Here is a 55292-nt window from a genome sequence, read left to right on the forward strand (position 1 = left end):
ATCGGCGGTGACGAGTTTGTCGTGCTGCTGAGTGACCTTGGGGCCCATGCCGAGGAAACGCTGAGCAGCGTCGCGACACATTGCATCGAGGCCTTGAGCGCGCCATTTTTCATTTCCGGTACGGTGTGCATCGTCGGTGTTTCGATTGGTATAGCGTTGGGTAACGGGCAGAGTTCCGCCGATACGCTGCTGCTGGCCGCCGACCGCGTCATGTACCAAGCCAAGAAAACCGGGCGTGGGCGGTATGTGACGTACAAGCTTTAGGCTGTAGTGTTCAGATTCTCATGTGTTCTTGCGATTATTGTGGCGAGGGGGCTTGCCCCCGTTGGACTGCGCAGCAGTCCCCTGTTTTTGGGGCCGCTTCGCAGCCCAACGGGGGCAAGCCCCCTCGCCACAAAAGTGGTCCCCAAGACCAGGACTGGACCGGCCGCTACGGCGTTTAACCCAGGAGAACCTAAATGAGCCAGACACTGGAACGTGCCATCGCAATCGCCGCTGCCGCCCACGAAGGGCAGGTCGACAAGGGCGGCGCGCCTTACATCCTGCATCCTTTGAAAGTCATGCTGCGGGTGACGACCCTGGAAGAACGGATCGTCGCCGTGCTGCATGACGTGGTCGAAGACACCGGCATCAGCCTCGAAGCCCTGCGTCAGGAAGGCTTCAGCGAAGCGGTATTGGAAGCCATTGAATCAGTGACCAAAGTGCCGGGGGAATCCTATGAAGCGTTCGTCGAGCGTGCGGCGCTGAACCCGATTGGGCGGGTGGTCAAGCTGGCGGATCTGGAAGAGAACAGCGACTTGTCGAGGATTGCGCAGCCGTCGTGGGATGACCTGGAGCGGGTTGAGAAGTATCGGCGGGCGATGGGTGTGTTGCGCTCGTAATATCCCGCACAAGTAGGGTGAGCCGCGACACAGATGGCTACCGCCGCCCCTTGGCTGCACTCAGTGCATCCCACACCGCCATCAGCTGAGTCACCGACGCATCCATCACCGCGTGGGGAATCGCGTCTCTGGCCAACGCCGTCAGACCTAACAGAAAGCCGTCAAACATGGCGGCCAGCGCAGGCGTGTCGGTCTCGGTCGGCAATTCGCCTTGCACAATTGCGCGCTCGATGCAGGCGATGATGCCTGCCCTGTTGCGGGCCCTGGCTTCGGCCAGCGGCGCAGAAACGGCTGTAGGTTGCACCGAGCAGGTGTGCATGACGCCCAGCGTCACCAGGCAGCCCGGTGGATGGCCGGCTTCACTCTGCATTTTGGCGGAGCGGCGCAAGGTCAACTCGATGGCTTCGCGCGGGGGCAGGAGGGAGTCGAACAGACTCTCGGTCACGCGGCCGTGGGAATTTTGATAGCGCTCGACGACCTCTTGGAACAACGCCTCTTTTGAGCCGAACGCGGCATAGAAGCTGGGCGCGGAGATACCGCCGCCGATTGCTGCCTTGAGCTGACTCAATGAAGTGGATTCATAGCCGTGCTCCCAGAACAGGTGCATTGCCTGTGTGATTGCCACGTCACGGTCGAATGTGCGCGGGCGGCCCATTGTTGCCATTTTCACCTCCGGTAATCGTGACTTAGATACTAGTCGATACAAAAGTCATTGACCATGACCTGTTTGCTCTTTAGATTTATACCACTCGATACATAAGTGTGTGATCAGGAGCAAAGCCATGCAGGACAATCAGCTTGAAAATGAACGGTTACCCTTCGGCGCGCTCCTTGCGCTGGCCATGACAGGTTTTATTTGCATTGTCACCGAGACCTTGCCAGCCGGGTTATTGCCCGAGATAGGCAGTGGTCTGAATGTTTCGCCATCACTGGCCGGGCAAATGGTCACCGTCTACGCGTTGGGTTCGTTGCTGGCGGCTATCCCGTTGACCATCGCCACCCAAGGCTGGCGGCGACGCAATGTGTTGCTGCTGACGATTGTTGGTTTCCTCTTGTTCAATTCCGGCACCGCCTGGTCGTCGAGCTACGGGTTGACGCTCATCGCCCGATTCTTCGCCGGGGTATCTGCCGGGTTGGCGTGGAGCCTATTGGCCGGTTATGCGCGGCGCATGGTGGCGGTGCACCTTCAAGGGCGCGCCATGGCCGTAGCGATGGTGGGCGCGCCGATTGCGCTGTCGCTGGGCGTGCCGTTGGGCACCTGGTTGGGAAGCCTGGTGGGTTGGCGCACGGCGTTTGGGTTGATGTCAGTTCTGACGGTGGGGCTGATTGTCTGGGTACTGGCGAAAGTCCCGGATTATCCCGGCCAGGCCGGTTCCGAACGCATGCCGTTGGGCCAGGTGTTCTTCACCCCGGGCGTTCGGCCGGTCCTCGGGGTCGTGATGACCTGGATGCTGGCGCACAACATTCTCTACACCTACGTCGCGCCTTTCGTGACGCCTGCCGGACTGGCCAGCGATATTGATCTGGTGCTGCTGGTGTTCGGTATCGCGGCACTGCTGAGTATCTGGATCGCCGGTCGCTTGGTGGACCGGTATCTGCGCAACGCCGTGTTGATCAGCCTCGCCACGTTCGCTGCGACGGCCTTCGTTTTCGGGTTCTTTTCCCAGTCTGTGATCGTCATCTACCTGGGCACCTTTGTTTGGGGCCTGACCTTCGGCGGCGCCGCCACACTGCTGCAAACCGCGCTGGCAGATACGGCCGGCGAGGGTGCGGATGTCGCCTTGTCCATGAACGTTGTGGCCTGGAACGGTGCGATCGCCATTGCCGGCCTGTTTGGTGGTGTCTTGCTGGATCAGGTCGGTGTCGTCTCGTTTCCATGGGTGTTGCTGGTGCTGTTACTGGTGGGATTATGGATTGCGGTGGGCGCGCGGGTGCATGGTTTTCCGCAGGGGCAACGGCAAGGAGGCGCTGTAGTGACCGGTCATTGATAGGCGAGAGACGCAGCGCAAAACCCTCTGGCTTTGCTGGTGGTAAAGGGTAAACTCGCGAAGTTGTATCATTTTGTTTCACAAAATCATGCAACCCCTTCTGAAACAGGCAGCCGGTGTAAATCCGGCGCGGTCGCGCCACTGTATTCGGCTATTTGCCGTCAGCCAGACCCTGTTTCCCCCTACCGCAATCCATACCGGGACGCGTCATCCCTGGAGGTTCACATGGCTTATAGCGCTGCTACGCAGACTGATGTTTCGCTGCCCACGATTCCGTTGGGCGAAATACTTCCCTGGGCCATTTTTGGCGGCCTGCTGCTGATGTTGGCGATCTATTTCGTCGGCGCAGAGCAGGGTGCCACGGCGTTGGTCAAGGGCATGTATGTTCACGAATTCGTGCACGACGGCCGCCACTTGCTTGGCTTCCCTTGCCACTAATTCAAGGAACACACCATGACCGGTCGTTTATTGGTACGCGGCATGCTGGTGGGGTTGCTCGCCGGCATCCTGGCCTTTGGTTTTGCAAAAGTATTCGGTGAGCCGCAGATCGACAAGGCGATTGCCTTCGAAGAGCAAATGGCCGAGATGCACGGCGATGCACCGGAAGAAGAACTGGTGAGCCGCGACGTGCAAAGCACCTTCGGTTTGTTCACCGGCGTCGTGACCTACAGCGTTTCGCTGGGCGGGATCTTCGCCCTGGTATTTGCCTACTCGCTGGGACGCGTTGGCAAGATCGGCCCACGTGGTTTGGCCGCGCTACTAGCTCTGGCGGCTTTCGTGACCATCATTCTGGTGCCTGGACTGAAATACCCGGCCAACCCTCCGTCGATTGGCGACCCAGAAACCATCAAGCAGCGCACCAAGCTGTTCTTCCTGATGTTGCTGGTGTCGGTGATCGCCGCAGTCATCGCGATCAACGCCGCGCGCAAACTGATTCCTGCCTTGGGTGTTTGGAGCGGTGCGACGTTGGCGGTGCTGCTGTATGTGGTGATCATGTCGGTGGCGGGCGGTTTGTTCCCGACCATCAATGAAGTGCCGGAAACCTTCTCCGCCGTGCTGCTGTGGAAGTTTCGCGTGGCCTCTCTCGGCATTCAACTGGTGCTGTGGACCACGGTTGGACTGGCCTTTGGCTGGACCGCCGAGCGCGTGTTGAACCTGCCAAAGTTCTCCACCCGCGCTTGAGTTGAAGGCAGTGCCGTTTCGGCGGCACTGCTATCAATACACATCCCGCAAATACCGCTTCTGCTCACCCATCTGCCGCCAATAATCCGCAGCGTTTTCCTGACTCAACCCGCCATGCCGCTGCGCAACCTGGCGCAACGCCTGGTCGACGTCCTTGGCCATGCGTCCGGCATCCCCGCAGATGTACACCTGCGCACCTTCCTGTAGCCAGCGCCACAGCTCGGCACCTTGTTCGCGGATGCGGTCCTGCACATAGATCTTCTCTGGCTGGTCCCGGGAAAACGCCAGGCTGAGTTGCGTCAGCAGGCCATCGTGCTGCATGCCTTGCAGCTCCTCGCGATAGTAGAAATCGGTGGCGGCGTGTTGCTCACCGAAGAACAACCAATTGCGGCCCTGGTCGCCTCGCGCGCGACGTTCTTGCAGGAACGCGCGGAACGGCGCCACGCCGGTGCCGGGGCCGATCATGATCATCGGTAGATTGCCATCGGCTGGCGCGCGGAAGTGTTTCGATGGCTGGACGAACACCGGGACTTCGCCGCTTTCCAAACGGTCGGCAAGGAAGGTCGAGGACACACCTTTGCGTTTACCGTAACGAACGGCGGCCACGGTGAGATGGACTTCTTGCGGATGTGCCTTGGAACTTGAAGAAATGGAATACAGACGCGGTTGCAGGCGTTTGAGCGTGCCCAGCAGCTCATGCGCCGAACAGTCGATCGGGAATTCCTGCAGCACATCCGCCAATTGCCGACCCCACAGCCAGTCTTTCAAGTCAGCTTTGCGTTCACTGGCCAGCAGGTGTTTCAACGCCGGGTTGGCACTGCGTTCGGCGATGAAAGCCAGGGTGTCGATGTTGGGCCGGGCGATTTCCAGGTGCTCGGCCAGCGCCTGGTGCAGCGGGACTTCGCCGAGCTTGTCGAGGTTCACGGGAGTGTCGGCACCGAGCCGGGTCAGGTCGAGCAATTCACCCACCAGTTCCGGGCAGTTGCGTGGCATGACGCTCAACGCATCGCCCGCTTCGTAGCTCAACCCGGAGTTCGCCAGGTCCAGGGAAAACATTCGGGTTTCCTTGTGGCGGCTCTGTTGGTTCAGGTGACGGTTGATCAGCAGGCGTGAGGCGTGTGGCTTGGCTTTGCCGGGCGTTTCGGTGGGGCTGACGGCAATGCTCGGCGCCGCCGGTTTCAGCGTTTGCTGGAATTGGCTCAGCCACGCCTCCGCACGCTCTTCGAATTCCGTATCGCAATCGACCCGTTCCAGCAGCCGGGTCGCACCCAATTCCTGAAGGCGTTGATCGAGTTGCTTGCCGTGCTTGCAGAACTGGTCGTAATTGGGATCACCCAGCGCCAGCACCGCAAACCGCAACGACTCCAGCCGCGTTTCGGCGGTCTTCAAGGTGTGCCAGAAACCTTCGCCATTGTCCGGCGGGTCGCCGTCGCCAAAGGTGCTACTGATCAGGGCCAGTGTGTGGGTGCTCGCCAGTTTGCTTGCCGGGAAATCCGCCATCGCGCTCAGTTCCACGGCGATCCCGTCGCCACGCAACCGCGCGGCAAAACGCTCGGCCAGGGCTTCGGCGTTGCCGGTTTGCGAGGCCCATAACAAGGTCACGCAGGGAGCGCTGTCACTGTTCAGTTGTGGAGCGCCAGACTCGACGCGGCTGAACAACCCACCGAGCAATCCATCCAGCCATAACCGCGAATCAGCGGCCAGCGGCGCATTGACGGGCAGGGTAGGGACACCAACCGCCTGGCGCCCGGCCGGGGACTGCAAGCCGCTGAGAAAACCGGCGAGGTAGGTGCGTTCACTGTCGCTCAGTGGCGGAGAAGGCAGGCGACTGATGCCGGCGAGATCGGCGAAGGCCTCGATACGCGACATGGGCAATTCCTCGGACAAGGGGGGAATGTCGATAGCAGCCGGCACGTTGAGAAACTGATGCTCGATCAATTCCACCCGTTGCAGGGTGACCGCACAAAACTTGAATTCAGGCTGCAGCGAAATCGGGTCGACGGCATCGTTAGTCACCGCGTTGATCGCCAGGTTTTCACCGAACACATCGTTCCAGTGAAAAGGCGCAAAACAGTTGCCCTGACGTACCCGGTCGGTGACCACCGCCGGCAGCACGGCGCGGCCACGCACTGAGCGCACTTCGACGTGATCCTTGTCCTTGATGCCAAGGCTGTCGGCGTCTTCCGGGTGAATCTCCACGAACGGCCCCGGATTCAGCTTGTTCAAGGTCGCGACCTTGCCGGTCTTGGTCAGGGTGTGCCATTGGTGCTGCAGGCGACCGGTGTTGAGCACAAAAGGGAAGTCCTCGCCCGGCATCTCCGCCGGAGGCATGTGCGGACGCGGAAGGAAGACGCCTTTGCCATGCTCGGTCGCGAACACGATGGCGGGTTGGCGGCCATCGTTGTCGACCTTGAGCGTCTGGCTCACGCCGTTGTTCAGGTAGCGAATCGGATTGCGATTCGCCCCGTCATCTGCCGCGCAGGGCCATTGCAGCGGTTTGTCCCGCAGCCGCGCGTAACTGGCGCCGCGAATGTCATAGCCGGTCTTCGGGTTCCAGGCCTGTTTGATCTCTTCGAACACTTCCGAAGCGCTGGTATAGGTGAATGCCTCGGCGAAGCCCATTTCGCAGGCGACCCGGGCGATGATTTGCCAGTCGGGCAGCGTCTCGCCGGGTGGCTCCACGGCTTTTTGCATCAGCGTCAGGTTACGTTCGGAGTTGATCATCACGCCCTCGGCCTCGGCCCACAGCGCGCCGGGCAAGAGGATGTCGGCGTAGCGGTTGGTTTCGGTGTCGAGGAAGGCATCCTGGGTGATGACCAGTTCGGCGGCTTGCAAGCCTTCGATGACTTTCTGCCGGTTGGGGCCCGAGGCGACCGGGTTGGTGCAGATGATCCAGCAGGCTTTGATCTGGCCGGCGCTCATCTGCTCGAACATGTCCACGGTGCCACCGCCGACCTTGCGCGGCAGGCTGTCGTGGGGGATGCGCCACAGGTCTTCAATGAACTGCCGATCTGCCTCGACCAGCACCGAGCGCTGCCCCGGCAGGCCTGGGCCCATGTAACCCATTTCGCGACCGCCCATGGCGTTCGGTTGCCCAGTCAGGGAAAACGGCCCGCTGCCCGGCCGGCAGATCGCGCCAGTGGCCAGGTGCAGGTTGCACAGGGCATTGGTGTTCCAGGTGCCGTGGGTGCTTTGGTTGAGGCCCATGGTCCAGCAACTCATCCACTCGGCGGCCTGACCGATCCATTCGGCGGCTTGGCGAATGTCAGCCTCGGGAATCCCAGTGATCTCGGCGACGGTGGCCGGCGGGTAGTCTTCGAGGAACGCCGGCATGGCATCCCAGCCTTCGGTAAACGAAGCGATGAAGTCCGGGTCGGTGTGGCCGTTTTTCACCAACAGATGCAGCAAACCATTGAGCAGCGCCAGGTCGGTGCCGGGTTTGATTTGCAGGAACAGACCGGCCTTGTCCGCCGTCGCACTGCGCCGTGGATCGACGACAATCAGCTTCGCCCCGGCCTTGACCCGATCCATCATGCGCAGGAACAGAATCGGGTGACAGTCGGCCATGTTGGCGCCGATCACGAAGAACAGCTCGGCGTGATCGAAGTCTTCATAGGAACCCGGAGGCCCGTCAGAACCGAGGGAAAGTTTGTAGCCGCTGCCCGCACTGGCCATGCACAGGCGCGAGTTGGATTCGATGTTATTGGTGTGGACAAAGCCTTTGGCCAACTTGTTGATCAGATACTGGGCTTCCAGCGACATCTGCCCGGACACATAGAACGCCAACGCATCCGGGCCGTCGCGATCAAGAATGGCGCGCAGTCGGCTGGCGGTTTCGCTGATCGCCTGGTCCATGGCGATCCGCACTGGATCACGATCGCGCTCGTGACGCAGATAAGCGTTTTCCATCCGCCCCGACTCGGCAATCGCCTGGCCGCAGGTGGTGCCCTTGGTGCACAGCCGGCCGAAATTAGTCGGGTGCGTCTTGTCGCCGGTGACCTTGATAACCCGGTTGTCTGCGACCTGCATGACGATGCCGCAACCCACGCCACAATAAGGACAGACGCTGCGTACGCTGGTGTTTGTCATCCTCGCCCCTTGACCTCTTGCCTGCATTTGCCTGACCCGGAAACAAAAAAAAGCGCCATGTGACCCTCCGTTAAAAAAACGGGAGTTACACGGCGCCTTTGTCGTAGGTGGGCAATCTGCGTTGACTGCTTTGCTGGTGTTATTGCAAGTCACGCGCCAGAAGTATTTTTCGGGCTTGAGCGGCCGATAATCAGCGGGATCCGCGCCCATGTCCGGCAAGTCGCCATGCGCATTCGGTGCACTTTTATATGGCGCCGTGCACCAGTCGGAGGCGCGATATTCGCGTTTCCCATCGTTGTGAGAGCCTCCGAGCGCCGTAGCCGCTGGCTTGCATCGGTTGGCACAAACGCTGCAAGTCCTTGTTCAAACCCACCGTCGATACACACGGTGGGTCGCCCCCTCGGTCAACGACGATCGAATGGCCAACAGGTCGTGGGCTACATCGGTGGATCAGGCATAGACGTCTGGTTTCAACACCGCAAAAGAACAGGCAAAGACGCCTGGAACCGCAAGGTTTCAGGCGTTTTTTTTTGCTTTTTGAACCGTGATTGGCCGTGCGAAGGGTGCTTCTTATGAATTCCAATGTTGCCGCGTTGAACAAACTGCAAACGCTGATCGTGATCGGCAATGGCATGGTCGGACATCATTGTGTCGAACAGCTGATTGAGCGCGGGGCGCTGGATCAATACCGTCTGCATGTCTTCAGCGAAGAGCCGATGCGTGCCTATGACCGCGTGCATCTGTCCGAGTACTTCACCGGCCGCGATGCCGAGTCGCTGGCGCTGTCGGACGCGTCGCTGTATCAGACGCCCGGCGTCACTTTGCATCTGGGTGTGCCGGTGCTGGAAATCGACCGTGCTCGTTGCGAGGTGATTACCGCCCAGGGCTGCGTCCCTTACGACAAGCTGATCCTGGCCACTGGCTCCTATCCGTTTGTGCCGCCGATTGACGGCGCCGAGGGCGATTCGCGGCTGGTGTATCGCACCCTGGAAGACCTCGACGCGATCCGCGCAGCAGCGGCCAACGCCCGGCGCGGTGTGGTGGTCGGCGGTGGCTTGCTCGGTCTTGAAGCCGCCAATGCGCTGAAAAGTCTGGGCCTGGAAGCGCATGTCGTCGAGTTCGCCCCACGCCTGATGCCGGTGCAATTGGATGATTTCGGTGGCCTGGCGCTCAAGGCGCAGATCGAACGGTTGGGTGTCGGTGTGCATTTATCCCGCGCCACCCAGTCGATCAGCGCGGGCGTGGATTACCGCTACCGGATGAATTTTGCCAACGACGAATTCCTCGAAACCGACCTGATCGTGTTCTCCGCCGGTATTCGTGCGCAAGACGCGTTGGCTCGCCAATGCGCGCTGGAAATCGGCCCGCGCGGTGGCGTGGTGATCAACGACGAATGCCTGAGCAGCGACCCGAACATCTACGCCATCGGCGAATGCGCGGCGTGGAATGGCAGCCTGTTCGGCTTGGTCGCACCGGGTTACCAAATGGCCCGTGGGGTGGCTGCACAGGTGTGCAACCAGACTGCCGAGCCGTTCCTGGGCGCGGACATGTCGACCAAGCTCAAACTGCTTGGCGTTGACGTCGGTTCCATCGGCGATGCCCATGCCCATACACCCGGCGCACGCAGCTATCAGTTCATCGACGAAGCCACCGCCAGCTACCGGCGTCTGGTGGTGGACCCAACCGGCAAGTACGTGTTGGGTGCGGTGCTGGTCGGCGACAACAGCTACTACGACACGCTGCTGCAATACATGCAGAACGCCATCGCGTTGCCAGCGGAACCGGCCAGCCTGATCCTGCCGTCGTCCGAAGGCGCGCCGACCCTCGGCCCCGGCGCATTGCCCGAGTCGGCCACGGTGTGCTCGTGCCACAACGTCACCAAAGGCGCGATCTGCTCGGCCATCGACGGCGGCTGTACCGACCTCGGCCTGCTCAAGTCACAGACCAAGGCCTGCACCGGTTGCGGTGGGTGCGCCGGGTTGCTCAAGCAAGTCTTCGAGCATGAATTGATCGCCCGTGGCGTCAGTGTCGACAAGAGCCTGTGCGAACACTTCGCCTACACCCGTCAGGAACTCTACGCGCTGGTGCGGGTGGAAGGGGTGATCACCTTCGAAGAACTGCTGGCCAAACATGGCCGTGGCCACACCGGTTGCGACGTGTGCAAACCGGCGGTGGGTTCGATCCTCGCCTCGTGCTGGAACCAGCCGATCATGGACCCGTCGCTGGTGCCGTTGCAGGACACCAACGACACCTTCATGGCCAACATGCAGAAAAACGGTACCTACTCCGTGGTGCCGCGCATCCCCGGTGGCGAAATCACTGCCGACAAGCTGATCGCGATTGGCGTGGTAGCGAAAAAATACGACCTCTACACCAAAATCACCGGCGGCCAGCGCATCGACCTGTTCGGCGCGCAGTTGCATGAGTTGCCGGACATCTGGGGCGAGCTGATTGAAGCCGGTTTCGAAACCGGCCACGCCTATGGCAAGTCGACGCGCACGGTGAAGTCCTGCGTCGGCAGCACCTGGTGCCGCTACGGCGTGCAGGACAGCGTGAAAATGGCCTTGCTCATCGAGGATCGCTACAAAGGCCTGCGCTCGCCGCACAAACTCAAGTTCGCGGTTTCCGGTTGCACCCGCGAATGCGCCGAAGCGCAGAGCAAGGACGTGGGCGTGATCGCCACCGAGAAGGGCTGGAACCTCTACATCGCCGGCAACGGCGGCATGCGCCCGCGTCACGCCGAGCTGTTCGCCACCGATCTCGACGATGAAACCCTGATCCGCTACATCGACCGCTTCCTGATGTTCTACATCCGCACCGCCGACAAATTGCAGCGCACCTCGGTCTGGCGCGAGAGCTTGGAGGGAGGCCTCGACTTCCTGAAAGACGTGATCATCAGCGACAGCCTCGGGCTCGGTGCAGAACTCGAAGCGCAGATGCAACTGGTGGTCGATCGCTACGAATGCGAATGGGCCAACGCCCTCAAGGACCCGGAAAAACTCAAGCGCTTCCGCACCTTCGTCAACGATAAACGCCCGGACCCGGACATCCACTTTGTCCAGGAACGCGGCCAACGGCGCCCGATCATGGCCGCCGAACTCAACCTGATTCCGGTCACCGAGGAGATTGCCTGATGAGCCCGTCCAATACCCAACGCATAGCCGCCCTGGAAAACACCGGGGCCTGGCAAACCGTGTGCGCGCAACAGGATCTGGTCGATAACTCCGGCGTGGTCGTGTGGCTCGACGGCGCGCAAGTGGCGCTGTTCTACCTGCCGGATGCCGAGGGCCAGACCCTGTTTGCCATCGACAACCACGACCCGCAATCCGGGGCGAATGTGATCGGTCGCGGGTTGGTGGGGAACATCAAGGGCGATCTGGTGGTGGCGTCACCGATCTACAAACAGCATTTCCGGTTGGAGGACGGTAGTTGCCTGGAATATCCGCAACAGCGGTTGCGGGTGTGGCCGGTGCGGTTGAATGGCGGGGCGGTGGAAGTGGGAACGCTGACAACTCGCTAGCACGCCAAACCTGTGGGAGCGGGCTTGCTCGCGAAGGCGGTGGGTCAGTCAATATTGATGCTGGATGTGCCGGCCTCTTCGCGAGCAAGCCCGCTCCCACAGGGATCACCGCCGAACATAAATCCCGAGCCCACCGAAGATCCTCTGTAGGAGCAAAGCTTGCTCGCGAAGGCTGCGCGTCAGGCGAAATAGATGCCGGATGTGCCGGCCTCTTCGGGAGCAGGCTCGCTCCCACAGGGACTTTTGTCGGCCACATAGCTTGCGACCAACACCGAACACATGTGGGAGCGAGCTTGCTCGCGATAGTGGTCTGACATTCAACATATTTGCTGCCTGCCAGTCCGCTATCGCGAGCAAGCTCGCTCCCACAAGGTGTGTGATTGCCAAGGCCAAGTGTGCTATCAAATCGCTCGCTGATTGACGCGCAGTGTCAGCGCTTCAGCAGACTCCTTGCGCTCCGAATAGCGATCAACCAGATCCGGGCGGTCGCGAAGCAGCAGGGTGAATTTCACCAACTCCTCCATCACGTCCACCACCCGGTCATACAGCGCCGAGGGTTTCATGCGGTTGCCCTCGTCAAACTCCAGGAAGGCCTTCGGTACGGAGGATTGATTGGGGATGGTGAACATCCGCATCCAGCGTCCCAGCACGCGCAGTTGATTCACCACGTTGAAGGATTGCGAGCCGCCGCACACCTGCATCACCGCCAAGGTCTTGCCCTGGGTCGGGCGCACGGCGCCGATGGCCAGCGGCACCCAGTCGATCTGCGCCTTGAACACCGCCGACATCGAACCGTGGCGTTCCGGCGAGCACCAGACCTGGCCTTCCGACCATTGCATCAGTTCCAGCAGTTCCTGCACTTTCGGATGATCGCTCGGCGCGTCGTCCGGCAGCGGCAAACCTGAGGGATTGAAAATCCGCGTCTCGGCGCCGAAGTGTTCGAGCAAACGGGCCGCTTCTTCCACCAGCAATCGACTGAAGGAGCGGGCGCGGGTCGAGCCATACAACAGCAGGATTCGTGGTTTGTGCTGATCGTCATTTTCACGGTGTGCAATCAATGAAGGGTCGAGGTTGGGCAGTGGATGAGTCATGGGCGGCTCCAGTTACAGCGTGCTGATGCGGTCGAGTTCACGCTTCAAGGCATCGCGATCAAGTTCGGCGAAGGGCAGGGCTAGGAAGGCCCGGCAGCGGGTTTCGATACGCGCCAGGGTCGCGTGGAAAGCGGCGGATATCGCGGCTTCGTCACCCGTCACGTCCGACGGATCTTCCAGTCCCCAATGGGCCTTCAACGCCGGACCGAAGTACACGGGGCAGGTTTCCCCGGCGGCCTTGTCGCAAACGGTGATGACGATGTCTGGCGGGTTGGCTTCGAAGGCGTCGTTGCCTTTGCTGCTCAAGCCATGTGTGGCGATGCTGGCTGCTTGCAACGTGGTCAGGCTGCGCGGCAACACCTGGCCCTTGGGAAAACTGCCGGCACTGACTGCTTCGAAACCCGTCGGCGCCAGGTGATTGAACATCGCTTCGGAAAGGATGCTGCGGCAACTGTTGGCCGTGCACATGAATAGAACTCGCATGGAAACTCCGTTGGGTCAGGTCAGCAGCACGCTGCGGTATTAAGTGGGCGGTCGTGCATCTGTCTGAGCCGGGCGCTGTTTTCCTCCAGCCAGTCGGTGTTGGCGTGCAGGGTGGTTTGCAGCACGGCGCGCACCCAGGCAGGCAGTTCGGGGTTTAGCCGGTAATACACCCATTGGCCCTGGCGACGATCAAGCAACAAACCACAAGACCGGAGTTGGGCCAGATGGCGGGAGATCTTCGGCTGACTGTCATCCAGCGCGCAGACCAATTCGCAGACGCATAACTCGCCCTCACGGGTGATCAGCAGCGTGGCTCGGGCGCGGGTTTCGTCGGAGAGGCATTTGTAGATGGCGGGAGGACTGAGCATGGGGTGGCTGCCGATATGTGAAGGTCCGAATATACGGATATCCATATGTATTGAGCAAGCCCCAATCCCTTGTAGAAGCGAGCGGTGCGGCGATCGGACTTGCCCGCGAAGAACGATGACGCGGTGTGCCAGGCCCGACGCCTTACCCGTAGGAGCGAGGCTTGCCCGCGAAGAACGATGACGCGGTATGTCAGGCCCGACGCTTTCGCGAGCAAGCCCGCTCCTACAGGGGATTGGGCTTGGTTTTTGTGTAGGAGCGAAGAACGATAACGCGGTGTGTCAGGCCTGACGCCTTCGCGAGCAAGCCCGCTCCCACAGGGATCTGTGTCGGCCACGCATCTTGCGACCAACACCGAGCAAATGTGGGAGCGAGCCTGCTCGCGAAAGCGGTATTTCAGGCCCGAAGATGCATCGGCCGTACCGTCGCTTTTGCGAGCAAGCTTCGCTCCTACATGGGCCTGAGTTGGCCACGAATTTTGCGACCAGCGCCGAGCAAATGTGGGAGCGGGCTTGCTCGCGAAGGCAGTTTCACATTCAGCATTAATGCTGGCTGTCACACCGCTTTCGCGAGCAAGCCCGCTCCCACAAGGATTGCGGCGTTCAAATCCTTAACCGATCAGCATCAATGCATATTGAGCACCCTGATGTAGGCACAAAACATATCCGCCATCCCGTCCGAGTAAACCGCGATTTCATCATGGCTACGCGGGCTTCCCGAGAAAGATTTCCCCACCGAACTCAGCGTCGTGGAGACCAAATCGCAAACCAGCGCGCGAGTTTCTTCGCCGGCCTCAGGCAACGCTTCAAGCATGAAATCCTGAAAAATCTGCTGCCCCGCCGCGCGAACTTCATGGGCTTCGGGCGCGTCACGATAGAGCGGCGCGGCGTCGCTGAGCGCCACCCGCATCTGCGCTTCTTCGCACTCTGAACAAATGAAGGCATGCACCAGCGTGCGCAGCCGTTCAAGTGGTGGCTTGCCCGCATCCTCCAGAATCCCGCGCAGCATTTGCGTGGTCTGTTGCCATTCATCGCTCTGCAACCGGAACAGGATGGCGGCCTTGTTGGGGAAGTATTGGTACACCGAGCCGATGCTGACGCCGGCTTTTTCCGCCACGCGGGCGGTGGTGAAACGCGCAGCGCCTTCCTTGGCCAAAACCTGAGTAGCCGCTTGCAGAATGGCCGCCACCAACTCGGTCGAGCGGGCCTGCTGGGGCTGTTTGCGTGAGGAAATCTGCGAGGTCTGGCGGGTTGTCATAGGGGCTGCGGGCCTCGGGGCTAATGCGAATAGCGAATGTGACGAATGGCTCGCATAATTTTAATGCGACGAATTAGTCGCATCTTAGCCCCGGCGCCGACAGGCGCTCAACCTGCAAACGGGAAGCACCCATGACCACCATCACCTCGGCCCCTATGGCGCCACTGATTGAACGCCTGTACGCACAAGCCAATGCCGCCACCAGCCCGGTTTTCAGCAACTTTTCCAGTGAGGAGCGCGAACGCCTCATGCACAGCAAGACCGACTACCTTGAACTCTACGGGCTGCTCAAAGACGCGTGGCTTCCGGTCTCGCGGGACACTGGCAAACTGCTGTACACACTGGCGCGCAGTACAAAGGCGCGGGCCATCGTCGAATTCGGCACGTCGTTCGGCCTTTCAACGTTGCACCTGGCCGCCGCACTGCGGGACAACGGCGGCGGAATCCTGATAGGCAGTGAATTCGAATCATCCAAGATCGCCCTGGCGCGCCAACACCTGATCGAAGGCGGGGTCAGTGACCTGGTAGAAATCCGCGAGGGCGATGCACTCGTCACACTCGCAACCGATCTGCCCGAGGCCATCGACCTGCTGCTGCTCGATGGCGCCAAAGCGCTTTATGGCGACGTCTTGAGTCTGGTGGAAAGTCGTCTCAAGCCCGGTGCCTTGGTGGTAGCTGACAACTCCGATTACTGCCCGGAATACCTGGCTTACGTGCGTTCGCCAGCAAATGGCTACCTGTCTGTGCCGTTCGGTGAAGATGTCGAGCTGTCGGTGCGTCTAGGCTGACGTCCATCAATCTAGGATCGCCGAAGTCATTGGTCGCCGTCTCTGAGCGGCCCTTTACCCTTTATCGCCTCCCCACCGGCCACGCCTATTAGGGTCTCTACTTGTAACTAGACTCAGTAGCTATGAGTGGAGCGCGCGATGAGCATCGAGCAGGCGGCACCTGAAACGAAAGGCGTTACGGTCAAGTTGCTGGCAACGATTGACCTCGGTCCCGAGATCGAAGGCATGGCAGGTCGCCAACTCAGAATGCGCAAGGTGACCATCGAGCCCGGAGGCGTCTTCGGGCCGGTGCACAACCACATCGACAGGCCGGGTACCGTCTACATCCTGCAAGGGACAATCACGGACCATCGCAATGGCATTGCCACGGATTACGGACCGGGAGTCGGCTGGCCCGAGGATCGGAACACCACCCACTGGCTCGAAAACAGAGGCTCGGAAGTGGCGGTGGAGATCTCGGTGGATATCGTCAGGCAAGCCTGAACGCCGGGCTTTCCTGACCATTCGTTCAATCGATAGTCATCATCAAAAAATGCGAGTTCTGTTTTTTCCTCATCGGAGGAGGATAGCGACATACCGATCTCGCTTCTGAAGGAACCTGCGCGATGAGAATCTCAACTGTTTTGGCCCTTGTCGCTGTACTCACCGGCGGTTTCGCTGCCACCGCACCGGCCTACGCCGCCGACCCTCAGGCTTGCCATTTCCTGCCGATGGGGGACAGCAGCGCCGAGCTGAAGCATTCCCAATCGGTGGGCGTGCTCTACAGCGAAAACACCGTCAACACTCTCCAATACCTTGAGAATTACCACGCTGTCGCCGTGAACGGCGGCAAGAACGCCGCCCTCGATTCGCGCATCAGCAACGCCTTTATCAAAAGCTCCGACCCGACACTGGCGATCAACTGGCTGATGGGTTCGCTGCAGAAAGAATTTGCTTCGGTCACTGTCTACGACAACCTCGATGCCTTGGTGCAAGCGAAGCCAGACGTGGTGGTGATGCTGGACACTTACAGCCGCCTGGTGAGCAAGCGCAACAACCAGGTTGAAGCGCGGTTTCTCGCCAAGTTCTACGACTCAAACCTGCAATACATCGGCCAGGCCGAAGGCGCCCGTGAGCAGCAAATGACTTCGGTGTGGGTGCACGGTAAAGCGGCGCCGGAGATTGCCGCGCAAATCGACCAGCAGACCGAGTTGCAAGTGAACGCGTTGAAGCAGTTTGATGCGTCGCTCAAAGCGTTGGTGAAATCGGGGAATGCAGCACGGATGGCGACCAACTGAGGCAATTCCCGCCTCAGTCTCTTTGCCTGTTTCCCAAGGCCGCTGATAGATGTTCCACGGCCCGCGCTTCGACAGCGCCTTCGTCGCTACCTTCACTGAAAACAGCGCACGTTACTGAGTGACCGTTCTCAGTACTGCGGTAGACCGCCACGACACTTCCTGGTCCGCTTCCGGTATGTCCACTCAGTATCCGGCCGCTTTGCACTGCACCTTGCATCAGGCCGAGGCCATAACCCGGGGAAGTCCAGGGACGTCCGGGAATAGATTCGCCGAGAGGATGCACCGTTTGCATGTCCTGTCTTAGGGGGCGGGGCAGGAGGTGGTCACTCAGCAGGCGATCCAGGCAAAGTGCCGCTTCCCCAAGTGATCCGACGAGCAAGCCGTGATACACCCAGCCTGGGTCGTACGCCCTGATCCGCACGTCGTTCAGATCGGCGGCGGTCGTTGCAAGGCGAACCTGCGATAAACCGAGGGGAGAAAACACCTGTCGAGTCAGCGCCTCTGCAAGTTTGAGATCGGTTACCCGTTCAATGAGCCGCGCTACAAACAAATAGCCGACGTTCGAATAGCGCCAACCAGTGCCAGGTGCATAGCGCAACCTGCCGGCATCGAGACGTTGCAGCATTTCATCCGCCGACCAAGGTGAATCATTGCGTGCAACGGCGGCGTGGTAATCAGCCAGCTCACCATAATCCGCCAGCCCCGCCTCATGCCGTAGCAGTTGACGCAGGGTGAAGGGGCCTTCGGGGATCACATCGTCAAGTTTGATCCGTCCATCGCGAACCAGTGACAGGGCCGCCGCCGAGAGCACGGTTTTGGTGAAGCTCCACCAAGGGACCCTTGCGTCGGGCTGTTCGGGCGAGGCGGGGGATCCGTTCGACACAAGGGAAAAAAGCATGGGGTGATAGCTCTGGAGAAAAAGGCGACGACCTTATGAGGGGCAGGAGTTTGCCAGAAAAGAAATCGAACACCGCCTCGATTGTGTTTAAGCGGCGCATTGGCTAATCTCGCACAAACCCGCAAGAACAGGCATTACCATGCAAGACCAGCATTCCATCGCCGAGCTGCCTTCCCTGCGTCGACAAAAAATCCTGCTGATACTCGAACGTGACGGCAAGGTCATGGCGTCCGAGTTGAGCCAGCATTTCGCGGTGTCCGAAGACACCATTCGCCGCGATCTCGCAGAACTGGACAGTGCCGGCCTGGTGCAGCGGGTGCATGGCGGGGCGTTGCCGCGGCCCAAGGACACAGGCAAGGATTTTTTCACCCGGGTCAGCGAAACCGACGAGGTGAAAACACTCTTGGCGCAACTCGCGGCACGGTACGTGAAGGATGGCCAGATTGTGATTTTCGATTCTGGTTCTACGACGCTTCAGATCGCCCGTTCCCTGCCAGCGGACATCGTCATCACTGCGGTCACGGCCTCGCCGATCATCGCAATCGCTTTGGCCGAGTTCAAAGGCATCAAGGTGATCTTGGCGGGTGGTCAACTCAATCCGGCGACGATGTCGGCGAGCGGGCATGAGACGTTGCGCCTGTTCCAGGGGATCAAGGCTGATCTGTTGTTCACCGGGGTTTGTGCGATTCACCCCGAGGTTGGCATCAGCTCGCTGCATTTCGATGAGGTGCCGGTGAAACAGGCGATGCTCGACAGCGCCGCGCATGTGGTGGCCGTGAGCATGGCGGACAAGCTGGGCGCGGTGGAACCCTTTGTGGTCGCGCCTTGCCGGCGCATCCAGACGCTGATCACCGAGCGTCATCTGGCCTCGGGCAATGTCGAGGATTACCAGCGGCTGGGCATCGAAGTGGTGCAAGCCGACACGGCGCTTTGATCATCCACTAGCGCAACAGATGCACCGCCAGGCCAATCAGCGCACAGCCGATCAACACCTCGATCACGCCGCGCTTGAAGCGAAACAAAGCTATCGCCGCTGCAATGGCAATCAGCGCCGAAGGCCAGTCGAGGTGAGCGCTGAAGCCGTTGGGCCAGAGCACGTGGTAGCCGAAGAAACACGCCAGATTGAGAATCACCCCGACTACCGCAGCGGTGATGGCGGTCAGCGGTGCGGTGAATTTCAGTTCGTTGTGCGTCGATTCCACCAGCGGCCCGCCAGCGAGGATGAACAGGAACGAAGGCAGGAAGGTGAACCAGGTCACCAGCGTGGCGGCGAGGGCTCCGGCGAGGAACACGTGGTCGGCGCCAAACACCTGCTGCACATAGCCGCCGACAAACGCGACGAAGGCCACCACCATGATCAGCGGTCCGGGAGTGGTTTCACCCAGCGCCAAGCCGTCGATCATTTGCGTCGGCGTCAGCCAGCCATAGTGACCGACCGCGCCCTGATACACATAGGGCAGCACGGCGTAGGCGCCGCCGAAGGTCAGCAGCGCGGCTTTGGTGAAGAACCAGCCCATCTGCGTCAGCGTGCCGTTCCAGCCGAACAGCAGCGTGAGCAGTCCCATCGGCACCACCCACAACACGGCGCCGATCAGCGCCAGGCGCAGCAGTTTTACGGCGCTGAAACGCGCATGTTCAGGCGTCGGGGTGTCGTCATCGATCAGCGCCGGGCCGTAGGATTTGTTCGTCCCGCTGTGGCCGCCGTTGTTAAATTTCTCCGGAGCCAGACGTCCGCAGAAATAACCGATCACGGCAGCGCCCAGCACAATCAGCGGAAACGGCACATTGAACGCGAAGATCGCAATGAACGACGCCGCCGCGATCCCCCACAGCCAACTGTTCTTCAGCGCCCGGCCGCCGATGCGATGGGCGGCCTGCAGCACAATCGCGGTGACCGCAGGCTTGATCCCGTAAAACAATCCGGCCACCACTGGCACGTCGCCGAACGCGATGTACATCCACGACAACCCGATCAGGATGAACAGCGACGGCAACACAAACAGCCCGCCGGCAATCACGCCGCCCCAGGTCCGGTGCATCAGCCAGCCGATGTAGGTCGCCAATTGCTGCGCCTCCGGCCCGGGCAGCAACATGCAGTAGTTGAGTGCGTGCAGAAAACGCCGCTCCGAGATCCAGCGCCGACGCTCGACCAACTCTTGATGCATGATCGAAATCTGCCCGGCCGGACCGCCGAAACTGATGAAGCCAAGCTTGAGCCAGAACAGGAAAGCTTCGCGCAGGGGGATGGCCTGGGGTTTGGCGAGTGGGTTACTCAAGAGCTGAGCCTTTTTCAGAGACCGGCGGGTTGCTTACAGTAGCGGGGAAGGGCGGGGTTCGGATAGTCGGCAACGGGCAAACCCTGTGGCGAGGGAGCTTGCTCCCGCTGGGTCGCGAAGCGGCCCCCGGCTTACTTCAGTCAAACCGTGCACGAAGGTTTTGCGACTGCTTCGCGGCCGAGCGGGAGCAAGCTCCCTCGCCACAGGTTTTGTGCTTAGGCACAGATCGGGGGCCTTCAGCCCTTGTAGCGCAACGCATCCAATAGAAGCGCAAACGCCGGCGAAGCCTGGCGACGGCTCGGGTAATAGAGGTGAAAACCGGCAAACGGCGCGCACCAATCTTCAAGCACTTGCACCAACCGCCCGGCCGCCAGGTGCGGTGCGACCAGGTCTTCGGGAATGTAGCTCAAGCCAAACCCATCCAGTGCCGCGTTCAAGAGTTGATAAACACCGTTGAACGTCACCTGCCCGGACACCCGGACATTCAGGCTGTCCCCGGCCTTTTTGAACTCCCAGACATACAAACCACCATTGGTGGGCAGCCGCAGGTTATTGCATTGATGCTCGGTCAAGTCGCGAGGTGTCCGGGGGATCGAGCGCTCGGCAAAGTAGGCCGGCGAACCCACCACCGCCATGCGCATGTCCGGCCCGATGCGGATGGCGATCATGCCTTGGGCCACGTCCTCGCCCAGGCGTACACCGGCATCGAACCCTTGGGCGGCGATGTCGACAAAGCCGTAGTCGCAACAGACCTCGACCGAGATGTCCGGGTATTTCGCCAGGAAGGGTTTCAACACCGGCCACAGGATGTATTCCAGTGCGTGGTCCATTGCGTTGATGCGGATATTGCCGGCCGGTGTGTCGCGCAGGTCACTCAGCGCTGCCAACTCGATCTCGATTTCTTCGAAATGCGGGCCGATGGTGTCCATCAGGCGCTGGCCGGCTTCGGTCGGCGAAACGCTGCGGGTGGTGCGGGTCAGCAGACGCAAGCCCAGTCGCGCTTCCAGGCCACGGATCGTATGGCTCAGCGCCGATTGGGAAACCCCCAGTTTGGCCGCAGCCTTGGTGAAACTACGCTCCCTGGCAACCGCCAGAAAGGCGAGCAGATCATTGGCGTTTTCCCGCAGCATCCATGAGTCCCCCTCATAAGTCTTTTCGAATTGTAGCGACTAATCTCAGGAATACGCAGCTGATAGATTGGGCGCACTTTTTAAGGCTCAGGAGAATCCGATGCTGACTGTTACCCCCAACGGCTCCCAACCCTCCGTCAAAGGCCCGGCTGATTATTTCACTGGCACCGTACGGGTCGATGCACCGTTCAAAGGTACCGAGGCTGCGCGAGTCAGTGGCGCCACGGTTACCTTCGAACCCGGTGCCCGCACGGCCTGGCACACTCATCCATTGGGGCAGACTTTGATCGTCACGGCCGGCATGGGCTGGGTCCAGCAATTGGGTGAACCCGTTCAAAAAATCAAACCCGGCGACACCGTGTGGATACCACCGCATGTCAAACATTGGCATGGCGCGACGGCGACGACTGCCATGACCCACATCGCGATTGCCGAGGTGCAGGATGGCAACGTGGTGGACTGGATGGAGCAGGTCAGCGAGCAGGAATACGCGCAGGTGCTGTGACGTTGCCCCTTCCAGAGAGGTGAGTTGAAGCTGTTATTGCGTGCCGAACATCGCCGTCCAGTAAATCCCCGCATCACTCTTCGGGTCCACCGCATACGCTGCGCCCAGTTCGTGGAATTGCGGGTTCATCAGGTTGGCGCAGTGCCCCGGGCTGCCGAGCCAGCCGTCGACCACTTTGCGCGTGGTGTCCTGGCCGGCGGCGATGTTCTCGCCGATCTGCTGGGCGATGTAGCCGCCCAATTCCGCGCGGTCTCCCGGCGTGCCGCCCGAGCGGTCCTTGTGATCGAAGTAATTGTTGTTGGCCATGTCCCGACTGTGGGCTTCAGCGGCGGCGCCCAACGTGGCGTTCCAGGCCAGCGGAGTGGTGGCGGCGAACGGTTGGCCGCCGCACTGACGCGGTTGGGCGCGGGCAGCGTTGAGCAGTTCCATGAGCTTTTGGCCTTCGGCCTGCGCGTCGCCCAGACGCCCGCTCAACAGCGGACGGGCGAGTACGATGCGCCATTCGCTACCTTCGCGGCTGACCCCGACATCAATGAATTGCGGGTTAAGCACCACCTGGCAGAAGCTCTCCTGCACCGCTTTCATGGCTGACTGCACATCACGCGGGCCGGACAGGGTGATCGCCTGTACGTTGACCATCGGATAACCCGCACGGGCCATCGATTGTTGAAGGTCGACGGCGCCACTGGCAGGAAGAATCAGGCGTGGATCGGCGGCCAGTGGCGGCAACTCTGGCGATGCCTGACCGCCGCAGCGCTGCACCTGGCTGCGATAGGTATTGATCGACTGAACCAGTTGCGTCTCGTCGGTGGCCAAGGCCGTGGTAGCGAACACCAGACCCGACGACAACGCCGCAACTCGCAAAACGGATGATAAGACGCGCATGAAAATCCCCCTTGAACGGACTGCGCCCATGATGCGCGATTTCGTCCCGTTCAGGGCAATGGCTTTTTGCTGTTTGTTGGCGGTTTTATGGAGCGATTTGCGGACTACAATGAAGCGAAGTCGCCCGTCGACGCCCTACAGAGCCTGCCCATCATGCGCTTCCCGTGGATTGCAACTTGCCTCGCTTTAACGCTGCTCGCCGGCCAGGTCATGGCGGACGACCAGGAACAAAAAAAGGAAGTGGCAGTGGACAAGGCTCAAGTCCTGGAAGAGAAAGCCGCCGACAAGGGCGGTGAGGCGCCAGCGCCCAAAAAGGCTGAGACCATCACCCAATCCGAAGTCCAGGCCGTCGACCCGGCCGGCACGGCACCGATGGACGAAGCCATCACTTGCCTTGCTCGTTCTATCTACTGGGAAGCCAAAGGCAAGGACTCTGACGACATGGAGGCGGTGGCCAACGTGGTGATGAATCGCCTCGGTCACGAGGGCTTTCCGGACACGGTATGTGGGATCGTCAAGCAAGGCTCGGAAAAGCATGCCTGCCAATTTTCCTGGTGGTGTGACGGCAAGCCGGACACGGCCCAGGAAGAAGCCCCTTACGCGATCGCCAAGGAAATTGCGCGCAAGGCGCTGAACAAACAACTACCCGATCATACCCACGGCGCGATGTATTTCCATGACCGGACGGTGAAACCGGACTGGGCGCATGAGTACATCAAGACCGCCCAGATAGGGATGTTCACGTTCTACAAACCCCATGGCGGTGACGCGAAATAGCGCGCTCAGGCGTGGCCCAGCGCAATGGCAAAAGACACCACGATGACGCAGGCAATCGCCAGATTGAAATTCATGAGGAGTTCGTCCGAGCTGTTTTAGGTGGTGCCATGGTGAACAGTTCGGGGGGAAATGAAAAATTCGCTTTCGTGATTTGTATGATCGAAAGAAATGATGGGTTGGCGGGCAGGTTCCGGTTTCTGCGTTGAATGTCAGTCCGCCTTCGCGAGCAGGCTCGCTCCCACAGGGGTTTTGTGAACGACACAGAACCAATGTGGGAGTGAGCCTGCTCGCGAAGGGGCATCAGCTACTAATCAATAACCCTTCCAATGTCCCGGCACCCACAACCACTGGTTTCCTCCCCAGCGATAATGCCCGGCCACCCAGTGATAACCCGGCGCGGGCGCCACCGGGACCATTTCAACCCGAGGTGGCGGTCGGTGCGGACGTGCCGGCTCGATGATGCAGCCGGACAGGGTGATCGCCATGAGGCTGGCGATCACAGTGGTCTTGATGAGTCTGGACATTACTGGATTCCTTGATTTTTCTGGGCCGGCACCTGGATGGCGGGCTCGTGGGTTCAGTTTTTGTTCATGCCCTTGCCTTTGGCGTTACCCCGCGCGTACAGCGATTCGGCGAGGGTTTGCCGCTCCTGTGTGGACAAGGTGGCGGCGAAGTCCGCGAGGTTGGCGTCGACTTTGGCCCGCAGCGTGATGTCCGCCTCACGGGCCTTGTTCAGGTCGCTGTCCAGCGCGGCACGATCCAGGGTCGGGGCCTGGAGCTGGCGCACCACGTCGAGCCGAGCCTGGCGGCTGTCCATGATCAACGCCTGGTTGTCGTCGCGAGTCTGGCGCAGCAATTGGCGCAGTTGATGGCGCTTGGCGGGAGGCAACTGCAACATCACCTGACGCACGCCATGTTGCGGCAGCACCAGGGCGGGTTTGACCTGGCTGTGCCATTGATAGAAGCCGCCAACCGCGCCGCCGATCAGGAACACATTGAGCACCAGCGACACCGCCAGCAGCGCCTTGAAACGATTGGGGGGCTGGGTCACTGGTCACTCTCCTCGGCATTGATACTCAGGACGATGTCGGCATCGCTTTGCTCAAAGATGCTGGGCAGTGCCTCGGATGAACTCGGCAATGGCAGGCTCAGCGAAACCACCAGCATTCCCGCTGCGATGCCCGCCAGCCCCGCACCGACGAAACCAAGGCGAGACAGCCATCCCGGATGTCGGCCCCAGAACGACGGCGTGGCCACCGGCGCCGACGCGACGATGGACCGGATCAGCTCGGGCGTCGGTGTTGCAACGTGATGGCTGTCGAGCAAGCCGTCGAGCCAGCGCGCCTGGTGCAAGGCTTCCTGTTGCTCGGCATTCCCTTCGGCGAGCAATGCCCGGGCTTCGGCGCGCTCGCTGGCTGGCCAGCGTTGCAAATCGGCGCCGTAGGCATCGGCCAAGTGATTGAACCGTTCAGGCGTCATTGTTTTCCCCTCCTTAGGATGGCTTGATCGTGTGCCTCGGCCAGGTGATTGCGCAGGTTGCGCCGTGCCCGCGACAGCAGACTTTCCAGTGCATCGACAGTAATGTTCATCAGCGCCGCGGCCTCGATGTTCGACAGTTCCTGGTAGTACTGCAGCACGATGGCTTCGCGCTGGCGGTCGGGCAACGCGGCTAATGCCGCGGCCATGTGCTCACTGCGGGCGCTGGCGTCCAGCTGTTCCTCGGGCGGCGGCGCAGGGTCCACCGGTTCGGGCAATTCATCGTTGTCCGGCAACGGCTGCTCTTTGCGACTGCGCAACCGGTCGTAGCACAGGTTGAGCGCGACCCGATGCAACCAGGTGTCAAACCGTGCCTGGCCGCTGCGCCAGTGCGCAGCCTGTTTCCAGACCCGCAGAAAACTTTCCTGGGCCACGTCTTTCGCCTCTTCGGCGTCACCGAGCAAACGACTGGCGAGCGCCAGCAGGCGGGGCAGCTTGCGCGACACCATCTCATTGACGGCCTGTGCCTCGTTATTGCCGATACGGGCCAACAACTCGACGTCCGGATCAGTTTCGTTCAAATGACAGGTCTCGGTTCGATGGCGGGATCAGCGTGTGCCGGGCAGGGCAGGGACGAACCCGGTTCGTCCCGTGCCGCTGCACCTGCGGGCTCAACGTACCCAGCGCCCTTCGATCCAGTACCAGTTCGGCCCGCGTGCCTCCCAGTGTCCCGGCATCCAGCGCCCGCCGTGGTGCATCCGCTGCCAATGACCGGGCGCCCAGACATAACCGCGACCGTCCCAGCGCCAATGGCCGTTATCCCAGGCATAACCGGGACGCGCCATTGGCATCGGTTCCATGCGCATGGGCGGCGGCGCCTGACGAATGATGATTTCGGGCTGAGCAAACACCGGTGTGCTCGCCAGCGCGGCCAGCGCCAGGGGAACGAGCAACAAATGCCGCAACTTGATCAGGGGGCGCACAACGTTCATGACAACTCCTCAGGCCTGCATCCGAAAGTGGATGTTGCTGATGAGTTGAACGTCGGATCGGGAAAAGATCCGTCGCCGGGAAAATGAAATTTTCTTCAGGTTGGGAAGCGACGGATGTTGGCGTGCGTCACGTTCAATGGATAACCGTCACCACAGCCTGCGTGCTGCCTGGCGCCATTGACCCATGAGGAATCGACCATGTCCCGTTGCCTGAAATTGTTCGCCTGTGTTGCCGTGTTGCTGACCTTGAACGGCTGCGTTTTCTTCGGTCACCCGCATCGGTGTTGCTGGCGGTATGACGCGGTTGAGGTGCGGTGAGTTGAGCTGAGTTTTTGTGGCAGGCGAGCTGGCTTGCGCAGGTCAGCCTGAACACAAACGCATGATGGATTCGCTGACGCTTTGAACTGTAGGAGCGAGGCTTGCCCACGAAGGCGTCATTCCAGTCGATAAAAATGTTGACTGGGATGACGCCTTCGCGGGCAAGCCTCGCTCCTACAGGGGGGTGCGCTGGGCTTAGAGTTCCATACCCAGGAAAATCAGGGTATTGCCATGGGCCTCAACGGCCGCGCGCTGGTTGTAGCTGTCGCGGTGGGAGCAGTTGAAGCCATGCTCGGCTTCCGGATACACCACAATTTCCACGTTGTCGTTGTTGTCGAAACGCTCGGCGATTTTCTCCACGGCTTCCAGAGGAATGTGGCTGTCCGCTTCACCGAAGTGCATCAGCAACGGCACTTCGATTTCATCGGCACGGTCCAGCTGGTTCTGGATACCGCCGCCGTAATAGGCGATGGCCACGTCCACGAAACCGTTGGCGGCCGTGTTGTACGAGAGCATGCCGCCGAAGCAGTAGCCGATGGACGCAATCCCGCCATCCAGGCCCGGGTGGGCTTTCAGCGCATCAATCGCCAGTTTGACGTCGGCCTGGGCCTTGGTTACATCGGTGGCGTTCATCAACTCGACGGCTTTTTTCCAGCCGGCTTCGTCGTAGCCCAGTTCGATGCGCGGGCCGCTGCGCCAGAACAGGTCCGGTGCGATCACCAGGTAGCCGTCGGCGGCGTATTGCTCGACGACCGAGCGGATGTGCTCGTTGACGCCGAAGATCTCCTGGATCAGCACGATCCCCGGACCCTTTTGAGTGTGGGGAATGGCCAGGTAAGCGCCGAATTTACCTTCGGGGCTGTCGATTTCGATCCATTGGGTGGTCACGCTCATGGTGGCTCCTGTCTTCGCAAGTGAGGGGGAGGTTGTAGCTTATTAAGCGAGTGTGTCAGTCATTGTGACGACGCCAGAACCATCGAGCCAGTAAAGCATCGAGGCTGAGTTTTCCGGCACCCGCCAGTAACAGCGGCATCAGGGCGGCCAAGTAGATCAACGGCAGTTTGAAGTTGCCGTGTCCTTTGTTACTGATGGCGTAGCCTTGGGCAAGTTCACTCAATGTAGACCAATCGGCTGGCCAATGAACAGCCGCCGTCGCGACGACAGTGACCACGATCAGGATGATCGTCGAGATCCGCGTGCCCAGCCCCACCAGCAGCGCAAGGGCGCAGATCAGTTCGGCCCACATCGACAGTTCCCAATTCAGCGTGGCTGGCAGGTGGTTGAACGGAAACGGAAAGGCATCCTGGATGTCGGCGAACCAGTTCTGGCCGTTCCATTTCTCCAGGCCCGACTCGAAAAACTCCCAGGCGAGGAAGATGCGCAGGGTCAACGGCGCGATCCAGCTGCCGGCACGGTCGAGGTTCAGGTGCAGGCCTTTGACGGCCGAAGAGATTGAGGTGTTCATGGGCTTGATCTCCGTTGAGGGCTTTGATCGGCTGGGCCAATCGACGGGGTTATTTGATCAAGCAGGTGTATCTGCGATGTGTCGTGGGGGTGGGGTTTTGAAGCGCTGGTGTGTCTGGGCTGGGGCTGTACACACTCCGATACATAGCCGAACGCTGAACCCCCAAACACCAAAAATCCCCTTGTGGGAGCGGGCTTGCTCGCGAAGGCGCCGTGTCAGTCAACATCAATGCTGGATGACAGACCGCTTTCGCGAGCAAGCCCGCTCCCACAGGAGGCAGTGGTGGATTTCAGGAATACGCAACCCGCTGACTACGCTTGTTCTTCACCGCCCACTTACCCACCAACCGCACCGCAATCGCCGCGCACATCATCCCGAACGGCAGCACATACCACGCACTCATCGGGATCCGTTTGAAGTTGGAATAGGTAAAAACCGCCGCAATCACCCACATGCCGGTCACGTGCACGGCTTTCCAGGCTTTGGCGCCGATCAGCCGCGTGGTGGTTTTGAACGAAGTCAGCGCCATCAGCAGGATAAACAGATAACCCACCGAGCCGGGAATGTTGCCCACCGTCGTGCGACCCGGCCAGAACTCGGGATTCAACTGCCCATAGCTGTAGATCAGCACCGCATGCACCAGATGCGAAAAGGCAAACGCCAAGCCGATAAACCGCCGCTCACGGACCAAAGACTTAGTGAAAGGCGAGGGCACCAACACGGCGAAGGCAGAGGCGAGAAACGCCGCGAGAAACAGCGCAAACGAAGTCCGGGCCGTGGCACGGATGGCGCTGCGGGTGGCTTCCACCAGATCGGGGTTGATCACCAGGATCAGGCCGGTCATCAGCAGCACCAACAAGGACAACAGGCCGAACAGCGACCAGCCGTGATAACGCGCAATTGAGGTATTCATGGCAACGCTCCGGAACAAGGGCCGACCAGGGTCAGCAGACAACCGGAGTGTTTCAGCGCAGTGTGTTGGCGATATGTCCCGTAAACCTCTTCATGTATCAGGACCGGCACCAGATACATTCCTCTACAAAACTGTGATCCGTCCCGCGCCAATGGCGTCTAGCGTCTGTGTCCCCGCAAATCCATGGGGCGAGACTTCGGAACCCGGCATGCAAGCGCTGTTGAACGAGATCCTTGACGCAGTTCGTCCCCTGATCGGCCAGGGCAAGGTGGCTGACTACATTCCTGCCCTCGGCACCGTGCCGGCCAACCAATTGGGCATCGCCGTATATGGCAATGACGGCGAGTTGTATTGTGCCGGCGACGCGCAAACGCTGTTTTCGGTGCAGAGTATTTCCAAGGTGTTCAGCCTGGTGCAGGCCATTGAACACTCCGGCGAAGCGATCTGGGAACGCCTGGGTCACGAGCCGTCCGGCCAGCCATTCAACTCGTTGGTGCAGCTGGAATTCGAACGCGGTCGCCCGCGCAATCCGTTCATCAACGCCGGGGCGCTGGTGATCTGTGACATCAACCAGTCACGCTTCGCCGCGCCAGCCCTGTCGATGCGCGATTTTGTCCGGCGCCTGTCCGGCAACCCGCAAGTGATGGTGGACGGCAAGGTCGCCGAGTCCGAATACCAGCACCGCGCGCGTAACGCCGCGATGGCTTACCTGATGCAATCCTTCGGCAATTTCCACAACGACGTCGAAGCCGTGTTGCGCAGCTATTTCAGCCACTGCGCCCTGCGCATGAGTTGCGTCGATCTGGCGCGAGCCTTCTGCTTCCTGGCCAACGACGGCTTCTGCAAACACAGCGGCGAACAAATCCTCACCGCGCGCCAGACCCAGCAAGTCAACTCGATCATGGCCACCAGTGGCCTTTATGACGAAGCGGGTAACTTCGCCTACCGAGTCGGCCTGCCGGGCAAGAGTGGCGTCGGCGGCGGGATTGTCGCCGTGGTGCCAGGGCAGTTCACGGTGTGCGTCTGGTCGCCTGAATTGAATGCGGCCGGCAACTCGCTGGCGGGCATGGCGGCGCTGGAATTGTTGAGTCAGCGGATCGGTTGGTCGGTGTTCTGATCCGGCGCGGTCTACCGATCTTTCGCCGGATTGGATCTTTTACCGTGCACTGTTCATTCGTATCGTCCGCGCTTTGACGCACTGCGTCGGGTGGGCAGGGGAAACGGATGAATTTCGGATGGCGCAAGAAACCGCTGGCACAGAGCGCTGAACCGCAGGCGATGGTCGTGGAGCCCGTGGTCGATGAAGCGGCGCTGGCGGCGCATGCGGCAGACCGCCGGGATCGCGATTTCTTTCGTGGCCTGGCGCAACACTTGCTGACCTGCGGCAACTCGCTGTCGCCGGTCAGCGAATCCTTCTCGATGCTCAATCATCGTCTCAAACTCAATCATGAACGGGCCGAAACCGTGGCCCGCGCAGCCGTGGACAACCGCGAGCGCGTCGGCCATCTGCAAGAGCAGTCACGGGTCATGGAGGCGGGGCTTGAAGCGCTGGAAGGGGTGATCACTCACCTGGTCGGGCGCGCCAGCGAGATTGACCGGATCGTTGACCTGATCAGCGACATCGCGCGCAAGACCAACCTGCTGGCCCTGAACGCCGCCATCGAAGCCGCGCGCGCCGGGGAAACTGGTCGCGGGTTCGCCGTGGTCGCCAGCGAAGTGCGCTTGCTCGCAGAGAAAACCGCCGAGGCGACCCGGGAAATCATCAAGGAAACGTCGGCCATTCAGCAGGAAATCAGCCAGGCCAAACTGGCGATTTCACAGCAGAGCCAGGTGTCGAGTGCTTTCGGCGCGGTGATCGATCAAACCGCCGACACCATGGCCGGCATGTACGGCGAAGCGCAGCAGATGCAGCGGGAAATCGACCAGTCGCACCTGCTGTCCAACGTCGAGCTGGCCAACCTGCAAGAACTGACGCTCAAGGTCACCGTCTATGACCGCTTGCTCAATCCCAAGCCGCACTCGCCGTTGAAGTTGCCGGATGAAACCGAGTGCCTGTTCGGCCAGTGGTACTACGGCGAACAGAACCAGGGCCAGCAGCGCGACGCTGATTTCCGTCGTATGGAAGTGCCGCATCGGCTGGTTCATAGCAGCGGCCAAGCGGCGCTGGAGGCGCATGCCCGGGGTGAACTGGACGTGACGCTCAAGCACGTAGGGCAGATGGAGGAGGCCAACGCTGCGGTGATGCGCACAGTCAAAGGGCTGCTGCATTCACGGCTGCAATCACCCGCCTGAGGCGTGACGCTTAGCCGGTTTTGCTATACATTTTCCGGCCGCCCCCTGCATGGTGAAACCGCTTCATGTCCCTGATGCTCGAACGTCTCGTCGCTGGCACACCGATCCCTTTCGCTGGTAACCGCGTCACTGTGGTCAGCCCCGAACTGGCGGCGCGTTTTCAGCCCGGGGACCATCTGCTGGTGGAGCAGGTCAGCGGCGAATTGTTGTTGATCCCGGTGGTGGACCAGCAAGCGGCAGCCGTGGCGATCGAGCGCGCGCAAGCGGCGTTCAGTGCGATGTCGGCGGTGTCCGATGAGGCCATCAGCGAATTTTTCGACGTGTTTGCCCAGCGTCTGGAAACCCCTGAAACCTGGGCCTTGATCGAGGCCGTCAACCTGGCCGACATCGAACGGGCCAAGGCCCGTGGGCGTTCCACCACGCGGTTGCTCGCCGATGAACGCATGCGCCGCGACATGATCGCCGGCCTGCGCGCCTGGCGTGATGCGCCGGCCACTCGCGGCAAAGTGATCAGTTGCGTCGAGCATGACGGCTGGAAAGTCGAGCAAGTGGTGTCGCCGCTGGGCATCGTCGCTTTCGTCTTCGAGGGCCGGCCAAATGTGTTTGCCGACGCTGCGGGCGTATTGCGCACCGGCAACACCGCCGTTTTGCGCATTGGCAGCGATGCGTTGGGCACCGCACAAGCCATCGTCACCCACGCCTTGAATCCCGCATTGGCCGATGTCGGCTTGCCGACTGGCGCGGTGTCGCTGGTTGAAAGCGTCAATCACGCCGCGGGTTGGGCGATGTTTGCCGACCGGCGCCTGTCGCTGGCTGTGGCCCGGGGTTCGGGTCGCGCCGTCAGCCAACTGGGCAGCATCGCCCAACAGGCCGGCACCGCTGTCAGCCTGCACGGCACCGGCGGTGCCTGGTTGATCGCCGACAAAGACGCCGACGCCACGCGTTTTGCTGCGGTGGTGCGCAACTCCCTCGACCGCAAAGTCTGCAACACCCTGAACGTTTGCCTGATCCAGCGCGACCGTGCCGCTGAACTGGTGCCGCTGTTTCTCGATGCCTTGCAACAGGCCGGCACCGCTCGGGGCCAGGGCTGCAAATTGCACATTGTCGAAGGCAGCGAATCGTATTTGCCGAGCGATTGGCAGGGCGCCACTGTCGAGGTCTACCGCGCCGAAGGCTACGTCACCGAAGCCTTGGCCGAACCGCTGGCGGAAGATCAATTGGGCCGGGAGTGGGAATGGGAAGAAACCCCGGAAGTCAGCCTGAAAATCGTCGACGACCTGGACCAGGCCATCGCCTTGTTCAACCGCTACAGCCCGCAATTCACCGTGTCGCTGATCAGCGAAGAGGCGGCGGCTCATGAGCGTTTCTACAACGCCGTGAATGCGCCGTTTGTCGGCAACGGCATCACCCGTTGGGTCGACGGCCAGTACGCGCTGAACAAGCCGGAATTGGGCCTTTCGAACTGGGAAAGCGGTCGCCTGTTCGCTCGCAGCGCGATTCTTTCGGGCGATGGCGTGTTTACCGTTCGCAGCCGCATGACCCAGGTGGATTTGTCGGTCAAACGCTGAGCCTCTGGGACCGCACTATACTTATCGGGTGTCTGTGTTTGTGTAAGGGAGGTTTTCACCATGAAACTTCATACCTTTGAGCATTACTCCCATGACCTGGCCATGGCCGCCCGCGACTCGTGGACGACCGCCAGGGTGAAGTCGGTCCTGACGCGGGCCGACCCCAACTTTGGCCTGCACATCCATGTCAAAACCCATGGCGGCGCGGTGGTGCTGAGCGGCATGGTCGATACTCACCGCCAGTGTGATCAGGCGATGGAACTGGCCCGTTCGGTCCAGGGTGTCGTCGACGTCGAGGCCAGTGGCTTGCGGACTCACGTGTTCAAGCCTGGCAACTTTGACGATCAATGACCTTGGCGCTCAACGAGAAAACTTTCTCGCCCCGGCCACACACAGGATCACCGCAACGGTGACCCCCAGCATCCCCAGGCTGACTTGCTCGTGCAGCAGTGTGGCCGCCAGTGCCAGGCCAAAGAACGGTTGTAGCAATTGAAGCTGGCCCACGGCGGCAATTCCGCCTTGGGCCAGTCCGCGATACCAGAAGACAAAACCGATCAGCATGCTGAACAGCGACACATAGGCCAGGCTCAGCCAAGCTGAGGTGCTAACGGTCGAAAATGAAGCGGGCAATCGATACAAGGTCAGCGCCGCCATCACCGGCAACGACACCAGCAACGCCCAGCAAATCACCTGCCAGCCGCCCAGTGTCCGGGACAGTTTCGCCCCTTCGGCATAACCGAGCCCGCAAACCACCACCGCCAGCAGCATCAGCAGGTCGCCTTTGGGCGAGGCGGTGAGTCCTTGGGACACGGCAAATCCAATCACCAGCAAACTGCCGAGGATCGAGAACAGCCAGAACGCGGGTTTTGGACGCTCACCACCGCGCAGCACACCGAACATGGCAGTCGCTAGCGGCAGCAGGCCGATAAATACGATGGAGTGCGCGGAGGTCACATATTGCAGGGCCAGCGCAGTTAACAGTGGAAACCCGACCACTACGCCCAGCGCGACAACGATCAGCGGAACGAATTGATGGCGGGCCGGGCGTTTTTCCTTGAACAGCCACAGCAGGCACAGCGCAAGCACGCCGGCGATGGTTGCCCGCGCCACGGTCAGGAACACCGGGTCGAATTCCAGCACCGCCACCCGTGTGGCCGGCAACGAGCCACTGAAGATCACCACGCCGATCAGTCCATTGATCCAGCCGCGGGTGCTGTTTTCCAGCGGCGGATTATTCAGCTTCGAGGTACGTTCCATTGCGGGTCTCGTCAGGTCGGGTTGCTTTAATCGCATCCTATGACCGAAGATCAAGACAATCAAAAAATTGTCATGGATACATTCCCGATGCCGCGCTCCCGGTACAAGTCGTTGGTCGACACCTTTGCCGCCGATATCCGCTCAGGTCGATTGCCACCCGGCACGCGTTTGCCGACCCATCGACAGTTGGCGACCACGCAAGGGCTGGCGCTGGTCACGGCGAGTCGGGTCTACGCCGAGCTGGAAGCCATGGGCCTGGTCAGTGGCGAAACCGGGCGCGGCACCTTTGTCCGCGAGACTTCGCTGCCACCGAGTCTGGGTGTGCATCAGCCCAGTGTGGTTGCGGGGATGCGCGATCTGAATTTCAACTATCCCGCGTTGCCGGGCCAGGCCGATCTGTTGCGCATGGCCTTGCGCCAATTGGCGTTGTCCGGTGACCTGGAAGCTCATCTGCGCTACCAACCCCATGCCGGACGCCTGCATGAACGGGCCTCGGTGGCGCGGCATCTGCTGACACGCGGACTGACGGTGGCGGCGGAACAAGTAGTGATCGTCAGCGGCGCCCAGCACGGTTTGGCGGTGACGATGATGGCGCTGCTGCAACCTGGTGACGTGATCGCCGCCGACGCGTTGACCTATCCGGGGTTCAAGGTGCTGGCCGAGACGCTGCACCTTGAAGTGGTGCCGATCCCCGTGACGGAGACCGGGCCTGATCTCGCAGCGCTGGAAAAACTCTGCAGAAGCCGTTCGGTGCGCGCCGTCTACAGCATGCCGACCTTGCATAATCCGTTGGGCTGGGTGATGGCCGCCGATCAGCGCGAGCAATTGGTGGCGATTGCGCGCCTGCATGATTTGCTGATCATCGAGGACGCGGCCTACGCGTTTCTGGCTGAAGCGCCGCCACCACCGTTGGTGGAATGGGCGCCCGAAAGGACGGTCTATGTGTCCGGATTATCCAAGAGCATCGCCACCGGGTTGCGCGTCGGTTTTGTCGCCGCGCCTTTGTCGATGGTGCCGGCGCTGGAGCGCACGATCAGGGCCACCACCTGGAACACACCCGGCGTGATGACGGCCATCGCCACCGCTTGGCTGGACGATGGCACTGTCACTCTGCTGGAAGCGCAGAAACGCGCGGATGCCCAAGCCCGGCAAGCGGTGGTCGACGAGGTGCTGGCGGGCTTGCACTACGTGCGCCATCCGTCTTCCTACTTTGTCTGGCTGCCTTTGTCGGAAGAGGCCCGGGCGGACCAGATTGCCGTGGCGTTGCTGCATGAACAGGTGTCGGTGTCGACCGCCGAACCGTTTGCCACCTCGGTCCATGTCCCCCATGCGATCCGTCTAGCACTGGGGTCGGTGGACATGGACTCGCTGCGCCAGGCGTTGGGGACAGTGAAGCAGGTGGTCGGGGCTTACTTTTAGCTGTCAGGCGACTTGCGCAGCCTTGGCATACACCGCGCAGGTAGTCGGGTGTTCGACCAGTGACACAAAGCTACGGCTGTCCGCATCCAGCGCATCGATCGAACCGGTTTCGATGTCGTACACCCAGCCGTGCAGGTTCAACAGACCTTTTTCCTGGGCCAGGCGCACGCTCGGGTGAGTCTGGATATTGGCCAGTTGCGCGATGACGTTCTCGCGCACCATCGAACTGACCTTGGCTGCTTCACTGGCGTGAGGCCGCGATTCGTTGATGACCTTGGCCGACTCGGCGTGTTGTAACCAGCCACTGACCGCAGGCAGGTGATCCATGCATTTGCACTTGGCCACGGCGGTCATCGCGCCGCAGTCCGAGTGGCCGCAGATCACAATGTCGGTGACGCCCAGTACGGCGACCGCATATTCAACCGTGGCCGAGACACCGCCCGGATGCGGGCTGTAGGACGGCACGATGTTGCCGGCGTTACGGATCACAAACAGCTCACCGGGCTCTTGTTGGGTCAGCAATTCCGGCACTACACGGCTGTCGGAACAGGTGATGAACAACGTGCCCGGGTGCTGGGTGGTGGCCAGGTGTTTGAACAGGTCGGTGCGTTGCGGGAAGGCTTCGTTCTGGAACTTCAAAAAACCGTCGATGAGCGCTTTCATGTTTGCTTCCTCATAAGTGATGAACTGCGGTGGCTCAGTTTGAGCACCCGGTGCCGAATTCGCTGTACTGCAAAATGTGCGTTGCGCCTTTGGAGTCGAGGTACGTCATCTCCACTGGTGCCGGGCCGCAGACATCGGCGACCGGGGTGATATTGACGACCTGAGCGATGTCCAGATCCATGCCGTATTGGTAGGCGACGGCGCTGTCCTGAGCCTGAGCCTGGGTTGCCAGGCCGGCGATCAGCGACAGTGCGAACAGAATTTTTTTCATGGGGTGTCCTCCAGTCGAATGTGGTGACCTGTGCGTTTTTTGGGAGAGGCCCGCGAGATAAGCGCGGGCCGGTACTGAGTTAGAAAGGACGCAGTGGCAGGAACTTGCCGTCCAGGGTGATCACGGCGCGGGAGCCGCCTTCCGGGTCTTCGACTTTCTTCATGTCCAGCTTGAAGTTGATCGCGCTGATGATGCCGTCGCCGAATTGCTCATGAACCAGGGCTTTGAGCGTGGTGCCGTAGATCTGGATCATTTCGTGGAAGCGGTAGATGGTCGGGTCGGTTGGCACACCGGCCAGGCTGCCGCGCAGCGGGATGATTTGCAGACGGGCGATGCTGTCAGCGTCCAGTTCCAGCTTGTCGCCGACTACTTTGGCGGCGGCTTCAGGCAGCGGGTGCTGACCGAGCAGGGCGGCGGTGACATAAGCCAGGCTCAGGCCGGTGCCGTCGCTCAGGTCCTGCCAGGACAGGTTTTTGCGCGCCTTGGCATCAAGGATCGAAGTGGTCAGGGCCAGACTCTGATCGTTGTAAGCGTGGGACTGTTGCATGGTGTGACTCCTTTATCGGATTGGGTTGTTGCTGTGTGTGGAGCAATCTTCTGCCGATTGATCCATAGCGTCCAAGACCGATATACAATGCCGCGCATAAGCACAGCCTATAGATGGTGTTCCGATGCTGCTCCGACATTTGCGTTACTTGATTGCGGTCGCCGACCACGGCGGCTTCACCCGCGCCGCCGAAGCGCTGCACGTCTCCCAACCGACCCTGTCCCAACAGATCCGGCAACTGGAAGAAACCCTGGGCGTGAGTCTGTTCGACCGCACCTCGCGCACGGTCAAGCCTACCGATGCCGGCGAGGCCTACATCGAATGTGCCCGACGGGTGCTGGTGGAACTGGAGGCGGGAAAACGTGCGCTGCACGACGTGAAGGACTTGTCCCGCGGCACCTTGCGCCTGGCCATGACGCCGACCTTCATGGCGTACCTGGTGGGGCCGCTGGTGCGCGATTACGTGGCGCGCTTCCCGAACATCCACCTGGAGATTTTCGAGTTGTCCATGGACGACATCGAAGCCGGGTTGGCAGACGACTCACTGGACATCGCCATCGCTTTTACGCCGGTGCGAAACCCCGAGATCGAGTGCATCCCTGCGTTCGTAGAAACCCTTGGGGTGATGGTCGGGCGTGATCATCCATTGTATGAAAGCCAGGGCACGTTGGCGCCGAGCGAGGTGGCGCAACTGGAGTTCGCGTTGCTGGCGCCGGAGTTCATTACCCGCTCGTCCATCGACGAATATTTCCGCCAGCAAGCCATCACGCCCAAAGTGGTGATCGAGGTGAACTCGGTGAGCACCCTGCTGGAGGTGATTCGGCATACGGCGGTGGCGACGATTTTGCCCGAGGCAATTGCGACTGAAGATCGTGCGTTGCGCAAGATTGCGCTGCAGGGTGAGGCGCCGCAGCGAGGGGCGGCGTTGCTGCGGCGCCGGAACAACTATCACAGCGCGGCGGCGTTGGCGTTTGTGGAGTTGGTGTTGGGTCTCCATTCTGTCGAAGCGCACGTCTGACGTTTCGGGGAGTGTCCGCTAATCTTCAGTGAGCCTCGCAGAGGAGCGCGAAGATGCCGGCAATCTTGATGATCATGTTGCTGATGTTGATCGGTGGCTGTGCTCAGGACCCCAAAGAGCAAGGGTTGGAGATCTCGAAGCAGAAGAGGCTGGCCGAGCCGAAGATAGAGTTCCTGGGTGTCGGTGGCTGGCTGTTGCACTGGCGCGGGGAAGGTTTATTGCTGGCGCCTTCGTTCAGTAACCCTTCGCTCTTTGGCCTGCCGGGTATACCGCCGCTTCGGGTGGCGGCCGACGAACAGAAAATCGACCGGTTGATGCCAGAGGCGAGCGACGTCACCATGCTGCTGGTGGGCCACGGTCACTATGATCATCTGCTGGATGTGCCATGGATTATGCAAATACGCACGCCCGAAGCGTTTGTCTACGGCTCCACGTCGGTCGCGCACATGCTGCGGGCAATGATGGACCCGATGAAAATCGTCGATGCGCAACCCGCCATGGCAACGTTCAAAGACCCCGCTCACCCCGTTGCACCGCTCCAGATCGGTCAGTGGATCTATTCTCGCGGTACACATCTGCGGGCCATGCCCATCCAGAGCGAGCACGCCGGGCATGTGTTGGGTATCAACCTGATTCCGGGCAGTTACTACGAAGATCTGACAGAAACGCCGTTGTCGTTATGGCGCTGGAAACCCGGGCAGACGATGGCCTGGCTGATTGATCTGCTCGACGATGATGGCCACACGGTGTATCGCATCCACTATCAGGATTCTGCAGCCACACCTCCGTATGGTTTTCCGCCGGTCATCAAAGATGGCAAAGGCATCGATGTCGAGATTTTGTGCGTGGGGTCGTGGATTCAGGTGGATCACTATCCGCAGCAGTTGCTCGAATGGACAAAACCGCGAATGGTCCTGCTGGGGCATTGGGAGGATTTCTTCGGCAACGATCCCCATCATCCGCAAATATTGGGAGGGCAGGATGAGCGTTCGATGGTGGCCGTCGTTCGCTCAACGGTAGGCCCCGGGGTGCCCGTGTACATGCCGGCGCCTTTGACCGATGTTGCGCTGCCGCCTGCACAGTCGTCGCATCGCAATTGAGCGTTATTGCCAGATTTCCAGATCGACCGAAAAAAGGTTGTTCCAATAGAGCCCGGGCATGTCATTGGCAAAGCAAGTCAGTGGGCCTGAGGCTGGCGCAATCCAGCCTTCGGGCCAACGTGAACCATCACCCAGGGCGAATACACTTTCATCCAGCCGGGCGATGCCACCGACCAACGTAAACCAGGTGGCATCGCTGGCCTTGCAGCGCAGGCGATCCTTGAAATGCTCCAGATAGCCACGGTCATAACCATTGGCGTCGCAGCGGTTCCAGGCGTCCCACCAAGTGCCGCTGGCCCGGAAGAAGTAGCGCGCGCCCTGTTGCACCAACAACGTGTCGACCCAGTCGGCGCGCGAGGAAATGCTGATGGTCGCCAGGTGAGTGGTTGCGCCGGGTGGTGCAGGGTGGGCGATGTCGTTCATGGCGAGACTCCTGTCATTGAGAGGGAAACGGTGGGTTATCCCTTGAGCCATTCAAGTAGCTTTTCGGCGGTTTCGGATTGATTGAAATACCGGGTGTGAGCGACATGTTTCTCATTGGCGAAGTAGAGATAGTTTTCGTCAAGGACTTGATCCTTCCCGCCCCAGGTACGCATGCCGTCGTCCGGTACTACCAGGTCATTTGGCAAATTGCCGAAAATCCGGTCGGCCATTGAGTCTGCGATTGTGCAAAACGCGGCTTGAAGATTGAAATCCTTCGGTTCGAAGTCGGAGCCGATGCCATAGGTGGTGCAGTCGGGAATTGGCGATTTGTCGAGGCTGGTCAGAAAGGAGTTATCGCCAGGCGCCATTGCTTTCAGGCCATCGAGCACTTCCAGCGCGGTATGTCCGAGGATTTTGACCAGCGTAAGAATGACTTCAAGCACTTCGCTGACACCGTTGTCCGGGAATATATCGAGGCAGGTGGTCATGCGATCAAGGTATTCAACCATGTGGTCTTTATCGACTAACTGCGTGCCCTTGTTTGGCACGCCGGCCATGACCAGGCGCTGCACCCGAAAGGGCGAGTAAGGCGTTCTCAACGTTTTTGCCTGCCCCCCAAGGCAGCGGCTGACCAACCCGCCGCGGCTATGGCAGATGATATCTACATCCAGATTTAGTCCTTTGGGCACCTTCGAGAAGAAATACCTGGCGTTATCCAGAGGGCTTTCCGAGAGCGTTGGATGATCGAAAGCAAAAACCCGTCCGCCATACTTCGCTTCGAGATCACTCCTGGTTGCCAATTCGCCGAAACCCGCTTTTGCGGTGCTGAAGGTGCCGTGCACATAGAGCAATGCGCGTCCGCTGGCCAACCGCTGCCAGTCAGCTGTTTGCAGTTCCCCGTCATTGTTTAGCAGGAAATTACGCAGTCGATAGGGGCGGTTCTGCTGTTCCCAGCTTTTCACGGCCGATTTGATCGGCATCCCGAGCACTGCATCTGCAATGGGGTAGATCAGCACCGTCAGCGTTTTTTTTATGATCGTGCTGACGAAACCATAAGGTTCCATCTCACCGTTTTCCGCAGGGGATTTGGGGGTGACGTACGGGATGCGGAAAACTGTGTATGTCACCCCTGCGATGTTGGCGGGTTGTCCATTCAACGTATCATTTTCAGGAAAACTCCATTGTTTCGCCCCTCCTTCATCAACTGACAGCAGCACATGGGCGAAACCGGGAATTGGAGCGGGGGGCTCGAGCTTAACGTGGTCAGTAAAGAGCGCTAACGAAGAAGGGGAAGCGCCCGCCTTGAGATCCAGTGTGAAACTTTTAACTTCCCGCATATTCGCTCTGTCCATGGCCTGATCCAGGGCTGAACCGAGCGTCAGGGAAAATTCCGCTCCTCTACTAGCGATCTTGACGGGAGTGGAAATGCTCACGGTGCCTGACAATCCTGGGGCATGCAGGGCGTAACCGTCGCCGAGTTGAGTAGGGTTATTGCTACCGTCAACGATGATGTCAGCCATGCTTATAGCCTCCTGGACAGCGTGTATTTCTCAGCAACTCTAGACCACATTTTTTGAACCGCTCGCCATGGATCCAAGTTTATTTGATGGTGTGTCTGCAGCTGTAAAGCCCAAGTAACAGTAGGGGTCTTATCATTAGGTGACATCAGTTTCCGGGCAAAAAAAAAGCCCGCTCCTTAAGTGGAGGCGGGCCTTTTTATTTATTAAAAAATGCTGTGGTTAATAAGGATTTTTGCGTGACTCAGTAAAACCGATCAATCACCCGAACTTCGTTCTGGTTCTGCATCGATGCCCACGCCTGTTTCAGAGTCTGCAGAACATTACCGATGAAGTCCTTATCGGCCGCGGCTTTCTTGCCGACGTAACCCTGGCCGCGACGGTACATCTTCAGGCGGGCCAGCAAGTTCTGGTTGTTCTTGTCGAACTCTTCTTCGTGAGCATGGGGCGACAGGCAGTCCATATGCACCTGGCCCGACTTGCTGATCCACAGGATATGGCTGTCGTGGCTGTCTTTTTGCGCAGCGAACATACGAGCCAGTTCATCGATAGTGGGTTGATTGTTCAGATTCATAATTAAGCCCCTTGACCATTTGGTGATCTTTCAAAGTTGATTCGCTAATACAAGTAGCCCATCGGTTAGTTGATCCCTGGCACCGAAACCAGGACGTCAGCGTTCAGCCGCCAAATTGACGGGGTCCCGCGTCTGTTGCATGTAGTCGTGTTGAATAACTGCTACGCAATAGCGTCACAACGAAGAGAAGCGGCGAAACCTGGAGGCCACTGCCGACGTTTTCAGGGTCGGCCACAAGCGTCATGAGATCGTTTCGCCAGCGCTTCTCGTCCTTGTACTGGACGTTCGGGCCAGGTCAGCTTCTTCAATCTGCCTTGTGGGCAGCGTGTATCCGGGAAAAACAGCTCGGCGGTCAGACGAGCTTGCTCAAACGTGTTGCCTGTACTCCCGATCGGGGAGACGTCTGCATCATGCAAGGGCAAATCGACGGCGTCAACGGTTATGTAGTGATTATTTTTAGTCACTACATATTGTCGGACAAAGTGCTTTTGGAATTAGGAAGGGTGGCCCGGAGGGCTTAGGCGGGGGCTTGTGAAGCAGTAGGACGTGCACGGATAGCCGTCCACCTCCAGTTGATGCGTTGTGAATTCTCCGTGGGTGAGAACCGGGATCACACGCGCCCAGAACCGCTGCGCAGGCTGGTTTGCATCGATGTGAAAAATTTGCCACCGACCGGGCAATCGGCTCAAGAGGGCAGAGACGACAAACGTCGCGACACCTTGGCCACGAAAGCGTCGGCTAACAAAAAAGTAGCCGATGTTTAACTCGGCGCCAGCGACGTGAATGTCACCATCGACGGTCACAAACCCGGCCAGTTCACCATCGACCTTGATCAAAAACGGTCGAGTCGCGGGTTTGCGCCAGTAGTCGAGCTTCGGCTGGATATTGAACAGGCCATGCTCGCCAAGCTTCAGCGGCAGCCACTCGCTGAAGTCGTAAGTGTAGAACTGCATGAGGTTTTCAATCGTCTCCAATTCGTCGCGCTGGGCGGCGTGCAGTTCTATGGCAGGCATGGCGAGCTCCCGATTCTACGGGCCGTCCCTGGCCCCGGACGTGATTACTTAGTGGGGCGCGAAGTCGTACTTGCCGCCTGTTTTCAACGCGGCGACATAAGCCGGACGCGCCTGGAAACGTTCAACCCAAGCGGCGATATGAGGATAGTCACCCAACTTGGCTTGAGCCCTGGCGATCTCGCCGATAAAACTCATCTGGATATCAGCGGCGCTGAATTCATCGCCCAGCAGATAGTCGGACTGGCTCAGTGCGGTGTCGAGGTAGCTCAGGTAGTTGGCCACTTCCGAGTTGATCCGCGGATGCAGTGGCGCACCGGCCTCACCCAGCTTGCCGACGTACAGGTTGAGCATCAGCGGCAACATCGCCGAGCCTTCAGCGAAGTGCAGCCACTGCACGTACTGATCGTAGTCGGCGGTGGATGGATCAGGTTGCAGGCGACCCTGGCCGTGACGACGAATCAGGTAGTCGATGATCGCGGCGGATTCGATCAGCTTCTGCGCGCCGTCTTCGATCACCGGCGATTTGCCCAAGGCATCAATGGCTTTCAATTCCGGTGGCGCGAGGTTGGTCTTCGGGTCGCGCTGATAGAGCTTCAGTTCGTAGGGGATAGCCAGTTCTTCCAGCAGCCAGAGAATGCGCTGGGAGCGGGAATTATTCAGGTGATGGACGATGATCATGGTCGGGGCCTTTTCAGAAAGTGGGGCGATCGCCGGGCTTGAGCAACACTAGACCATCCGGGACTTCACGAAGTGCCCTCAAGCTTTGCTCACCGGTTTGGCGACGCGTTTAGTGCCGGTCGCGGGCTTGCGCGGGGCGCTCTTGCGTTTTTTCTTCCACGGCGTGGCGCCGCGACCGGCCGGGCTCGCCGGTCCGCTGATGGTCATGCTCAGGCCCGCACAACGGGCGACTTGCTTGCTCATCCACGCCGCTTGTTTGGTGACGAATTCTTCCAGGCTCATTTCGCCGCTTTGCACCATGTCCAACGCTTGTTCCCAGATCGCAGTGGTGCCGGGATCGGCGATGGCTCGGGGCACCGCGTCGATCAGGCTGAACGCGGCCGGAGTCGCGGCCAGGGCCTTGCCGTTCTTCACCAGGTAACCACGGTCGAGCAGGCCCTGGATGATCGAGGCGCGGGTCGCCTCGGTGCCGATCCCGGTGGTGTCCTTGAGCTTCTGCTTGAGCAGTGGGTCTTCCACCAGTTTGGCAACGTTCTTCATTGCCTTGATCAGATCGCCTTCGGTGAAGGGCTTGGGCGGTTGGGTCCAGAGGTCTTTGAGATTGACGTCTGCCACCGCGCAATCGCGTCCTTCGGCCAGCGCCGGCAAGGTTTGTGGCGCTGGCGCCTCACGGCCCTTGGCCGGCGCCAACGCCTCGGGCAGGGCACGCTTCCAACCGGGTTCGACAATTTGTTTGCCCACGGCGCGCAAGGCTTCCCCGGCACAGTCGAAGTCAGCTTGGGTGCGGTCGTATTCATGGTTGGGCAGGAACTGCGCCAGATAACGCGCACGAATCAGGGTGTAGACCGCCCGTTGCTTGCCCGCGAGCCGCTCGAGGTTTTTCGCCGCTGCCGTGGGAATGATGCCGTGGTGAGCGCTGACCTTGGCATCGTTCCAGGCCCGCGAGCGCCGCTGCGGCTCAAGGTGCTCGTTCAAGGCGTTCAGGCTCGGGTCGGCCTGACGTAGCGCCGCGAGGATGCCGGGGGCTTCGCTGTGCTGGCTCAGGGGCAGGTAGCCGCAATCGCTGCGCGGGTAGGTGATGAGTTTGTGGGTTTCGTAGAGGGCCTGGGCGATGTCGAGGGTTTCCTGGGCGCCGAGGCCGAGTTTCTTCGAGCAGACTTCCTGCAAGGTGCCCAGGTCGAACGGCAACGGCGCGATTTCACGCATGCGTTCGGTGCGCAGCTTGATCACCCGGGCGCTCGTCGCGCTGCTCATTGCTGCCGCCGCTTGCTGCGCCAGGGTCTGATTCAGACAGCGATCCTGATCGTCGCAAACATCGGAGGCTGCGCGCCACTGTGCGGTGAATGCCGTGCCATCGTGCAGCAGTTGCACATCGATGGCCCAATAGGCGACGGGAACGAAATCGGCAATGCTGCGATCCCGATCCACTACCAGCCGCAAGGTCGGCGTTTGTACTCGGCCGACTGGCAAAACCCCTTGGTAACCGGACTGTCGCCCAAGCAAAGTGAACAGCCGACTCATGTTCATCCCGATCAGCCAGTCGGCCCGGGAGCGACCCAGCGCCGAGTGGTAGAGGCTGAACGTCTCGGCCCCCGGCTTCAGCGCCGCCAGGGCCTTGCGGATAGAGGCATCGTCCAGCGCTGACAGCCACAACCGCTGGATTGGCCCGCGATAACGGCAATGTTCCACCAGTTCCCGGGCGATCATTTCGCCCTCACGGTCGGCATCGGTGGCGATCACCAGTTCAGTGGCCTCGCCGAGCAAGCGTTTGACCGCTTTGTATTGGCTGGCGGTACGCGGTTTGACGGTCATCTTCCATTTGTCAGGGATGATCGGCAGGTCCGCCAGCACCCAGCGCTTGTAGCGCGCGTCATAGGCATCCGGTGGCGCGGTTTCCAGCAAATGGCCGATGCACCAGGTCACCGTGACGTTCGTTCCCAGCCAGCAACCGTCGCCGCGGCGTTTGGCGCCGAGTACTGCCGCGATGTCTTTGGCCTGGGAAGGTTTTTCACAGAGGTACAGCTGCATAACCACCATCGTTCAAGTCGGTTTGAAGAAGGTGAACAGAATGCGCAGGGATTTTGATTGGAGCAACCTTTATCTGTATGGATATACAGATAAAAGGTTGCCGATGATGACTGAGGATCAGGGCCGGGCCACTGCTTTTCCTTCTGCCAGCCGTGTTAGGAGGTGTGGTTCGACACCTGGTTCGGTGAACGCCCGGCAACTGTTCATAGCGGCATCTCGTTTTTGATCCAGTCCAGAATCGATGAATGACGCGGCGCCCAACCGAGTTCCGCCCGTGCGCGTTTGGCGATCACCCGGCTGTTGGTACCGAAAGTGAAGTGAACGTGCATCGGGTCCCAATGTTGCGCCGCTTCCGTCACCGACCAGGACTGCACCGGTCCCAGCTCCATGCGTTCGGCGAGGGCCGGCCCCATGTCGGCGAAGGACGCTTCACCGTTTTCGACAAAATAGAACGCGCCGGCCGGGGCTTTTTTCAGGGCCAGCACGTACAACTCGGTCAGATCGTCGATGTGCACGTTGGACCAACTGCTGACGCCTTTGCCGATGATCCGCAGCACCCCGGTCTCCCGGGCGCGGGCCATCAGGAATGGCAACTGGAAGCTGTGGTCGGTCAGGCCGTGGCCCACGCCGTAGATATTGCTTGGGCAGATCACCACCGTGCGAATGCCTTCGCTGGCGGCTTTCATCAGGCGCAGGTCGATGTTGTAACGCGGCTGTTTCAGCGGGTCGACGATGAACGGCGTGTCTTCGTCGAAGATGTTCGCGGACAGGTAATCGCCTTTGGCGTCATCGCCAATGATGCTGGAGCCGCTGGTGTGAATCAGCAGCTTGCCCGTGCCTTGCAACGCTTCGATGAACGACTCGACGGCGCTGGCATGGTCACTGTTGGCCGCATCGATCACCGCCTCGGCGCGGCGCGCTTCAGCCATCAGTAACTCGTGGTCATCGAGGCTGCCGATCACGGGCGTGATGCCCAGCGCTTTAAGTTGTTCGGCTTTCTGTGGATCGCGAACCAGTCCACGAATCGAGTGCCCGTCAGCCATCAGCCGATGAGCAACGCTGCCACCAACGAAGCCGTTGGCGCCGGTCAGGAAGATATTCATTAAGCAAGAACCCTTTAAAGATGAGCGAACACCCACCTTAGTCCGGGTCAATAGGCGGAAAAATAGGCTGCAGTTCTGTTTAGAATGGACTCTGGAGTCATCATTGGAGGCCTCATGGAAAGTCTGAATGCCATCGGCGTATTCGTCGCCGCCGCCGAAGCCCGCAGCTTTGTTGGTGCCGCCAGGGCGTTGGGTATTTCTGCCTCGGCGGTGAGCAAAAGCATCGCGCGGCTGGAGGCCAAATTCGGCGTTCGGCTGTTCCACCGTAGTACTCGCAGCATCACCCTGACGGCTGAAGGCACGCAGTTTGTCGAGCGTTGTCGACGGGTGCTGGCGGAGCTGGAAGTGGCGGGCGAGGAGCTTTCGCAGAATGTGTCGCTACCCCAAGGGCCGTTGCGTATCAGCTTGCCGATGATCGCTAAACCCTTCGTGTGTATTTTCGGAGAGTTTCAGTCGCGCTATCCGGATATTCAGCTGGACCTTGAATTCACCGACCGCCTGACCGATGTCATTACCGAGGGCTTCGATGCGGTTATCCGTAGCGGAGTGCCCCGGGACTCCGGGTTATCGGCGCGGCCATTGGGCACTTACCGCATGCTCATGGTTGCATCGCCGGCGTATCTGGCCCGCCGAGGAGTGCCGCAACAACCGGAAGACTTGCACCAGCATGCCTGCATTCATTTTCGCTTTCCCAAGTCCGGCAAGTTGCAGACGTGGTTGTTCAATCGTGGCGATCAGGCTGTTGAGCTGGAACTGCCTCGTTCAATGATCTGCAATTCGGTAGAAGGGCGCATGGACCTTGCAGTGCAGGGCCTCGGCATTACCTATGCCGCCGACTTTGTGGTTCGCGAGGCGTTGGCCGATGGTCGTCTGGTGGAGGTGTTGGAGGATTTCACCTGGGAGAAGGGGCAGTTCAATCTGCTCTGGCCTTCGGGTCGCCAAGTGCCGCCGAAGCTGCGAGTGTTTATCGAGTTTTTTGTGACCCATACGCCGTTTACACACTGAAACCCTGTGGGAGCGAGCCTGCTCGCGAAAGCGGAGTGTCTGGCGAATCTGATGTTGAATGTACCGGCCTCTTCGCGAGCAAGCCCGCTCCTACATTGAGTGTCAGTCGACGATGAACAATCGGGCGCCAGTGGACGTTGAGGACCGATGCGCTTCAGCATTGTCCGCGACCTGGTAACTCATGCCGGGTTTGAGCTCGAATTGGCGACCATCGTCCAATTCAGTATGCAATTCCCCCTCAAGACAAAGCAGCACATGGCCCTTGGAGCACCAGTGATCGGCCAGGTACCCCGGCGTGTATTCAACGATACGCACCCGAATATTCCCGAACTGCTGCGTGCGCCAAAGAGCGCTGCCGGTTTCTCCCGGGTGTTCGGTGGGTTCGATGTGGGTCCAGTCAGTGGTGCCAAAGGGGATGTTTGCAATGTCCATTTTGCTCTCCAGGGTGTGATCATGCCGAAGCGATGGGTCGGCACTGTAACGGAAGGCGGCAGGTCATGAAATGGCTTAATGCGACGACACAAACACCGAGTCCTCCACCGGCGGCGGCAGTGCAAATGAGTCTTTCATTCGTGCCACTTCATCGGTTGGCGTGCGGCCAAATAACCGCTTGAACTCGCGACTGAACTGCGAGCCGCTTTCATAGCCGACTTCGGAGGCCGCCATCGCCACGCTGTAGCCACTGCGTACCATCAACAGACGTGCCTGGTGCAGACGCGTGGATTTCAGGTACTGCATCGGTGAGGTATGGGTGATGGCTTTGAAGTGCGCGTGAAAGGTCGGCACGCTCATGTTCGCTTCCGAGGCCAGGTGCTCGACGTCCAGACGCTCATTGAGGCTGCCGTGGATCTTGCGCAGGGCCCGAGAGATGCGGCCGAATTGTCCGCGAGCGGCGAGGGCGGCGCGCATCGAGCCGCCCTGGGCGCCGGTGAGGATTCGGTAGTAAATTTCCCGCACCAGTGATGGTCCGAGCAGGCGGGCGTCCAGCGGAGAGTCGAGGGCTTCCAGCAGGCGGCAACACGGATTGGCTCAAGCGCGGCTCCATCGGCGAGGCGTACATGCCTTTGGGCTCGGCGGTGGGGGCCTCATCCAGTTGCAACATCAACTCGGCGGCGAGGTTGAAGTCCAGATGAAAATAGATCGCCAGCAGCGGTTCCTCGGCGCTGGCATCGGTTTCCATGGTGAACGGCACCGGCACGGCAACGGCCAGATAGTGCTGGGCATCGTAGAGGTAAGTCGCGTCGCCCCAGTACCCGCGCTTGCGTCCCTGACAGACGATGACGATGCCAGGGTCGTAGAGCACCGGCGTGCGTTCCAGCGCCCGGTTGGAGCGCAGTAAGCGCACATCGGCCAGTGCCGTGAGGTTGTAGCCTTCCTCCGGTGCGAGCTTCGCCAGCAGCGTGATCATCCGTTGCTGGTCATTGTTTTGATCAACCCTTGAATCGCTCACATGCCTGTTCCGTTCGATATCACTGGGCCTGAATGTGAACCGCTGCGCGCCGCAAAGCAATCGACTCATAGGATCAGGCAAAAGACCCACAGTTATCGGCGTTCAGCCGTCACCGCTGCATCCCTATCATGGTCAACAACCTCACAACCCATGGCAGATCGAGAACATGAACGCATCAAAAATCCTCTTCATCACCGGCGTCAGCAGCGGTTTCGGCCGGGCCCTGGCCAACGAGGCCCTCGCCGCAGGGCACCGGGTAATCGGCACCGTGCGCAATGAAACGGCCCGCATCGAATTTGAACAGCACCCTTCGAAAAACGCCTTTGGCCGTCGCCTGGATGTCACCGACTTCAGCGCCATCGATGCCGTCGTCGCCGAGGTCGAAAGCACCCTCGGGCCGGTGGATGTATTGGTGAACAATGCCGGTTACGGCCATGAAGGGATTTTCGAGGAGTCGGCACTGGAAGAGATGCGCCAGCAGTTCGACGTCAACGTGTTCGGCGCGGTGGCCGTGACCAAGGCATTTGTGCCGTTCTTCCGCGAGCGCCGGGCCGGACACATCATCAACATCACCTCCATGGGTGGCTTCATCACCATGCCCGGCATCGCTTATTACTGTGGCAGCAAGTTCGCCCTGGAAGGTATTTCCGACACCTTGAGCAAGGAGCTCAAACCGTTCGGCATCGCCGTCACGGCAGTGGCGCCGGGCTCGTTTCGCACTGACTGGGCCGGGCGCTCGATGCGCCGCTCAGAGCGCAGCATCGCTGACTATGACGCGACCTTCGATCCGATCCGCACCGCGCGCCAGAACAAGAGCGGCAAGCAGTTGGGCGACCCGGTGAAAGCTGCGCGCGCCATGCTGGCCTTGATCGCCAGCGACGCACCGCCCGCACATTTGTTGCTGGGTAGCGATGCCCTGCAGCTGGTGCGTGAGCGGTTGGCGAGCATGGCGCAGGAGATTGAGGCGTGGGAGGCGGTGACTCGATCCACCGATGGTTGAACAGCTGCGCTATCGAGAAATTGATTAGCGCCACGTTTCAAGCTGTGTCAGTTTCACCGTGCCATCAATGGGGCGAGTGACAGGACGATCTCGCCAAGGGATCGCCGTGGTCTGTCGGAAACTGACTACTTTGAACAAGGACGTAAGCGATGTCTCAAGCACTATCCCGGGCCAGTGACGCCTATTCGACAGTCGACACCTTTAGCCACTTGTACGACCGGGGCGGCAGCGCTTTGGTGAACGGCAAGCCATCGTTCACTGCGGATCAGGCGGCGGACCAGATCCTGCGCAAGGGCGCGTCCTGGCACGACCAGAATACCGACGGCAAGATCGACCTCAGCTACACCTTCCTGACTTCGAAACCGGCGAACTACAACCCGGCCCTCGGCACGTTCAGCGAATTCAGCGCCCAGCAAAAAGCCCAGGCCGTGCTGGCGATGCAATCCTGGTCGGACGTGGCCAATGTGACGTTCAGCGAAGGCGCTGGCGGCGACGGTCACATGACCTTCGGCAACTACAGCAACAACACTGGCGGCGCGGCGTTCGCCTATTTGCCCCAGGGCAGCCAGTACGACGGCCAGTCCTGGTACATGATCAACGATCAATATCAGGTCAATAAAACCCCGGACACCAACAATTACGGGCGCCAGACCCTGACTCACGAAATCGGCCACACCCTGGGGCTGTCGCACCCTGGCGTCTACAACGCTGGCAACGGCAACCCGACCTACAACGACGTGACTTACGCTCAGGACACTCGTGGCTACAGCCTCATGAGCTACTGGAGCGAAAGCAACACGCATCAGAACTTCAGCAAGGACGGCAGCGGCGCCTACGCCTCGGCTCCGTTGCTGGACGATATCGTCGCGGTGCAGAAACTCTACGGCGCCAACCTGGAAACCCGTTCCAGCGACACGGTCTACGGCTTCAATTCCAACGCCGAACGGGACTTCTACAGCGCTACTTCGGCAGCGTCGAAAGTGGTGTTTTCGGTGTGGGACGGCGGCGGTAATGACACCCTGGACTTCTCCGGTTTCAGCCAGAACCAGAAGATCAACCTCAACGAAGGCTCGTTCTCCGACATCGGCGGCCTAGTCGGCAATGTCTCTATCGCACACGGCGTAACCCTGGAAAACGCCATCGGCGGTTCGGGTAATGACTTGCTGATCGGCAACGCGGTGGCGAACATTCTGGAAGGCGGGGCCGGCAACGACATCCTCTACGGTGCCGGTGGTGGTGATTCGTTGTGGGGCGGGGCGGGGGCGGACACTTTTGTGTTTGGTGCGGCGAGCGATTCGACCATGACTGCACCGGACTGGATCATGGATTTCACCAGCGGCCAGGACAAGATCGACCTGTCGGGGATTGCCGAGTTTGCTTCGGGCTCGGCGACGTTGAACTTTGTTGGCGGTTTCACCGGGCATGCCGGCGACGCGATCCTCACATACTTTGCGCAGACCAATCAGACCAGTTTGATGGTGGATTTGACCGGGCATGGCGCGGTGGATTTTGCGGTGGGGACGGTGGGGCAGGCGGCGGTGACGGATATCGTTGCTTGATTTGAACAAAGGCTAGATCAAAAGATCGCAGCCTTCGGCAGCTCCTACAGGGTCACGCGTACACCTGTAGGAGCTGGCGAAGCCTGCGATCTTTTGATCTTGTGGCGAGGGAGCTTGCTCCCGTTCGGCTGCGAAGCAGTCGTGAATGCGAAATTTGGGTTATACCTGACAGTTCGAGGTCTCAGATTTCGGGGCTGCTTCGCAGCCCAGCGGGAGCAAGCTCCCTCGCCACAGGGATACGTTCATCCCATGACTCAGGAGAAATCCATGAAAAGCTCCGGTCCCAGTCCTGTCATCACCATCGCCGAGCAACCCGGCTGCCTGCTGGTGAAGTTCCACGGTATACAGGTGGCCGCCTCCGCCCGGTCGCTGGTTCTGCTTGAGGCCAACTATCCTCCGGTGTATTACGTCCCGCGCGAAGACATCGACGAAAAGTATTTTGCCCGTACCGATCACACCAGTTATTGCCCCTACAAGGGCGATGCCAGTTATTTCAGTCTGCAGGTTCCGGGGCACGAGGGTGCCAATGCGGTGTGGAGTTATGAGAATCCGAAGGTGTCTGTGGAGCAGATTCGTGGCTATGTGGCTTTTTATCCGGATCAAGTGAAGTTCGAGATCATCGAAAACTTTGAGTGATGGAGGCGCTGATCTGTTGCGAGGGAGCTTGCTTGTAGTGAAGGGGCTTGCTTGTGGCGAGGGGGCTTGCCCCCGTTGGACTGCGCAGCAGTCCCGTTCTTTTGGGGCTGCTTCGCAACCCAACGGGGGCAAGCCCCCTCGCCACAAAGGTTGGCTTCAGTTTCTATACATATTTACCAACGTCGATTCATCAATCTGCCCAATCGACGTCACCCCGGTCAACGTCATGGCCACCCGCATTTCCTTGGCAAAAATATCCAGCATGTTTTCCACCCCGCGCTGACCATCGGCCGCCAAGGCATAAGCCATGGAGCGCCCCAGCAATACACCTTTCGCCCCCAGCGCCAGCATCCGCACCACGTCCAGCCCCGAGCGAATCCCCGAGTCCACCAGCACCGTCAGATCATTGCCCACTGCCTGCATGATTGGCGGCAACGCCTTGGTCGTCGACAGCACGCCATCCAGCTGCCGCCCACCGTGGTTCGACACCACGATCCCATCCGCGCCAAAGCTCACGGCATCTTTTGCATCCTGAGCATCGAGAATGCCTTTGATGATCATCGGGCCTTTCCAGAACTCACGAATCCACTCCAGATCGCTCCAGCTGATCGATGGGTCGAAGTTGTTGGCCAGCCAGCCCATGTAGTCTTCGAGAGTGACGGCTTTGCCCAGGTACTTTGAGATATTGCCCAGATCGTGCGGCCGCCCCATGACGCCAACGTTGAACGCCCAGTCGGGTTTGGTCATCGCCTGGAGCATGCGCCGCGACGAAGCGAACGGGCCGGACATGCCCGAATGCGCATCCCGATAGCGAGCGCCGGGCGTGGGCATGTCCACGGTAAACACCAGATTCTTCACCCCGGCGGCCTTCGCCCGCTCCAGGGCGTTTCTCATGAAGCCTCGGTCTTTCAACACATACAACTGAAACCAGATTGATTGCTGGCTTTGCGCCGAAACTTCCTCAATCGAACACACCGACACGGTGGACAGGCACAGCGGAATGCCTTTGTTCTCCGCTGCTCTCACCGCCTGCACTTCACCACGGCGGGCGAACATGCCCGTCAGGCCGACCGGCGCCAGAATGATCGGCATCGAAAGCGGTTGATCGAAGAGGGTAGTTTCGAGGCTCAGGGTTTCAACGTTTTTCAGAATGCGCTGACGCAGGCTGATGCCGGTCAGGTCGGCACTGTTGGCCCGCAACGTATGCTCGGCATAAGCGCCGCCATCAATGTAATCAAACAGGAATCGGGGAAGTTTGCGGCGTGCTGCCTCGCGGTAGTCGGATGCGGATGAAATGATCATGGGGCCTCGGTCTGGGGAGTGGCGGGGCTGTGGGGTGCGTCGAATCGGTCATATCAAGAATGCCACTGGCTTGTGCATGTCCATGCACAAACCAGTAGGCAGGCCCATTAAACAATAGAATCGATGTCCAACGTATGAGGCATACCGCTGCGAGAGGCAAACATCAAGTCGCCATCGTCCTGCTGAGGAATCATTGCAAACTTCGCGTTCCGGGTGTTTTCCCGCTGGCCCTTCCAGCGACGCAGAGCGGCTTCCAGGTTGGGAGATTGCGCAGTGCTGCCGTATACATTAACCAGTGTCAGACGACGTGCTTTTTCCCTTTTAAGCCGTTGCACCGAATCGAAAAGCTTTTGCGACTCTGTGTTCAACTCAGTAACCGTCTGTAAATACTCGGGATCATTGTTTTTGTAGCGCAGGGTATTCCGTGTTTGCTGACTTTGAACTTGCACCTTGCCACGCATCGTCTCCAACGCGGTCGCCACCAGTTCGAATTCACCTTCAGTGACCACCGTCCCGCCCGTTTCCTGAGTTTGCTGCCAACGTCGCAAGGTCGCCCAGGAAAACGGGATATAGGACCCCGGTATGCTGTGGTCGCCTAAACTCATGGCTTGATCGATGAAACCACCACGGAACGGCAGGTCGCCATCTTTGGCGAGAGCGCGAGTGCAGGCGGCCTCTTCCACAGAGGCACAACCCGGATCCCAGAGAATCGCCGATTCTTCCTTCCCGGTAAAATCCACGGGCATGAAGTGATGCAACGTACCGTGGTGCTCGTAAGGATCGCCACCAACACGAACGAGACCGACGGCAAAGATCAAGATACCTAAAACAGGATTGGTAATAAAAAGCGCCGCAAGCCCGGGAATCCAGATGGAGCGCCGTGCGTTCATCCAGGGCGCCGGGACACCGGGAATCATGTCGTTGTTGTTCACCATTCGGTGATGCACCAGCGGCGTGGCAGCGGCGACGAATGTGGCATCACCCACGCGTGGCGATCCGTAGGTGTAGAGGAGGACGTTGTAATCGCCATCAGGGGAATTGCGAAGCGCTTCAGCTAGCAGCAACGCAATAGCGCCACCCAGACTATGACCACTGATAATAATTTTTTGCCCGATGTGAAACCGGTCCAAATAGTCTTGAATAAACTTCTTCAACGCTAGGTAGGCGTCGTAAAAGCCGTGATGGACCTTCCCTTTACCCTCTTCGAAGGGTACTTGTGCCGCATCCGCGTCACGCCACCAATCTGACAACTCCAGTGTTCCACGGATAGCGATCAGGATGATCTCATCATGATGGGTGATGAAAGCCTGTGTGCTCTTTCCGCTAAGCGAATTCTTAATTTGGTCATCAAAATAATGCAGGTTGGCAGGGTGTTCCTGGTTTTTACCGGGCTTGTTTTGCTCATACACCGTTGGGTCGAACGGCAAAATCTCAAAGCGTTTTGAGTAAGGAACTTCTTCATACAGTGGAAAGTAACGATGAACCGATGACTGTGAACTGTCGACCTTCCAGCTCTCTCGAAAGTTTGAAAGCGCATCAGCAAAAAAATTCCCGACGCTGGGATCATCCGGGAAATACACAGAACTCACCGGATTTTTAGCAGGACATTGGCCAAAATTGGAATAGCTCAAATCCGCCATGATCGCGAGTTGGTAAAGGTTCAGTGCACTGAAGTCATCATCGGTTGAGAGCAGGGGCCTGAAAGCACACAGTGGGCGCACCTGTAGCAGCGTGTGCCGGTTCGACAGCAGCCCGACACCAAACTGAGATAAAGGCTCTGGACCTGACCCCAGTTCATCAAGCGCTCTTGTCGCGAGGTCATCCGGTGGGTATTTACGGTCAACCGGGGGAGGTAAGTGTGCGCTTTGCTTGACCAGGTCCCGCACCTCTACCTGGATGAATTTATCTCCCGCTTTTTTTGCGGGGTTATGGTCGACAGGAAAGCCGTCTTGGTGAAAGAAACGGGTTTGTTCGGCGCGGACTTGGAGTTCGGTGATCGGGAGTGGATAAGACTCACGAATCATTAAATCGTTATAAATAACATCTTCGCCTGTATATTCGGTATCTAAAAGTAATACAACAGGTCCTTTATAGCAGTCTTCAATTTTGGCAAACCCTTCTGCGTCCAACACCCCCGTATACTGTTGCTTTGCACTGTCCCGCAGGGTATAGGCAAGACCAGCGTAGGGTTTGCCGTCACCGAACTCGTCCACTAACTGAAAACTAACCCAGTGCCCTTTGTTTGGGCATTTAAACATCTTGCCGCTAAATGCCTGCTTATCCCCATCTTCCATGGGTTTATACGAACTCAT

The 55292-nt window shown here is 59.8% G+C and carries 56 protein-coding genes and 2 pseudogenes (1 of these 58 cut by a window edge); 25 read left to right on the forward strand and 33 right to left on the reverse strand.

The features are described 5' to 3' along the window. Positions 1–264, forward strand: partial view of a diguanylate cyclase domain-containing protein gene (locus ACWIKB_RS22660; RefSeq protein ID WP_475269502.1) — the end only. Its footprint begins 1359 nt before the window's first position; only the last 264 of its 1623 coding nucleotides appear in the window; the start codon falls outside the window, past its left edge; its stop codon occupies positions 262–264. Positions 265–458: 194 nt separating this feature from the next. After that, entirely contained in the window at positions 459–881 is a 423-nt protein-coding gene (locus ACWIKB_RS22665) for an HD domain-containing protein (RefSeq protein ID WP_475269503.1), read from the forward strand. A gap of 37 nt (positions 882–918) precedes the next feature. On the opposite strand, the gene ACWIKB_RS22670 is transcribed toward ACWIKB_RS22665, so the two are convergent. Next, positions 919–1545: a TetR/AcrR family transcriptional regulator gene (locus ACWIKB_RS22670; protein WP_475269505.1), complete on the reverse strand. Its 627-nt coding sequence runs from the start codon at positions 1543–1545 to the stop codon at positions 919–921. Between the two features lie 118 nt (positions 1546–1663). Here ACWIKB_RS22670 and ACWIKB_RS22675 point away from each other — a divergent pair, with 118 nt between their 5' ends. The 3 genes from ACWIKB_RS22675 to ACWIKB_RS22685 all read left to right on the forward strand — a co-directional run bounded on the left by ACWIKB_RS22675 (position 1664) and on the right by ACWIKB_RS22685 (position 4051). Continuing rightward, on the forward strand, positions 1664–2869 hold the full coding sequence (locus ACWIKB_RS22675; RefSeq protein ID WP_475269506.1) for an MFS transporter: 1206 nt from the start codon (positions 1664–1666) through the stop codon (positions 2867–2869). 225 nt (positions 2870–3094) lie between these two features. Beyond that, positions 3095–3307 carry a CbtB domain-containing protein gene (locus ACWIKB_RS22680; protein ID WP_177092148.1) on the forward strand — a complete coding sequence of 71 codons (213 nt, stop codon included), beginning with the start codon at positions 3095–3097 and terminating at the stop codon, positions 3305–3307. Between the two features lie 15 nt (positions 3308–3322). Continuing rightward, positions 3323–4051 (forward strand): CbtA family protein, encoded by a 729-nt coding sequence (locus ACWIKB_RS22685; protein WP_475269507.1) that lies wholly within the window; start codon positions 3323–3325, stop codon positions 4049–4051. 33 nt (positions 4052–4084) lie between these two features. Here the strand turns inward: ACWIKB_RS22685 and ACWIKB_RS22690 are convergent, their stop codons facing one another. Further along, positions 4085–8140 (reverse strand): molybdopterin-dependent oxidoreductase, encoded by a 4056-nt coding sequence (locus ACWIKB_RS22690; protein ID WP_475269508.1) that lies wholly within the window; start codon positions 8138–8140, stop codon positions 4085–4087. Between the two features lie 572 nt (positions 8141–8712). Between ACWIKB_RS22690 and nirB the strand changes: the two genes are divergently transcribed. Continuing rightward, entirely contained in the window at positions 8713–11274 is a 2562-nt protein-coding gene (nirB, locus tag ACWIKB_RS22695) for a nitrite reductase large subunit NirB (RefSeq protein WP_475269509.1), read from the forward strand. Next, complete coding sequence (nirD, locus tag ACWIKB_RS22700; RefSeq protein ID WP_475269510.1) at positions 11274–11660, forward strand: nitrite reductase small subunit NirD; 387 nt, start codon at positions 11274–11276, stop codon at positions 11658–11660. The genes nirB and nirD overlap by 1 nt, the downstream gene beginning before the upstream one ends. 401 nt (positions 11661–12061) lie before the next feature. On the opposite strand, the gene arsH is transcribed toward nirD, so the two are convergent. The 4 genes from arsH to ACWIKB_RS22720 all read right to left on the reverse strand — a co-directional run bounded on the left by arsH (position 12062) and on the right by ACWIKB_RS22720 (position 14857). Beyond that, positions 12062–12751: an arsenical resistance protein ArsH gene (gene arsH, locus ACWIKB_RS22705; protein ID WP_475269511.1), complete on the reverse strand. Its 690-nt coding sequence runs from the start codon at positions 12749–12751 to the stop codon at positions 12062–12064. Between the two features lie 12 nt (positions 12752–12763). Further along, the gene (locus ACWIKB_RS22710) at positions 12764–13234 is read right to left on the reverse strand and encodes an arsenate reductase ArsC (protein ID WP_475269512.1); all 471 of its coding nucleotides are present in this window, start codon (positions 13232–13234) and stop codon (positions 12764–12766) included. 20 nt (positions 13235–13254) lie between these two features. Continuing rightward, complete coding sequence (locus ACWIKB_RS22715; RefSeq protein WP_475269513.1) at positions 13255–13602, reverse strand: metalloregulator ArsR/SmtB family transcription factor; 348 nt, start codon at positions 13600–13602, stop codon at positions 13255–13257. Between the two features lie 622 nt (positions 13603–14224). Next, positions 14225–14857 carry a TetR/AcrR family transcriptional regulator gene (locus ACWIKB_RS22720; RefSeq protein WP_475269514.1) on the reverse strand — a complete coding sequence of 211 codons (633 nt, stop codon included), beginning with the start codon at positions 14855–14857 and terminating at the stop codon, positions 14225–14227. Positions 14858–14988: 131 nt separating this feature from the next. Between ACWIKB_RS22720 and ACWIKB_RS22725 the strand changes: the two genes are divergently transcribed. From ACWIKB_RS22725 to ACWIKB_RS22735, 3 genes are all read left to right on the forward strand, one after another. Next, the gene (locus ACWIKB_RS22725; RefSeq protein ID WP_475269515.1) at positions 14989–15645 is read left to right on the forward strand and encodes an O-methyltransferase; all 657 of its coding nucleotides are present in this window, start codon (positions 14989–14991) and stop codon (positions 15643–15645) included. 138 nt (positions 15646–15783) lie between these two features. Next, a complete protein-coding gene (locus ACWIKB_RS22730; RefSeq protein ID WP_475269516.1) occupies positions 15784–16128 on the forward strand; it encodes a cupin domain-containing protein in 345 nt (114 codons plus the stop codon). Between the two features lie 122 nt (positions 16129–16250). After that, the gene (locus ACWIKB_RS22735; protein ID WP_475269517.1) at positions 16251–16922 is read left to right on the forward strand and encodes an ATPase; all 672 of its coding nucleotides are present in this window, start codon (positions 16251–16253) and stop codon (positions 16920–16922) included. A gap of 13 nt (positions 16923–16935) precedes the next feature. Here the strand turns inward: ACWIKB_RS22735 and ACWIKB_RS22740 are convergent, their stop codons facing one another. Then, positions 16936–17820, reverse strand: a complete 885-nt coding sequence (locus ACWIKB_RS22740; RefSeq protein WP_475269519.1) for a serine hydrolase domain-containing protein — start codon at positions 17818–17820, stop codon at positions 16936–16938. 139 nt (positions 17821–17959) lie between these two features. Here ACWIKB_RS22740 and ACWIKB_RS22745 point away from each other — a divergent pair, with 139 nt between their 5' ends. Beyond that, positions 17960–18754 (forward strand): DeoR/GlpR family DNA-binding transcription regulator, encoded by a 795-nt coding sequence (locus ACWIKB_RS22745; RefSeq protein ID WP_475269520.1) that lies wholly within the window; start codon positions 17960–17962, stop codon positions 18752–18754. A 7-nt stretch (positions 18755–18761) separates the two neighbouring features. On the opposite strand, the gene chrA is transcribed toward ACWIKB_RS22745, so the two are convergent. Together chrA and ACWIKB_RS22755 are read right to left on the reverse strand one after the other, a co-directional pair. Continuing rightward, positions 18762–20096, reverse strand: coding sequence for a chromate efflux transporter (chrA, locus tag ACWIKB_RS22750; RefSeq protein WP_475269521.1), 1335 nt, complete (start codon positions 20094–20096; stop codon positions 18762–18764). 236 nt (positions 20097–20332) lie between these two features. After that, on the reverse strand, positions 20333–21226 hold the full coding sequence (locus ACWIKB_RS22755; RefSeq protein ID WP_475269522.1) for a LysR family transcriptional regulator: 894 nt from the start codon (positions 21224–21226) through the stop codon (positions 20333–20335). A 100-nt stretch (positions 21227–21326) separates the two neighbouring features. Here ACWIKB_RS22755 and ACWIKB_RS22760 point away from each other — a divergent pair, with 100 nt between their 5' ends. After that, entirely contained in the window at positions 21327–21731 is a 405-nt protein-coding gene (locus ACWIKB_RS22760) for a (R)-mandelonitrile lyase (RefSeq protein WP_475269523.1), read from the forward strand. 33 nt (positions 21732–21764) lie between these two features. Here the strand turns inward: ACWIKB_RS22760 and ACWIKB_RS22765 are convergent, their stop codons facing one another. After that, positions 21765–22616, reverse strand: a complete 852-nt coding sequence (locus ACWIKB_RS22765; protein ID WP_475269524.1) for a CAP domain-containing protein — start codon at positions 22614–22616, stop codon at positions 21765–21767. Between the two features lie 153 nt (positions 22617–22769). On the opposite strand from ACWIKB_RS22765, the gene ACWIKB_RS22770 reads away from it, so the two are divergent. Then, entirely contained in the window at positions 22770–23393 is a 624-nt protein-coding gene (locus ACWIKB_RS22770; RefSeq protein ID WP_475269606.1) for a cell wall hydrolase, read from the forward strand. A 311-nt stretch (positions 23394–23704) separates the two neighbouring features. On the opposite strand, the gene ACWIKB_RS22775 is transcribed toward ACWIKB_RS22770, so the two are convergent. From ACWIKB_RS22775 to ACWIKB_RS22810, 8 genes are all read right to left on the reverse strand, one after another. Continuing rightward, the gene (locus tag ACWIKB_RS22775) at positions 23705–23917 is read right to left on the reverse strand and encodes a YXWGXW repeat-containing protein (RefSeq protein WP_475269525.1); all 213 of its coding nucleotides are present in this window, start codon (positions 23915–23917) and stop codon (positions 23705–23707) included. A gap of 53 nt (positions 23918–23970) precedes the next feature. Next, the gene (locus ACWIKB_RS22780; protein WP_475269526.1) at positions 23971–24444 is read right to left on the reverse strand and encodes a periplasmic heavy metal sensor; all 474 of its coding nucleotides are present in this window, start codon (positions 24442–24444) and stop codon (positions 23971–23973) included. Next, entirely contained in the window at positions 24441–24872 is a 432-nt protein-coding gene (locus ACWIKB_RS22785) for a hypothetical protein (protein WP_475269527.1), read from the reverse strand. The genes ACWIKB_RS22780 and ACWIKB_RS22785 overlap by 4 nt, the downstream gene beginning before the upstream one ends. Next, positions 24869–25450, reverse strand: coding sequence for an RNA polymerase sigma factor (locus ACWIKB_RS22790; protein WP_475269528.1), 582 nt, complete (start codon positions 25448–25450; stop codon positions 24869–24871). The genes ACWIKB_RS22785 and ACWIKB_RS22790 overlap by 4 nt, the downstream gene beginning before the upstream one ends. A 90-nt stretch (positions 25451–25540) precedes the next feature. Next, positions 25541–25861 carry a YXWGXW repeat-containing protein gene (locus ACWIKB_RS22795; protein ID WP_475269529.1) on the reverse strand — a complete coding sequence of 107 codons (321 nt, stop codon included), beginning with the start codon at positions 25859–25861 and terminating at the stop codon, positions 25541–25543. Positions 25862–26374: 513 nt separating this feature from the next. Then, positions 26375–27073, reverse strand: coding sequence for a dienelactone hydrolase family protein (locus ACWIKB_RS22800; RefSeq protein ID WP_475269530.1), 699 nt, complete (start codon positions 27071–27073; stop codon positions 26375–26377). A 55-nt stretch (positions 27074–27128) separates the two neighbouring features. Then, complete coding sequence (locus ACWIKB_RS22805) at positions 27129–27644, reverse strand: HvfX family Cu-binding RiPP maturation protein (protein WP_475269531.1); 516 nt, start codon at positions 27642–27644, stop codon at positions 27129–27131. A 289-nt stretch (positions 27645–27933) separates the two neighbouring features. Beyond that, entirely contained in the window at positions 27934–28557 is a 624-nt protein-coding gene (locus ACWIKB_RS22810; RefSeq protein ID WP_475269532.1) for a ferric reductase-like transmembrane domain-containing protein, read from the reverse strand. Positions 28558–28765: 208 nt separating this feature from the next. On the opposite strand from ACWIKB_RS22810, the gene glsB reads away from it, so the two are divergent. The 5 genes and pseudogenes from glsB to ACWIKB_RS22835 all read left to right on the forward strand — a co-directional run bounded on the left by glsB (position 28766) and on the right by ACWIKB_RS22835 (position 32768). Beyond that, positions 28766–29674 carry a glutaminase B gene (gene glsB / locus ACWIKB_RS22815; protein ID WP_123508871.1) on the forward strand — a complete coding sequence of 303 codons (909 nt, stop codon included), beginning with the start codon at positions 28766–28768 and terminating at the stop codon, positions 29672–29674. A gap of 470 nt (positions 29675–30144) precedes the next feature. Next, positions 30145–30426, forward strand: a pseudogene (locus ACWIKB_RS22820) (methyl-accepting chemotaxis protein); the annotation flags it as partial. Between the two features lie 36 nt (positions 30427–30462). Further along, complete coding sequence (locus ACWIKB_RS22825; RefSeq protein WP_475269607.1) at positions 30463–30849, forward strand: CZB domain-containing protein; 387 nt, start codon at positions 30463–30465, stop codon at positions 30847–30849. Between the two features lie 65 nt (positions 30850–30914). Next, a complete protein-coding gene (locus ACWIKB_RS22830) occupies positions 30915–32417 on the forward strand; it encodes an aldehyde dehydrogenase family protein (protein WP_475269533.1) in 1503 nt (500 codons plus the stop codon). A 60-nt stretch (positions 32418–32477) separates the two neighbouring features. Next, complete coding sequence (locus tag ACWIKB_RS22835) at positions 32478–32768, forward strand: BON domain-containing protein (RefSeq protein WP_475269534.1); 291 nt, start codon at positions 32478–32480, stop codon at positions 32766–32768. A gap of 9 nt (positions 32769–32777) precedes the next feature. Here the strand turns inward: ACWIKB_RS22835 and ACWIKB_RS22840 are convergent, their stop codons facing one another. Further along, positions 32778–33674 carry a DMT family transporter gene (locus ACWIKB_RS22840; RefSeq protein ID WP_475269535.1) on the reverse strand — a complete coding sequence of 299 codons (897 nt, stop codon included), beginning with the start codon at positions 33672–33674 and terminating at the stop codon, positions 32778–32780. Positions 33675–33761: 87 nt separating this feature from the next. Here ACWIKB_RS22840 and ACWIKB_RS22845 point away from each other — a divergent pair, with 87 nt between their 5' ends. After that, complete coding sequence (locus tag ACWIKB_RS22845; protein WP_475269536.1) at positions 33762–35093, forward strand: aminotransferase-like domain-containing protein; 1332 nt, start codon at positions 33762–33764, stop codon at positions 35091–35093. A 3-nt stretch (positions 35094–35096) separates the two neighbouring features. Here ACWIKB_RS22845 and ACWIKB_RS22850 read toward each other — a convergent pair whose 3' ends face one another. The 3 genes from ACWIKB_RS22850 to cynS all read right to left on the reverse strand — a co-directional run bounded on the left by ACWIKB_RS22850 (position 35097) and on the right by cynS (position 36574). Then, the gene (locus ACWIKB_RS22850; protein ID WP_475269537.1) at positions 35097–35756 is read right to left on the reverse strand and encodes a carbonic anhydrase; all 660 of its coding nucleotides are present in this window, start codon (positions 35754–35756) and stop codon (positions 35097–35099) included. 34 nt (positions 35757–35790) lie between these two features. Next, complete coding sequence (locus tag ACWIKB_RS22855) at positions 35791–36027, reverse strand: DUF2790 domain-containing protein (RefSeq protein ID WP_475269538.1); 237 nt, start codon at positions 36025–36027, stop codon at positions 35791–35793. A 79-nt stretch (positions 36028–36106) separates the two neighbouring features. Then, positions 36107–36574, reverse strand: coding sequence for a cyanase (gene cynS / locus ACWIKB_RS22860; RefSeq protein ID WP_054050366.1), 468 nt, complete (start codon positions 36572–36574; stop codon positions 36107–36109). Positions 36575–36698: 124 nt separating this feature from the next. Between cynS and cynR the strand changes: the two genes are divergently transcribed. Both cynR and ACWIKB_RS22870 read left to right on the forward strand, forming a co-directional pair. After that, entirely contained in the window at positions 36699–37592 is an 894-nt protein-coding gene (cynR, locus tag ACWIKB_RS22865) for a transcriptional regulator CynR (protein WP_475269539.1), read from the forward strand. 53 nt (positions 37593–37645) lie between these two features. Then, on the forward strand, positions 37646–38692 hold the full coding sequence (locus tag ACWIKB_RS22870; RefSeq protein ID WP_475269541.1) for an MBL fold metallo-hydrolase: 1047 nt from the start codon (positions 37646–37648) through the stop codon (positions 38690–38692). 3 nt (positions 38693–38695) lie between these two features. Here the strand turns inward: ACWIKB_RS22870 and ACWIKB_RS22875 are convergent, their stop codons facing one another. The 7 genes from ACWIKB_RS22875 to ACWIKB_RS22905 form a co-directional block, all read right to left on the reverse strand. Continuing rightward, entirely contained in the window at positions 38696–39115 is a 420-nt protein-coding gene (locus ACWIKB_RS22875) for a hypothetical protein (protein WP_475269542.1), read from the reverse strand. Between the two features lie 35 nt (positions 39116–39150). Continuing rightward, the gene (locus ACWIKB_RS22880; RefSeq protein ID WP_475269543.1) at positions 39151–40635 is read right to left on the reverse strand and encodes an esterase/lipase family protein; all 1485 of its coding nucleotides are present in this window, start codon (positions 40633–40635) and stop codon (positions 39151–39153) included. Between the two features lie 241 nt (positions 40636–40876). Beyond that, complete coding sequence (locus ACWIKB_RS22885) at positions 40877–41206, reverse strand: hypothetical protein (protein WP_290029078.1); 330 nt, start codon at positions 41204–41206, stop codon at positions 40877–40879. Between the two features lie 494 nt (positions 41207–41700). Beyond that, the gene (locus ACWIKB_RS22890; RefSeq protein ID WP_475269545.1) at positions 41701–42219 is read right to left on the reverse strand and encodes a GNAT family N-acetyltransferase; all 519 of its coding nucleotides are present in this window, start codon (positions 42217–42219) and stop codon (positions 41701–41703) included. A gap of 48 nt (positions 42220–42267) precedes the next feature. Beyond that, positions 42268–42897 (reverse strand): glutathione S-transferase family protein, encoded by a 630-nt coding sequence (locus tag ACWIKB_RS22895; protein WP_475269546.1) that lies wholly within the window; start codon positions 42895–42897, stop codon positions 42268–42270. Between the two features lie 78 nt (positions 42898–42975). After that, a complete protein-coding gene (locus ACWIKB_RS22900; protein WP_475269547.1) occupies positions 42976–44925 on the reverse strand; it encodes a DNA topoisomerase III in 1950 nt (649 codons plus the stop codon). 203 nt (positions 44926–45128) lie between these two features. Continuing rightward, positions 45129–46028, reverse strand: a complete 900-nt coding sequence (locus tag ACWIKB_RS22905) for an NAD-dependent epimerase/dehydratase family protein (protein ID WP_475269548.1) — start codon at positions 46026–46028, stop codon at positions 45129–45131. A gap of 114 nt (positions 46029–46142) precedes the next feature. Between ACWIKB_RS22905 and ACWIKB_RS22910 the strand changes: the two genes are divergently transcribed. After that, the gene (locus tag ACWIKB_RS22910; protein WP_475269549.1) at positions 46143–47033 is read left to right on the forward strand and encodes a LysR family transcriptional regulator; all 891 of its coding nucleotides are present in this window, start codon (positions 46143–46145) and stop codon (positions 47031–47033) included. 102 nt (positions 47034–47135) lie between these two features. On the opposite strand, the gene ACWIKB_RS22915 is transcribed toward ACWIKB_RS22910, so the two are convergent. Continuing rightward, positions 47136–47465 carry a DHCW motif cupin fold protein gene (locus tag ACWIKB_RS22915; RefSeq protein ID WP_475269550.1) on the reverse strand — a complete coding sequence of 110 codons (330 nt, stop codon included), beginning with the start codon at positions 47463–47465 and terminating at the stop codon, positions 47136–47138. Positions 47466–47540: 75 nt separating this feature from the next. After that, positions 47541–48441: pseudogene (locus ACWIKB_RS22920) on the reverse strand (AraC family transcriptional regulator). Between the two features lie 208 nt (positions 48442–48649). On the opposite strand from ACWIKB_RS22920, the gene ACWIKB_RS22925 reads away from it, so the two are divergent. The 3 genes from ACWIKB_RS22925 to ACWIKB_RS22935 all read left to right on the forward strand — a co-directional run bounded on the left by ACWIKB_RS22925 (position 48650) and on the right by ACWIKB_RS22935 (position 51678). Continuing rightward, entirely contained in the window at positions 48650–49483 is an 834-nt protein-coding gene (locus ACWIKB_RS22925; protein WP_475269552.1) for an oxidoreductase, read from the forward strand. Between the two features lie 149 nt (positions 49484–49632). After that, positions 49633–51042: a serralysin family metalloprotease gene (locus tag ACWIKB_RS22930; RefSeq protein ID WP_475269553.1), complete on the forward strand. Its 1410-nt coding sequence runs from the start codon at positions 49633–49635 to the stop codon at positions 51040–51042. A 267-nt stretch (positions 51043–51309) separates the two neighbouring features. Next, positions 51310–51678 carry a DUF427 domain-containing protein gene (locus ACWIKB_RS22935; RefSeq protein ID WP_475269555.1) on the forward strand — a complete coding sequence of 123 codons (369 nt, stop codon included), beginning with the start codon at positions 51310–51312 and terminating at the stop codon, positions 51676–51678. A 156-nt stretch (positions 51679–51834) separates the two neighbouring features. On the opposite strand, the gene lldD is transcribed toward ACWIKB_RS22935, so the two are convergent. Together lldD and ACWIKB_RS22945 are read right to left on the reverse strand one after the other, a co-directional pair. Continuing rightward, a complete protein-coding gene (gene lldD / locus ACWIKB_RS22940; RefSeq protein WP_475269556.1) occupies positions 51835–52980 on the reverse strand; it encodes an FMN-dependent L-lactate dehydrogenase LldD in 1146 nt (381 codons plus the stop codon). Between the two features lie 107 nt (positions 52981–53087). Beyond that, complete coding sequence (locus ACWIKB_RS22945; RefSeq protein WP_475269557.1) at positions 53088–55292, reverse strand: lipase family protein; 2205 nt, start codon at positions 55290–55292, stop codon at positions 53088–53090.

It is taken from the genome of Pseudomonas sp. 5Vm1k (assembly GCF_056161485.1).

Bases quoted from the DNA above. Each gene is read 5' to 3' on its own strand.
- ACWIKB_RS22745 (WP_475269520.1), top strand. From the start codon at position 17,960: ATGCAAGACCAGCATTCCATCGCCGAGCTGCCTTCCCTGCGTCGACAA.
- ACWIKB_RS22720 (WP_475269514.1), bottom strand. From the start codon at position 14,857: ATGACAACCCGCCAGACCTCGCAGATTTCCTCACGCAAACAGCCCCAG.
- nirD (WP_475269510.1), top strand. From the start codon at position 11,274: ATGAGCCCGTCCAATACCCAACGCATAGCCGCCCTGGAAAACACCGGG.
- ACWIKB_RS22765 (WP_475269524.1), bottom strand. From the start codon at position 22,616: ATGCGCGTCTTATCATCCGTTTTGCGAGTTGCGGCGTTGTCGTCGGGT.
- ACWIKB_RS22755 (WP_475269522.1), bottom strand. From the start codon at position 21,226: ATGCTGCGGGAAAACGCCAATGATCTGCTCGCCTTTCTGGCGGTTGCC.
- ACWIKB_RS22835 (WP_475269534.1), top strand. From the start codon at position 32,478: ATGAAACTTCATACCTTTGAGCATTACTCCCATGACCTGGCCATGGCC.
- ACWIKB_RS22915 (WP_475269550.1), bottom strand. From the start codon at position 47,465: ATGGACATTGCAAACATCCCCTTTGGCACCACTGACTGGACCCACATC.
- glsB (WP_123508871.1), top strand. From the start codon at position 28,766: ATGCAAGCGCTGTTGAACGAGATCCTTGACGCAGTTCGTCCCCTGATC.
- nirB (WP_475269509.1), top strand. From the start codon at position 8,713: ATGAATTCCAATGTTGCCGCGTTGAACAAACTGCAAACGCTGATCGTG.
- cynR (WP_475269539.1), top strand. From the start codon at position 36,699: ATGCTGCTCCGACATTTGCGTTACTTGATTGCGGTCGCCGACCACGGC.
- ACWIKB_RS22885 (WP_290029078.1), bottom strand. From the start codon at position 41,206: ATGAATCTGAACAATCAACCCACTATCGATGAACTGGCTCGTATGTTC.
- ACWIKB_RS22710 (WP_475269512.1), bottom strand. From the start codon at position 13,234: ATGCGAGTTCTATTCATGTGCACGGCCAACAGTTGCCGCAGCATCCTT.
- ACWIKB_RS22670 (WP_475269505.1), bottom strand. From the start codon at position 1,545: ATGGCAACAATGGGCCGCCCGCGCACATTCGACCGTGACGTGGCAATC.
- ACWIKB_RS22870 (WP_475269541.1), top strand. From the start codon at position 37,646: ATGCCGGCAATCTTGATGATCATGTTGCTGATGTTGATCGGTGGCTGT.
- ACWIKB_RS22825 (WP_475269607.1), top strand. From the start codon at position 30,463: ATGCAGCGGGAAATCGACCAGTCGCACCTGCTGTCCAACGTCGAGCTG.
- lldD (WP_475269556.1), bottom strand. From the start codon at position 52,980: ATGATCATTTCATCCGCATCCGACTACCGCGAGGCAGCACGCCGCAAA.
- arsH (WP_475269511.1), bottom strand. From the start codon at position 12,751: ATGACTCATCCACTGCCCAACCTCGACCCTTCATTGATTGCACACCGT.
- ACWIKB_RS22740 (WP_475269519.1), bottom strand. From the start codon at position 17,820: ATGCTTTTTTCCCTTGTGTCGAACGGATCCCCCGCCTCGCCCGAACAG.
- ACWIKB_RS22760 (WP_475269523.1), top strand. From the start codon at position 21,327: ATGCTGACTGTTACCCCCAACGGCTCCCAACCCTCCGTCAAAGGCCCG.
- ACWIKB_RS22910 (WP_475269549.1), top strand. From the start codon at position 46,143: ATGGAAAGTCTGAATGCCATCGGCGTATTCGTCGCCGCCGCCGAAGCC.
- ACWIKB_RS22680 (WP_177092148.1), top strand. From the start codon at position 3,095: ATGGCTTATAGCGCTGCTACGCAGACTGATGTTTCGCTGCCCACGATT.
- cynS (WP_054050366.1), bottom strand. From the start codon at position 36,574: ATGCAACAGTCCCACGCTTACAACGATCAGAGTCTGGCCCTGACCACT.
- ACWIKB_RS22715 (WP_475269513.1), bottom strand. From the start codon at position 13,602: ATGCTCAGTCCTCCCGCCATCTACAAATGCCTCTCCGACGAAACCCGC.
- ACWIKB_RS22730 (WP_475269516.1), top strand. From the start codon at position 15,784: ATGAGCATCGAGCAGGCGGCACCTGAAACGAAAGGCGTTACGGTCAAG.
- ACWIKB_RS22925 (WP_475269552.1), top strand. From the start codon at position 48,650: ATGAACGCATCAAAAATCCTCTTCATCACCGGCGTCAGCAGCGGTTTC.
- ACWIKB_RS22935 (WP_475269555.1), top strand. From the start codon at position 51,310: ATGAAAAGCTCCGGTCCCAGTCCTGTCATCACCATCGCCGAGCAACCC.
- ACWIKB_RS22775 (WP_475269525.1), bottom strand. From the start codon at position 23,917: ATGTCCAGACTCATCAAGACCACTGTGATCGCCAGCCTCATGGCGATC.
- ACWIKB_RS22675 (WP_475269506.1), top strand. From the start codon at position 1,664: ATGCAGGACAATCAGCTTGAAAATGAACGGTTACCCTTCGGCGCGCTC.
- ACWIKB_RS22850 (WP_475269537.1), bottom strand. From the start codon at position 35,756: ATGAAAGCGCTCATCGACGGTTTTTTGAAGTTCCAGAACGAAGCCTTC.
- ACWIKB_RS22685 (WP_475269507.1), top strand. From the start codon at position 3,323: ATGACCGGTCGTTTATTGGTACGCGGCATGCTGGTGGGGTTGCTCGCC.
- ACWIKB_RS22855 (WP_475269538.1), bottom strand. From the start codon at position 36,027: ATGAAAAAAATTCTGTTCGCACTGTCGCTGATCGCCGGCCTGGCAACC.
- ACWIKB_RS22810 (WP_475269532.1), bottom strand. From the start codon at position 28,557: ATGAATACCTCAATTGCGCGTTATCACGGCTGGTCGCTGTTCGGCCTG.
- ACWIKB_RS22735 (WP_475269517.1), top strand. From the start codon at position 16,251: ATGAGAATCTCAACTGTTTTGGCCCTTGTCGCTGTACTCACCGGCGGT.
- ACWIKB_RS22875 (WP_475269542.1), bottom strand. From the start codon at position 39,115: ATGAACGACATCGCCCACCCTGCACCACCCGGCGCAACCACTCACCTG.
- ACWIKB_RS22665 (WP_475269503.1), top strand. From the start codon at position 459: ATGAGCCAGACACTGGAACGTGCCATCGCAATCGCCGCTGCCGCCCAC.
- ACWIKB_RS22930 (WP_475269553.1), top strand. From the start codon at position 49,633: ATGTCTCAAGCACTATCCCGGGCCAGTGACGCCTATTCGACAGTCGAC.
- ACWIKB_RS22830 (WP_475269533.1), top strand. From the start codon at position 30,915: ATGTCCCTGATGCTCGAACGTCTCGTCGCTGGCACACCGATCCCTTTC.
- ACWIKB_RS22895 (WP_475269546.1), bottom strand. From the start codon at position 42,897: ATGATCATCGTCCATCACCTGAATAATTCCCGCTCCCAGCGCATTCTC.
- ACWIKB_RS22840 (WP_475269535.1), bottom strand. From the start codon at position 33,674: ATGGAACGTACCTCGAAGCTGAATAATCCGCCGCTGGAAAACAGCACC.
- ACWIKB_RS22785 (WP_475269527.1), bottom strand. From the start codon at position 24,872: ATGACGCCTGAACGGTTCAATCACTTGGCCGATGCCTACGGCGCCGAT.
- ACWIKB_RS22905 (WP_475269548.1), bottom strand. From the start codon at position 46,028: ATGAATATCTTCCTGACCGGCGCCAACGGCTTCGTTGGTGGCAGCGTT.
- ACWIKB_RS22800 (WP_475269530.1), bottom strand. From the start codon at position 27,073: ATGAGCGTGACCACCCAATGGATCGAAATCGACAGCCCCGAAGGTAAA.
- ACWIKB_RS22725 (WP_475269515.1), top strand. From the start codon at position 14,989: ATGACCACCATCACCTCGGCCCCTATGGCGCCACTGATTGAACGCCTG.
- ACWIKB_RS22880 (WP_475269543.1), bottom strand. From the start codon at position 40,635: ATGGCTGACATCATCGTTGACGGTAGCAATAACCCTACTCAACTCGGC.
- ACWIKB_RS22900 (WP_475269547.1), bottom strand. From the start codon at position 44,925: ATGCAGCTGTACCTCTGTGAAAAACCTTCCCAGGCCAAAGACATCGCG.
- ACWIKB_RS22945 (WP_475269557.1), bottom strand. From the start codon at position 55,292: ATGAGTTCGTATAAACCCATGGAAGATGGGGATAAGCAGGCATTTAGC.
- ACWIKB_RS22845 (WP_475269536.1), top strand. From the start codon at position 33,762: ATGCCGCGCTCCCGGTACAAGTCGTTGGTCGACACCTTTGCCGCCGAT.
- ACWIKB_RS22690 (WP_475269508.1), bottom strand. From the start codon at position 8,140: ATGACAAACACCAGCGTACGCAGCGTCTGTCCTTATTGTGGCGTGGGT.
- ACWIKB_RS22890 (WP_475269545.1), bottom strand. From the start codon at position 42,219: ATGCCTGCCATAGAACTGCACGCCGCCCAGCGCGACGAATTGGAGACG.
- ACWIKB_RS22770 (WP_475269606.1), top strand. From the start codon at position 22,770: ATGCGCTTCCCGTGGATTGCAACTTGCCTCGCTTTAACGCTGCTCGCC.
- ACWIKB_RS22795 (WP_475269529.1), bottom strand. From the start codon at position 25,861: ATGAACGTTGTGCGCCCCCTGATCAAGTTGCGGCATTTGTTGCTCGTT.
- ACWIKB_RS22805 (WP_475269531.1), bottom strand. From the start codon at position 27,644: ATGAACACCTCAATCTCTTCGGCCGTCAAAGGCCTGCACCTGAACCTC.